This is a genomic window from Methanobacterium sp. (genome assembly GCA_012838205.1).
In the GTDB taxonomy this organism is placed as follows: Archaea; Methanobacteriota; Methanobacteria; order Methanobacteriales; family Methanobacteriaceae; genus Methanobacterium.
In genome coordinates this window covers 57,672-115,342 of sequence record DUPR01000024.1, presented here as the reverse complement: position 1 = coordinate 115,342, position 57,671 = coordinate 57,672, and the positions used below count along the sequence as shown (strand labels likewise).

The 57,671-nt window shown below is 36.7% G+C and carries 63 protein-coding genes, 2 tRNA genes and 2 pseudogenes (2 of these 67 cut by a window edge); 40 read left to right on the top strand and 27 right to left on the bottom strand.

All coding sequences use genetic code 11. The features are described from left to right. From GXZ72_03920 to GXZ72_03910, 3 genes are all read left to right on the top strand, one after another. Window positions 1–68: the final stretch of an ATP-grasp domain-containing protein gene (locus GXZ72_03920; GenBank protein HHT18685.1), read on the top strand. It extends 937 nt beyond the left edge of the window; only the last 68 of its 1,005 coding nucleotides appear in the window; the start codon falls outside the window, past its left edge; it ends in the stop codon at window positions 66–68. Continuing rightward, window positions 65–1,090 (top strand): H4MPT-linked C1 transfer pathway protein, encoded by a 1,026-nt coding sequence (locus tag GXZ72_03915; protein HHT18684.1) that lies wholly within the window; start codon window positions 65–67, stop codon window positions 1,088–1,090. Before GXZ72_03920 ends, GXZ72_03915 begins: the two co-directional genes overlap by 4 nt. A 105-nt stretch (window positions 1,091–1,195) precedes the next feature. After that, window positions 1,196–1,879 carry a hypothetical protein gene (locus GXZ72_03910; GenBank protein HHT18683.1) on the top strand — a complete coding sequence of 228 codons (684 nt, stop codon included), beginning with the start codon at window positions 1,196–1,198 and terminating at the stop codon, window positions 1,877–1,879. Between the two features lie 140 nt (window positions 1,880–2,019). Here GXZ72_03910 and GXZ72_03905 read toward each other — a convergent pair whose 3' ends face one another. Beyond that, on the bottom strand, window positions 2,020–2,610 hold the full coding sequence (locus tag GXZ72_03905) for a CDP-2,3-bis-(O-geranylgeranyl)-sn-glycerol synthase (GenBank protein ID HHT18682.1): 591 nt from the start codon (window positions 2,608–2,610) through the stop codon (window positions 2,020–2,022). 138 nt (window positions 2,611–2,748) lie between these two features. Here GXZ72_03905 and GXZ72_03900 point away from each other — a divergent pair, with 138 nt between their 5' ends. The 7 genes from GXZ72_03900 (at window position 2,749) to GXZ72_03870 (ending at window position 9,588) form a co-directional block, all read left to right on the top strand. Continuing rightward, window positions 2,749–4,227, top strand: a complete 1,479-nt coding sequence (locus GXZ72_03900; protein ID HHT18681.1) for a radical SAM protein — start codon at window positions 2,749–2,751, stop codon at window positions 4,225–4,227. A 15-nt stretch (window positions 4,228–4,242) separates the two neighbouring features. After that, on the top strand, window positions 4,243–5,229 hold the full coding sequence (locus GXZ72_03895; protein HHT18680.1) for a hypothetical protein: 987 nt from the start codon (window positions 4,243–4,245) through the stop codon (window positions 5,227–5,229). A gap of 23 nt (window positions 5,230–5,252) precedes the next feature. Continuing rightward, window positions 5,253–5,765 carry a 3-isopropylmalate dehydratase small subunit gene (locus GXZ72_03890; protein ID HHT18679.1) on the top strand — a complete coding sequence of 171 codons (513 nt, stop codon included), beginning with the start codon at window positions 5,253–5,255 and terminating at the stop codon, window positions 5,763–5,765. A 215-nt stretch (window positions 5,766–5,980) separates the two neighbouring features. After that, window positions 5,981–6,598 (top strand): hypothetical protein, encoded by a 618-nt coding sequence (locus GXZ72_03885; protein ID HHT18678.1) that lies wholly within the window; start codon window positions 5,981–5,983, stop codon window positions 6,596–6,598. A 58-nt stretch (window positions 6,599–6,656) separates the two neighbouring features. Beyond that, window positions 6,657–7,313: a protein-L-isoaspartate O-methyltransferase gene (locus GXZ72_03880; GenBank protein ID HHT18677.1), complete on the top strand. Its 657-nt coding sequence runs from the start codon at window positions 6,657–6,659 to the stop codon at window positions 7,311–7,313. Between the two features lie 129 nt (window positions 7,314–7,442). After that, window positions 7,443–8,717 (top strand): tRNA (N(6)-L-threonylcarbamoyladenosine(37)-C(2))-methylthiotransferase, encoded by a 1,275-nt coding sequence (locus GXZ72_03875; GenBank protein HHT18676.1) that lies wholly within the window; start codon window positions 7,443–7,445, stop codon window positions 8,715–8,717. 541 nt (window positions 8,718–9,258) lie between these two features. After that, window positions 9,259–9,588 carry a hypothetical protein gene (locus tag GXZ72_03870; protein ID HHT18675.1) on the top strand — a complete coding sequence of 110 codons (330 nt, stop codon included), beginning with the start codon at window positions 9,259–9,261 and terminating at the stop codon, window positions 9,586–9,588. Between the two features lie 124 nt (window positions 9,589–9,712). Here GXZ72_03870 and GXZ72_03865 read toward each other — a convergent pair. Continuing rightward, window positions 9,713–9,785: transfer RNA gene (locus GXZ72_03865), tRNA-Phe, on the bottom strand. Between the two features lie 4 nt (window positions 9,786–9,789). Next, window positions 9,790–9,861 (bottom strand) — tRNA-Val (locus GXZ72_03860). 155 nt (window positions 9,862–10,016) lie between these two features. On the opposite strand from GXZ72_03860, the gene GXZ72_03855 reads away from it, so the two are divergent. The 4 genes from GXZ72_03855 to GXZ72_03840 all read left to right on the top strand — a co-directional run bounded on the left by GXZ72_03855 (window position 10,017) and on the right by GXZ72_03840 (window position 13,912). Further along, the gene (locus tag GXZ72_03855; GenBank protein ID HHT18674.1) at window positions 10,017–10,439 is read left to right on the top strand and encodes a sporulation protein; all 423 of its coding nucleotides are present in this window, start codon (window positions 10,017–10,019) and stop codon (window positions 10,437–10,439) included. 39 nt (window positions 10,440–10,478) lie between these two features. Beyond that, on the top strand, window positions 10,479–11,066 hold the full coding sequence (locus GXZ72_03850) for a DUF2953 domain-containing protein (protein ID HHT18673.1): 588 nt from the start codon (window positions 10,479–10,481) through the stop codon (window positions 11,064–11,066). 20 nt (window positions 11,067–11,086) lie between these two features. Beyond that, entirely contained in the window at window positions 11,087–11,302 is a 216-nt protein-coding gene (locus GXZ72_03845; protein HHT18672.1) for a hypothetical protein, read from the top strand. Between the two features lie 138 nt (window positions 11,303–11,440). Continuing rightward, a complete protein-coding gene (locus GXZ72_03840; GenBank protein ID HHT18671.1) occupies window positions 11,441–13,912 on the top strand; it encodes a PAS domain S-box protein in 2,472 nt (823 codons plus the stop codon). 64 nt (window positions 13,913–13,976) lie between these two features. On the opposite strand, the gene GXZ72_03835 is transcribed toward GXZ72_03840, so the two are convergent. Both GXZ72_03835 and GXZ72_03830 read right to left on the bottom strand, forming a co-directional pair. Further along, window positions 13,977–14,468, bottom strand: a complete 492-nt coding sequence (locus GXZ72_03835) for a rubrerythrin family protein (GenBank protein HHT18670.1) — start codon at window positions 14,466–14,468, stop codon at window positions 13,977–13,979. A gap of 284 nt (window positions 14,469–14,752) precedes the next feature. Beyond that, window positions 14,753–14,959, bottom strand: coding sequence for a histone family protein (locus tag GXZ72_03830; protein ID HHT18669.1), 207 nt, complete (start codon window positions 14,957–14,959; stop codon window positions 14,753–14,755). A 153-nt stretch (window positions 14,960–15,112) separates the two neighbouring features. Between GXZ72_03830 and cofH the strand changes: the two genes are divergently transcribed. Both cofH and GXZ72_03820 read left to right on the top strand, forming a co-directional pair. Then, window positions 15,113–16,228, top strand: a complete 1,116-nt coding sequence (gene cofH, locus GXZ72_03825; protein ID HHT18668.1) for a 5-amino-6-(D-ribitylamino)uracil--L-tyrosine 4-hydroxyphenyl transferase CofH — start codon at window positions 15,113–15,115, stop codon at window positions 16,226–16,228. A gap of 69 nt (window positions 16,229–16,297) precedes the next feature. Further along, on the top strand, window positions 16,298–16,438 hold the full coding sequence (locus tag GXZ72_03820; protein ID HHT18667.1) for a hypothetical protein: 141 nt from the start codon (window positions 16,298–16,300) through the stop codon (window positions 16,436–16,438). Between the two features lie 431 nt (window positions 16,439–16,869). On the opposite strand, the gene GXZ72_03815 is transcribed toward GXZ72_03820, so the two are convergent. The 5 genes and pseudogenes from GXZ72_03815 to GXZ72_03795 all read right to left on the bottom strand — a co-directional run bounded on the left by GXZ72_03815 (window position 16,870) and on the right by GXZ72_03795 (window position 20,469). Beyond that, on the bottom strand, window positions 16,870–17,175 hold the full coding sequence (locus GXZ72_03815; GenBank protein HHT18666.1) for a PIN domain-containing protein: 306 nt from the start codon (window positions 17,173–17,175) through the stop codon (window positions 16,870–16,872). 87 nt (window positions 17,176–17,262) lie between these two features. Further along, a pseudogene (locus GXZ72_03810) lies at window positions 17,263–17,489 on the bottom strand (AbrB/MazE/SpoVT family DNA-binding domain-containing protein). Window positions 17,490–17,610: 121 nt separating this feature from the next. Next, window positions 17,611–17,963 (bottom strand): annotated as a pseudogene (locus tag GXZ72_03805) (hypothetical protein). Window positions 17,964–18,072: 109 nt separating this feature from the next. After that, entirely contained in the window at window positions 18,073–18,756 is a 684-nt protein-coding gene (deoC, locus tag GXZ72_03800) for a deoxyribose-phosphate aldolase (protein HHT18665.1), read from the bottom strand. A gap of 84 nt (window positions 18,757–18,840) precedes the next feature. Next, on the bottom strand, window positions 18,841–20,469 hold the full coding sequence (locus tag GXZ72_03795; protein ID HHT18664.1) for a tRNA uridine(34) 5-carboxymethylaminomethyl modification radical SAM/GNAT enzyme Elp3: 1,629 nt from the start codon (window positions 20,467–20,469) through the stop codon (window positions 18,841–18,843). 270 nt (window positions 20,470–20,739) lie between these two features. Here GXZ72_03795 and GXZ72_03790 point away from each other — a divergent pair, with 270 nt between their 5' ends. Then, the gene (locus GXZ72_03790) at window positions 20,740–21,021 is read left to right on the top strand and encodes a PRC-barrel domain containing protein (protein ID HHT18663.1); all 282 of its coding nucleotides are present in this window, start codon (window positions 20,740–20,742) and stop codon (window positions 21,019–21,021) included. A gap of 70 nt (window positions 21,022–21,091) precedes the next feature. Continuing rightward, the gene (locus GXZ72_03785) at window positions 21,092–21,442 is read left to right on the top strand and encodes a DUF2098 domain-containing protein (GenBank protein HHT18662.1); all 351 of its coding nucleotides are present in this window, start codon (window positions 21,092–21,094) and stop codon (window positions 21,440–21,442) included. A 59-nt stretch (window positions 21,443–21,501) separates the two neighbouring features. Here GXZ72_03785 and GXZ72_03780 read toward each other — a convergent pair whose 3' ends face one another. Beyond that, the gene (locus GXZ72_03780; protein ID HHT18661.1) at window positions 21,502–21,969 is read right to left on the bottom strand and encodes a hypothetical protein; all 468 of its coding nucleotides are present in this window, start codon (window positions 21,967–21,969) and stop codon (window positions 21,502–21,504) included. Between the two features lie 61 nt (window positions 21,970–22,030). After that, entirely contained in the window at window positions 22,031–23,671 is a 1,641-nt protein-coding gene (locus GXZ72_03775; GenBank protein HHT18660.1) for a B12-binding domain-containing radical SAM protein, read from the bottom strand. A 382-nt stretch (window positions 23,672–24,053) separates the two neighbouring features. Here GXZ72_03775 and GXZ72_03770 point away from each other — a divergent pair, with 382 nt between their 5' ends. The 5 genes from GXZ72_03770 to GXZ72_03750 all read left to right on the top strand — a co-directional run bounded on the left by GXZ72_03770 (window position 24,054) and on the right by GXZ72_03750 (window position 27,364). Then, window positions 24,054–24,641 carry a TetR/AcrR family transcriptional regulator gene (locus GXZ72_03770; GenBank protein HHT18659.1) on the top strand — a complete coding sequence of 196 codons (588 nt, stop codon included), beginning with the start codon at window positions 24,054–24,056 and terminating at the stop codon, window positions 24,639–24,641. Window positions 24,642–24,875: 234 nt separating this feature from the next. Next, complete coding sequence (locus GXZ72_03765) at window positions 24,876–25,700, top strand: 4Fe-4S binding protein (protein ID HHT18658.1); 825 nt, start codon at window positions 24,876–24,878, stop codon at window positions 25,698–25,700. Between the two features lie 241 nt (window positions 25,701–25,941). Beyond that, window positions 25,942–26,325, top strand: a complete 384-nt coding sequence (locus tag GXZ72_03760) for a cupin domain-containing protein (protein ID HHT18657.1) — start codon at window positions 25,942–25,944, stop codon at window positions 26,323–26,325. A gap of 72 nt (window positions 26,326–26,397) precedes the next feature. Next, window positions 26,398–27,015 (top strand): hypothetical protein, encoded by a 618-nt coding sequence (locus GXZ72_03755; protein ID HHT18656.1) that lies wholly within the window; start codon window positions 26,398–26,400, stop codon window positions 27,013–27,015. 46 nt (window positions 27,016–27,061) lie between these two features. Beyond that, entirely contained in the window at window positions 27,062–27,364 is a 303-nt protein-coding gene (locus GXZ72_03750; protein ID HHT18655.1) for a hypothetical protein, read from the top strand. Window positions 27,365–27,524: 160 nt separating this feature from the next. Here the strand turns inward: GXZ72_03750 and GXZ72_03745 are convergent, their stop codons facing one another. From GXZ72_03745 to sppA, 9 genes are all read right to left on the bottom strand, one after another. Next, the gene (locus tag GXZ72_03745) at window positions 27,525–27,662 is read right to left on the bottom strand and encodes a ribbon-helix-helix protein, CopG family (protein ID HHT18654.1); all 138 of its coding nucleotides are present in this window, start codon (window positions 27,660–27,662) and stop codon (window positions 27,525–27,527) included. Window positions 27,663–28,442: 780 nt separating this feature from the next. Continuing rightward, entirely contained in the window at window positions 28,443–28,979 is a 537-nt protein-coding gene (locus tag GXZ72_03740) for a DUF2115 domain-containing protein (GenBank protein ID HHT18653.1), read from the bottom strand. Between the two features lie 99 nt (window positions 28,980–29,078). Further along, window positions 29,079–29,609 (bottom strand): DUF2115 domain-containing protein, encoded by a 531-nt coding sequence (locus tag GXZ72_03735; protein ID HHT18652.1) that lies wholly within the window; start codon window positions 29,607–29,609, stop codon window positions 29,079–29,081. 90 nt (window positions 29,610–29,699) lie between these two features. Further along, entirely contained in the window at window positions 29,700–31,781 is a 2,082-nt protein-coding gene (locus GXZ72_03730; protein ID HHT18651.1) for a DEAD/DEAH box helicase, read from the bottom strand. A gap of 7 nt (window positions 31,782–31,788) precedes the next feature. Beyond that, complete coding sequence (gene moaC / locus GXZ72_03725; GenBank protein HHT18650.1) at window positions 31,789–32,262, bottom strand: cyclic pyranopterin monophosphate synthase MoaC; 474 nt, start codon at window positions 32,260–32,262, stop codon at window positions 31,789–31,791. A 180-nt stretch (window positions 32,263–32,442) separates the two neighbouring features. Next, window positions 32,443–33,504 carry a glycosyltransferase family 4 protein gene (locus tag GXZ72_03720; protein HHT18649.1) on the bottom strand — a complete coding sequence of 354 codons (1,062 nt, stop codon included), beginning with the start codon at window positions 33,502–33,504 and terminating at the stop codon, window positions 32,443–32,445. 87 nt (window positions 33,505–33,591) lie between these two features. Then, on the bottom strand, window positions 33,592–34,797 hold the full coding sequence (gene cbiD, locus GXZ72_03715; GenBank protein HHT18648.1) for a cobalamin biosynthesis protein CbiD: 1,206 nt from the start codon (window positions 34,795–34,797) through the stop codon (window positions 33,592–33,594). A gap of 20 nt (window positions 34,798–34,817) precedes the next feature. Further along, entirely contained in the window at window positions 34,818–35,090 is a 273-nt protein-coding gene (locus GXZ72_03710; GenBank protein ID HHT18647.1) for a thioredoxin, read from the bottom strand. A 168-nt stretch (window positions 35,091–35,258) separates the two neighbouring features. Beyond that, window positions 35,259–36,188 (bottom strand): signal peptide peptidase SppA, encoded by a 930-nt coding sequence (gene sppA, locus GXZ72_03705; GenBank protein ID HHT18646.1) that lies wholly within the window; start codon window positions 36,186–36,188, stop codon window positions 35,259–35,261. 147 nt (window positions 36,189–36,335) lie between these two features. On the opposite strand from sppA, the gene GXZ72_03700 reads away from it, so the two are divergent. From GXZ72_03700 to GXZ72_03655, 10 genes are all read left to right on the top strand, one after another. Next, window positions 36,336–37,208 (top strand): shikimate kinase, encoded by an 873-nt coding sequence (locus tag GXZ72_03700; protein ID HHT18645.1) that lies wholly within the window; start codon window positions 36,336–36,338, stop codon window positions 37,206–37,208. After that, window positions 37,201–37,494 (top strand): chorismate mutase, encoded by a 294-nt coding sequence (locus GXZ72_03695; protein HHT18644.1) that lies wholly within the window; start codon window positions 37,201–37,203, stop codon window positions 37,492–37,494. The genes GXZ72_03700 and GXZ72_03695 overlap by 8 nt, the downstream gene beginning before the upstream one ends. A gap of 4 nt (window positions 37,495–37,498) precedes the next feature. Next, window positions 37,499–37,690 (top strand): 30S ribosomal protein S17e, encoded by a 192-nt coding sequence (locus tag GXZ72_03690; GenBank protein HHT18643.1) that lies wholly within the window; start codon window positions 37,499–37,501, stop codon window positions 37,688–37,690. Between the two features lie 11 nt (window positions 37,691–37,701). Continuing rightward, window positions 37,702–38,922 (top strand): aspartate kinase, encoded by a 1,221-nt coding sequence (locus GXZ72_03685; protein ID HHT18642.1) that lies wholly within the window; start codon window positions 37,702–37,704, stop codon window positions 38,920–38,922. Then, a complete protein-coding gene (locus GXZ72_03680) occupies window positions 38,919–39,812 on the top strand; it encodes a 4-hydroxy-tetrahydrodipicolinate synthase (GenBank protein ID HHT18641.1) in 894 nt (297 codons plus the stop codon). The genes GXZ72_03685 and GXZ72_03680 overlap by 4 nt, the downstream gene beginning before the upstream one ends. Before the next feature lie 148 nt (window positions 39,813–39,960). After that, a complete protein-coding gene (gene dapB, locus GXZ72_03675; GenBank protein HHT18640.1) occupies window positions 39,961–40,779 on the top strand; it encodes a 4-hydroxy-tetrahydrodipicolinate reductase in 819 nt (272 codons plus the stop codon). A 77-nt stretch (window positions 40,780–40,856) separates the two neighbouring features. Beyond that, window positions 40,857–41,903, top strand: a complete 1,047-nt coding sequence (gene asd, locus GXZ72_03670) for an aspartate-semialdehyde dehydrogenase (protein ID HHT18639.1) — start codon at window positions 40,857–40,859, stop codon at window positions 41,901–41,903. Window positions 41,904–42,129: 226 nt separating this feature from the next. After that, complete coding sequence (locus GXZ72_03665; GenBank protein HHT18638.1) at window positions 42,130–42,639, top strand: hypothetical protein; 510 nt, start codon at window positions 42,130–42,132, stop codon at window positions 42,637–42,639. Window positions 42,640–42,811: 172 nt separating this feature from the next. Beyond that, window positions 42,812–44,449 carry a thermosome subunit gene (locus GXZ72_03660; protein ID HHT18637.1) on the top strand — a complete coding sequence of 546 codons (1,638 nt, stop codon included), beginning with the start codon at window positions 42,812–42,814 and terminating at the stop codon, window positions 44,447–44,449. Between the two features lie 236 nt (window positions 44,450–44,685). Next, on the top strand, window positions 44,686–45,039 hold the full coding sequence (locus tag GXZ72_03655; protein HHT18636.1) for a rhodanese-like domain-containing protein: 354 nt from the start codon (window positions 44,686–44,688) through the stop codon (window positions 45,037–45,039). A gap of 152 nt (window positions 45,040–45,191) precedes the next feature. Here the strand turns inward: GXZ72_03655 and GXZ72_03650 are convergent, their stop codons facing one another. The 4 genes from GXZ72_03650 to GXZ72_03635 form a co-directional block, all read right to left on the bottom strand. Further along, window positions 45,192–46,343, bottom strand: coding sequence for a thiolase domain-containing protein (locus GXZ72_03650; GenBank protein ID HHT18635.1), 1,152 nt, complete (start codon window positions 46,341–46,343; stop codon window positions 45,192–45,194). Between the two features lie 33 nt (window positions 46,344–46,376). Further along, on the bottom strand, window positions 46,377–47,417 hold the full coding sequence (locus GXZ72_03645) for a hydroxymethylglutaryl-CoA synthase (protein ID HHT18634.1): 1,041 nt from the start codon (window positions 47,415–47,417) through the stop codon (window positions 46,377–46,379). 470 nt (window positions 47,418–47,887) lie between these two features. Then, entirely contained in the window at window positions 47,888–48,250 is a 363-nt protein-coding gene (locus GXZ72_03640) for a hypothetical protein (protein ID HHT18633.1), read from the bottom strand. A gap of 239 nt (window positions 48,251–48,489) precedes the next feature. Further along, window positions 48,490–48,915 (bottom strand): PaaI family thioesterase, encoded by a 426-nt coding sequence (locus GXZ72_03635; protein ID HHT18632.1) that lies wholly within the window; start codon window positions 48,913–48,915, stop codon window positions 48,490–48,492. Between the two features lie 283 nt (window positions 48,916–49,198). Here GXZ72_03635 and GXZ72_03630 point away from each other — a divergent pair, with 283 nt between their 5' ends. Then, entirely contained in the window at window positions 49,199–49,894 is a 696-nt protein-coding gene (locus tag GXZ72_03630) for a hypothetical protein (protein HHT18631.1), read from the top strand. Between the two features lie 47 nt (window positions 49,895–49,941). Here the strand turns inward: GXZ72_03630 and msrA are convergent, their stop codons facing one another. Then, window positions 49,942–50,421 (bottom strand): peptide-methionine (S)-S-oxide reductase MsrA, encoded by a 480-nt coding sequence (gene msrA / locus GXZ72_03625; GenBank protein HHT18630.1) that lies wholly within the window; start codon window positions 50,419–50,421, stop codon window positions 49,942–49,944. A 246-nt stretch (window positions 50,422–50,667) separates the two neighbouring features. Here msrA and GXZ72_03620 point away from each other — a divergent pair, with 246 nt between their 5' ends. Next, window positions 50,668–52,029: an MFS transporter gene (locus GXZ72_03620; protein HHT18629.1), complete on the top strand. Its 1,362-nt coding sequence runs from the start codon at window positions 50,668–50,670 to the stop codon at window positions 52,027–52,029. Between the two features lie 725 nt (window positions 52,030–52,754). Here GXZ72_03620 and GXZ72_03615 read toward each other — a convergent pair. Continuing rightward, window positions 52,755–53,711, bottom strand: coding sequence for an exonuclease (locus tag GXZ72_03615; GenBank protein HHT18628.1), 957 nt, complete (start codon window positions 53,709–53,711; stop codon window positions 52,755–52,757). 154 nt (window positions 53,712–53,865) lie between these two features. Between GXZ72_03615 and GXZ72_03610 the strand changes: the two genes are divergently transcribed. From GXZ72_03610 to GXZ72_03590, 5 genes are all read left to right on the top strand, one after another. After that, window positions 53,866–54,399 (top strand): hypothetical protein, encoded by a 534-nt coding sequence (locus tag GXZ72_03610; protein ID HHT18627.1) that lies wholly within the window; start codon window positions 53,866–53,868, stop codon window positions 54,397–54,399. 72 nt (window positions 54,400–54,471) lie between these two features. Then, on the top strand, window positions 54,472–55,413 hold the full coding sequence (locus tag GXZ72_03605) for a pyridoxamine 5'-phosphate oxidase (protein ID HHT18626.1): 942 nt from the start codon (window positions 54,472–54,474) through the stop codon (window positions 55,411–55,413). Window positions 55,414–55,574: 161 nt separating this feature from the next. Next, window positions 55,575–55,961, top strand: a complete 387-nt coding sequence (locus GXZ72_03600) for a hypothetical protein (GenBank protein ID HHT18625.1) — start codon at window positions 55,575–55,577, stop codon at window positions 55,959–55,961. Between the two features lie 66 nt (window positions 55,962–56,027). Further along, window positions 56,028–57,017 (top strand): ATP phosphoribosyltransferase, encoded by a 990-nt coding sequence (locus tag GXZ72_03595; GenBank protein HHT18624.1) that lies wholly within the window; start codon window positions 56,028–56,030, stop codon window positions 57,015–57,017. A gap of 29 nt (window positions 57,018–57,046) precedes the next feature. After that, window positions 57,047–57,671, top strand: partial view of a hypothetical protein gene (locus GXZ72_03590; GenBank protein ID HHT18623.1) — the 5' portion only. Its footprint extends 179 nt past the window's final position; only the first 625 of its 804 coding nucleotides appear in the window; the start codon lies at window positions 57,047–57,049; its stop codon lies beyond the right edge, outside the window.

Genomic DNA, 57,671 nt, shown 5'->3' with positions numbered 1-57,671 from the left:
AAGTAAAATTAGAGGGAGAAATCCAATTTCATAAGAAGGATAGTCTGCAGTTAAAGGTGATAAATTGAAAATCGCTGGTTTTGATATTGGAGGTGCCAACACAGATATCGCAGTGGTAGAATTTGATAGTAAAGGAAAAATTATTGATATCAGAAGTGACTACTGCTACCTCCCTATGTGGACCAAAAAAGATGAGCTTAGCTCTACTCTAATTGAATTGTTAGGTTCAGACATGGATGAAATCGATGGTGTTGGCGTTGCAATGACTGCAGAACTGGCAGATGGCTATTTAAATAAAACTGAAGGTGTTATAGACATCATTGACAGAGTCAAAAAAACATTTGACCTTCCATTGGGATTTGTTGGGTTAAATGGCATGCTTGATTATGAAGGTGTGAAAAATAATCCATTGGCATTGGCTGCTGCTAACTGGATAGCCACAGCACCACTTGCTGCTCATATTTATCCGGATTGTGTTTTAATAGATATTGGGAGCACTACTACTGACATAATTCCCATAAAAAATGGTAAAGAATGTGCCAGGGGAAGAACAGATCTAGAAAGACTGGGCACAGGTGAATTAGTATACACTGGAGCCTTACGTACAAATGTAGCAACTATACTAGATAAAGTCCCTTTAAAAAATAGATGGGTGAGGGTGGCATCGGAACTATTTGCAGTATCAGCAGATGTTCATCTGGTTTTGGGAAATATTGACCCTGCTGATTACACTACAGAAACACCTGACAGTGGAGGCATATCCAAAGAAGATTGTCTTTTAAGATTATCAAGGGTGGTATGTGGAGATCTTGATTCATTAAGCCAAAAAGAAGTATTGGAAATTGCTCAGCATATCTACAGAATTCAAGTGGAAAAAGTTGCTGAAGCACTTAAAGAGGTTACCGGTAGAGAGAATTTGGATCTGGTCGTTGCCACAGGATTAGGAATGAATATCATAGGATCTAAAGCAGCAGAAATACTGAATTTAGAGGTTATAACTATGGACGAAATTCTGTCCCGAAAAGATTGTGTTGTGGCACCTGCAGTGGGAACTGCTCTTCTCATGGAAGAATTCATGAAAAAAAAGTAATAGTATATTATTATACTAAAATATAAGACTTAAATGATTTAAAAACATCTTAATAAATTATAAATAAAATTATCTCATGTTTACTCTCACTATAAGGTTGTTCATATGAAAAATAGTTCAATAATTATGATAGTTTTACTGGTTATTGGCGCTGTTTACATGTTTGCCAATTTCAGTCAACACACTAATTTAGGCTCAAATCAACAGGGGTACGTTACCAAAGATGTCTATTCTCATTATGGCACCCCAAACGCAAAGATTGCGGTGATTACTGGCATGCATCCCAGGGAAGAATTGGCTACCAACCTGGTTCCTCATGTAGTGAAACTCTTTGCATTACTCAATAAAGTGGAAATAATTGACTACCATGTGACAGTAACAAGCCAACCACAAGACTTTTATGTTGGTCGACAGAATGGACAAAATCTGGTTGAAGAATACGTAATTCCTGATATAAAAAAAAATGATTATCAGTTAGTGATCATTGCCCATGACCATGAACCAGGTTATGGTGAAGGATATTACATAGCCACCCCAACTCATGACTACCAATCAGTATCCCTGGCAGAAGCAGTTCACCAGTTACTTCCTCAATTTAATTTCTACCCTGGTTCATCAACTAAACGTGCTCAAAGTAGTTCAGTAAATCAAATTGATAGGCCGTTAACCAATGCAGGCTACCCGGTTTTCGTATACGAGATACCCGAGTGGAACAACCAATTGGAAGCCGCTATAAACACTTATCAACTGTTCAGTACCAGTTTCAATGTGCTTCAAGCAGCTAATTAGATGATCATAAATGATAAGTCCATTATTTCTATAAAGAAAAAAAATAAGACGTATATGTTGGACAAATCAATAAATCTAACGTTATATCCAAATATCAATGTTTTTCTATCATAAATATTGATTACTTATCAAATAACTGCTCAGTACCAAACATTTTTTATTCCCAATAAATACGCGATGGTATTTGTGCCCAGATGCAAGAACAAAGTTATGATTAGTATAAATACAACCAAATAGAATGGGATGGCTGTAACTAAAGATGACAATATCAGTGCACCCACCACAAAGTCTAACTGATCTATAATGGGTATAGGTTTCCCTCTTTCAACTTTGAACCTTCTCTTGATGAAACTACCACAAGCATCTCCAATAATAGCTCCGATTCCAAGGGTTAAACCTAGTACTATGCCTTCCATAGCATTATTAGCTATAGTTCCTTGAACCATCATGCTGATTGCTGGATCTCCAACCATTAACATGTCATGTATCAAGTTACCAGTAAAAATACCTTGAATCAAGCCAATCACAGCCCCAATTAATATTCCAATAACGGTTCCTTTTAAGGTTACGCCATCTCCAAGTAATCTGTAACCGTTTTTCAAAGATAGGCCCATATCCAGGGGTGTTCCTCCCCCAAAGGTAAGGGCACTGGCATTTGCTAGGTAAGCGGGTAACATAAAGTATATAGCATAAGCTGATAAAATTAAAACACTGAAAACACTAGGGTCCATAGTTAACCTCCGATTAAAACAGGATAATAGTTATGCACTCAACCATAAATACTATAAAGCTGATTGATCGCTCAAGTATATATAATCATTATATTGAGTTTCAACAAATTTTCAACACACATAAACTAAGGTGAGATAATGGTCATAAAGAAAACAAAAAGCCTGTGTCCAGAATGCCTCAGAGTAGTGGATGCAGAAGTCTTCGAAGACCAAGAAAAAATAATGATAAAAAAAACGTGTCCAGAACATGGTGAATTTGAAAACACTTACTGGCAAAGTTCAGAAGCTTACTTCTATGCATCTGATTTTAATTACACAGGTGAAGGTATTGAAAACCCCCGAACTGATATTGTAGATGAATGTCCTCTAAATTGTGGTATTTGCACTGAACATGAGAGTCAAACTGTATTGGGCCTAATCGATGTAACCAATCGTTGTAATCTTCGTTGTCCTATTTGTTTTGCTAATGCAGCAGTTTCTAATTATTTATATGAGCCCAGTTATGAGGAAATACGTGAAATGTTACGTAATCTTCGTGCAAACCAGCCAGTACCCACCCCTGCAATTCAATATGCAGGCGGTGAACCCACTGTAAGAAAGGATATTGTGGAACTGGTAAAACTAGCACGTGAAGAAGGATTTAGCCATGTTCAAATAGCCACGAATGGAATTAAACTGGCAAAAGATCCTGAATTAGCTCAAAAATTGAAGGATGCTTCTTTAAATACAGTTTACCTTCAGTTTGATGGGATTACTGAAGAACCATACATAAAATCAAGGGGTCGCAACCTTTTACCCACTAAATTGGAAGCAATTGAAAACTGTCGCAAAGCTGACTTGGGGATTGTACTGGTACCCACTCTAGTTAAAGGAATTAATGATGATCAAATTGGTGACATCATAAGATTTGCCATCGAAAATCTGGATATAATCCGCGGAGTAAACTTCCAGCCGGTGTCCTTTGCAGGGCGAACACCAGCAGATGAAGTTGAAAAACAGAGAATAACCATACCCTTATTTCAAGGATTAGTGGATAAACAGACTGGAGGAAAGATCAGTACTAATGATTTTTATCCTGCTTCGTCAATTATACCAATCACTGATTTTGTGGAGGCTATTGAAGGTGAAAACCAAGTTGCATTCACTTGTCACTCTCACTGTGGAACTGCCACGTATATCTTTATTGACGATGGTGAAATTATTCCTATAACTCAATTTGTTGATGTTGACCGGTTTTTCAGTCTTCTTTCCCGAAGTAGTGATGATATAAAAGAAGGAGGTCTGGTTGGTAAAGCTAAGGTTCTAAGCCGTGCTACCATTGAGCTTCCTAAAACTATTGACCGGGAAAATAAGCCCGATTCACTGGATATCACTGGGATATTAACGAAAGTATTCAAAGAGAGGTCTTACAGTGCTTTAGGAAATTTCCACCATAAAACATTACTTATCTCCTGCATGCACTTCATGGATCCCTGGAACTTTGACCGGGACCGGGTTAAAAAATGTTTAATTCATTATGCTGTGCCTGACGGTCGCATAATACCTTTCTGTTCCATGAATACCATCTACAGGCAACAAGTGGAGAAAAAATTCGCCAAACCCTTAAAGAAAAAATAATAACTGGTTGTGGAATTGCTAATTCAAACTCCTTCACGTCTTCATCTATCTTTACTTGACCTTAATGGTTCATTAGGCCGCATTGATGGCGGAGTTGGACTCACCCTCAAAAAACCATCTTTAGTTCTAGAACTGAAAGAAAAGGGCACTGGAGTTCAAGTAGAATTCATTAAGCCAAAAAATCTTTCTAAAAGTAATATTGAAGATTATGTAGATAGAATAGGATCTTCCGCCATAAAAATGATGAAGTATTTAGGGATTGATAAAGGATTAACCTTTATTGTCCATGAAAATTTCCCATCTCATTCTGGTTTAGGTTCTGGAACCCAATTATCTCTGGCTGTAGGTAAACTGATTTCTGATTCTGTTAAACATGAAATTGAGGTACCAAAAATTGCCAGCATAGTGGGTCGGGGAGGTACTTCAGGCATAGGTGTGGCCTCATTTGAAAATGGTGGTTTCATTATTGATGGAGGCCATCATTGTGATGATAAGCGCGAATTTTTACCATCATCTGCTTCAAAAGCATTACCAACACCCATACTCGCCAGATATGATTTTCCAGAAGAATGGAAGGTGATTTTGGTCATTCCTGATGTTAAAAAGAATGTTTCAGGAACTGAAGAAGTTAATATTTTCCAGGAATACTGTCCAATACCATTAGAAGAGGTGCAGCAAATGTCTCACCTCCTCTTGATGAAAATGATGCCTGCAGTTTTGGAAAAAGATCTGGATGCATTTGGGGATAGTGTTAATCGCATCCAAGATATCGGTTTTAAAAAGATAGAAAATCAGTTGCAAAAGCCGGTGATAGGGGAAATAATGAATCTACTCCGGGATGCCGGTGCTCCAGGTGTGGGTATGAGTTCATTTGGACCCACCATTTATGCAATCACTGACAGTGCTAAGGATATAGTGAGTGCTGCACATGATGCCCTTGAAGGGGTGGGTGGCTATGTAATGGAAAGTGAGGCTCAAAATTATGGTTGCATCTATAGATAGATTGCATTAAATTAACCAATTATATGATTAACATGACTGATAAAATAAAGGGTAAAGTTTGGAAATTCCGGGACAGCATAGATACTGATGTCATCATACCCGGACGTTATTTGAGAACCTTCAGTTTAGATGAACTTGCCAGCCATGTAATGGAAGGAGAAGATCCTGAGTTTGCGAAAAATGTGAACAAGGGTGATATAATAGTTGCCGGCTGGAACTTTGGCTGCGGTTCTTCACGAGAACAAGCACCAGTGGCTTTAAAACATGCTGGTGTGGATGCAATTGTTGCCAAGTCATTCGCACGCATCTTCTATCGTAATGCTATAAATATAGGGTTACCAGTTATTGTAGCTGATATCCAAGCTGATAATGGGGAAGAACTTATGATAAACCTTAAAGACGGTGTGATAAAAAACTTAAACACCGGTGTGACTGTTACCATACAACCTTTCCACGATTTCATGCGAGAAATACTTCATGACGGAGGTCTGGTTAAACATTACCTCAAAGAAAAGAAAGAAAAAGGCCGGTTTTAACAATTATAATCAAATAACACTAATCTTTAGAAATTGACTATTAATTAAATTTTTACAATAAAGTTTTTACAATTACAAAAACATAGTTTAAATTTGTATTTGTATATTATCTAAATCTTAATTTAATCGTTATAGAAAAATAATCCATGCGGAAATTGTAATAATCCAAAAGATTTTTGGATACTTATTTTTTTATTTTATGTGAGGAAAAAACAATGAAATGTCCAGTATGTAACTTTCAATCTCATGAAATTCTCAAAACTAAGGGTAAAAACACTAAAGAAGTTCTCATAAAGTGTCATGAATGTGGAAACACCTTCAGAGAAACTATAAAAATCCCTAAGATGGTAGATTGCAGAATCATTATAAGTAAATTTTCTCAATCTGAAAAAAAACAGATTAAACTATATCCTGATGAAATTCTCCAAGTTGGGGAGGTATTAGTAGTTGATGGTGAAGAAGCAGAAATAACCTCACTTGAAAATAAAAGGGGAGGTCGAGTCCTTAAAAGCCACGTTTCAGAGTTAGAAACTATCTGGGCAGCATCGCTGGCAGGGCCGGCTAGAATAGGAATATCAATAGATTATGGTGGTAGAGTGTTATCAAAAAAAGTTGAAGTGGAAAGAGATTTCCAATTCACGGTTGGTGATGTGGTGAAAATGGGAAATGTAGTATTTCGCATTAAATCCATGAAGACTATAACTTCCAAGATCAGAAGAGGGGGCGCCCTTGCAGAACAGATTAAAAGGATCTATTCTAGACCAGCAAGTCATAAAGATAAATTCCAATATGATTTAACCTCTAAAATTGTTGAAAACGAAAATATTTACTAATTTCAGATCATGTTTTCATTTTTTCCCATTTAATCCCATTACAATTTAAGGTGATTAGATGATGGACCAAAGAGAAGAATTGGTGGAAAAACTATGTAACCAAGGTTACATAAGGACTGAAAAAGTTAAAAAAGCAATGCTAAATGTACCTCGTGAAGAGTTCATGCCTCCTGAAATCAGAGCCTATGCCTACTTAGATCGTCCCCTACCAATTGGGAAGGGACAAACCATATCTGCACCACATATGGTGGCCATTATAGCAGAAAAATTAAAACTCAATGAAGGAATGAATATACTTGAGATTGGAACTGGATTCGGTTACAATGCTGCAGTAGTATCCGAGATAATTGGTATTTCAGGTCATGTTTACACTATAGAGAGAATACCATCTCTGGCAAGAAAGGCCAAGGAGAACCTTAAAAAAACTGGGCACAACCACCAAGTTACTGTTATCATTGGGGATGGAACTTTAGGATATCCTGAAAAAGCACCATTTGACAGGATTTATGGAACAGCCAGCGCACCTAAAATTCCCCAACCACTTAAAAAGCAATTGAAAATCGGTGGGAACTTAATTATACCAATGGGGTCTGAAAATTATTTCCAGGAACTGGTATCTGTTCAGCGGATCTCAGAGGATGAATTCAAGTCTAAAGATTTGGGCGGAGTTGCATTTGTTCCCATGATAGGAGAATATGGCTGGCCTGAAGATTAAACCCAATTCAACTATTAAATTCATCTCATGTATCTGAAAAACTGTTTGCAAATGAATTACATCATTAAATTTTGCTTGTATAATCACTGAAATATATTTAAAATGAAATTTGTCTGAATCATGATTAACATGAAATTTTATATTGAAACTTTTGGTTGTACTTTCAATCAAGCTGATTCACAGATAATGGTTGGCTTACTGGAAGAACAAGGAATAAAATCTGTTAAATCTATTGAACAAGCAGATATTATCATTTTGAATACTTGTTATGTTAAACTGCCCACAGAACAGAAGATCATAAACCACATCCAGAAAGTTCAGGATATTTATCCTCATAAAAAACTGGTTGTTGCTGGGTGTATGGTGGATATTGATCCTGTGAAACTGGAAAGATTGGCTCCTAAAGCTGGATGGATTGGTTCGCGTAGAATTAAGTCTATTCCCGAAGTTGTTAAGGCAATTATGAGGGATGATATTAAGAGAAAAACAGGTCAAGATAATGAAATAAAGACTTGCCTTCCTAAGAGGCGTTCTAATCCCCTTGTACATATTATGCAGATTTGTGAAGGATGCCTTGGGAAATGCAGTTATTGTTGTACCAGATTTGCACGAGGAAAACTACAAAGCTATCCCCTAAATTTTTTAAAAAGTGAAGCAGAGCAAGCAGTGGCAGATTCTTGTATGGAAATCCAACTCACCGCCCAAGACACCGCTGCCTATGGAAAAGATTCTGGAGATAATCTATCAGATATTATAAACCAAACAACTAGCATTCCTGGCAATTTCAAAGTTAGGGTAGGAATGATGCACCCCCGAAATGTTGCTGATGATATTGAATCTATAATTAACTCCTTCAAAAATGAAAAAGTCTATAAATTTCTTCATCTGCCTTTGCAGAGTGGAAACAACCAAGTCTTATCGGATATGAATAGAGGACACTCAGTTGAGGAATACCTTGAAATTATAAATTATTTTAAATCAGAACTGCCACATCTTTCCATTTCTACAGATATTATTGTAGGATATCCCACAGAGGATGAAGCCGCATTTCAGGATAGTCTTGATGCAATTAATGCAATACGGCCTGATTTTTTGCATATTTCGAAATATTACCATCGTCCCGGCACTCTAGCATCAAAAATGGATGAAAATGATCACCAAGTGATTAAAAACCGTTCCAAACGTTTGAATGATCTTAAAAACAAGATAGCTTCTTCAAATAACAAAAAATTAATAGGAACCTCTCAAAGGATCCTAATCACTGATAAAGGGAGTAAAGGAGGTTATATTGGTCGTACAGATTCTTATAAAACAGTAATTGTTGATGAAGCTTCATTGGGTAATTTTTTTGATGTAGAAATAACCCATTCCAAGAGTACTTATCTTAAGGGAACAATTTTGTGACCTTCAGTTATATATGGTTTCATATTCCTCGCCTTATCGATCTAAACCCGTCATAATGCAGAAAGTGCGGCAGCTAGACTTGAACTTTTTATTTCTTGGATTGTTCCTTAATGAACAAGTATCATCTTACCAAACCCCTCATTTAGGACATATGTTGTTTTTGCATCTATTTTTCACCTTAATTTCAACAATACTTGGTTTCATTCATTTTTACACATTTGTTAAATGATTGTTTTCGCTTTCCATTTTGCTTGATTTATTAGAATTTTATGGTATACAATTTTCATGGCTAATCTTACAGTTTATTTCAAAAAGATGTCGGATTGTATGATTATTCTCAACTTTGATCATTATTTTTAAGAATCATGATTTTTTTAATTGATAATAATTATCTTTATCAAACATGATTAATGTTCATTTCAAGCTGGTTTTTTGCTTGGATTAAATTTTTGTCAGATCAAACTCTTTATTTATAATAAATACTGTTTTTTATCCAATAGTAAAGCATAAATAGATTAATGGAAAGAGAAATATTGATCGTATGAATTATTTGATTTGTGAAGACTGTGGTGGTTACTACCATCTCCAGGAAGGAGAATCTATAGGTGACTTTGAATCCTGTGAATGTGGTGGTAGATTTTATTTTTTAGAATACGGAGAAGATGGCCAACTTCAATCTCCTAAAATCATCTGTGAATCTTGCCGGAATCTAAATGAAATCTACACACCATTTTGCAGTGCATGTGGTCAAATATTAAGACCTTCCCAAGAAATTATCACCACTGAAAAAAACAAAACCTTCAAACCAAGGTTATATGCAAGTTTAACATTCATTGCAGTGTCTATAATGATATTAGGTCTTTTTTTATAATTTAAATGTAAAAAAATTCATCACAACTTTTCGGTTAGTGAACACTAGGCATTATTAGAACATTTTTTAAAAAAACTTTTCCTAAGATTTCTTTTTTAAATTAAAAGTAATAATCCAAGTAAAATGCCGTGGGCCGGACTTGAACCAGCGACATCCAGATCTTCAGTCTGGCGTTCTCCCAACTGAACTACCACGGCAATATGGGCCCGACGAGATTCGAACTCGTGATCACCTCCGTGTCAGGGAGGTATCATACCCCTAGACCACGGGCCCGCATTCACAGATTATAATTCTGTTACTATATAAATCTTTTCTATTAGGGTGTAGATGATATATTCTTTAAACAAAATCATTTTTAATAGTAGGAAAAATGTATATGCCTTACTTGTCATATATAAAGCCGCTAAAAAATGTAGGGGTGATGTGAAATGGATATTAATGATCCCATAAAAACAACTGTGGAAGAAATCCGGAAAGTTCTCAACATAGAAAACGTAATAGGTGAGGTAATAGAAAGTGAAGATAAAGTATTGATACCAGTTACAAGAATGGGAATGGCATTCGGAGCAGGTTTAGGTGAAGGAAAAGGGCCTAATATTCCCGGAGGTTCTGGTGCAGCAGCCGGTGGAGGCGCAGGTATCGAACCAGTGGCAGTTGTAGTGGTATTCAAGGGTAAGACCGGACCGGAAGGAGTTAAAGTAATGTCTTTAAAATCAGCCGACCCACTCTCCAGAGCCATAGGCGAAACTGGTTCAGCAATAGTTAATGTAATGTCAGAAGCAGGTAAAATAGCAAAAGGCAAAAAAGAAAAAGACGATACCAAAAAATCTGAATCTGAACCAAAAAAGTAACTGATCTAATAAATTAATTAACCTTAGAGCGGGTTAAACTTGATATATGTTATAATAGGCATCATCATAATTATTTTGGTGCTTATTCTATTATCTTTTCTTGCAATTCCCTTAAACTTATCATTAGCCCTTAAAAAAAGTGGTTCGGATATAAATGGAAAATTCAGCTTAAGATGGTTGGGTATAAAGATTTTTTATAGGGAAATTCCCGGGGAAGAAAAGGAAGAAACTGAAAAAAAGAAGAAAAAGGATGAAGAAGATAAATTCGATCTGGATCGCATATTAAAGATTCTCAAGTTATTTTTAGAAGCTTGGCCTCATATTTATCAGTTGATGCTTACAATTTATCGTTCGTTCATAATTGAAAAGATTTTTCTGGATCTAACTATGGGATTGGAAAGTCCTGCAGACACTGCACTTTTCACAGGTTACATTTGGGCTTTTACCTATCCATTAAATGCACTTACACGTATAAATACAATAATAACACCTGATTTTGACCGAAGAATTTTGGATGGAAATCTTGAATTAGATGTCAAATTGAAATTGGGCGGGGTTGTGATTGAAGCTATAAGAGCTTATACCAAGAAACCAGTAAGAGAACTAATTCATGAACTTCGAGGTTGACTATTCCCTGAGGTAAAAAAATGATAGAGGATGATATAAGGGTCGGAAAGCCTTTCAATATTGAAGGTAGATCTTTTTACCCATTGGTAAAGGTTTTTCACTGGAAGGGACATCATGCAGAATCATATTCATTATTTCCAGTGGCTTTAGTTGTATTGGAGGGCCAAAATAAGTACTTGCTACCTTTGGATGAACTTGACTCATCTCAAGAGTTATTGGACCTAGTTTCAATTTAATATAATTTAATATCCAATATTTTTCTTACAACTCATTAGTTGTGCTTCAAGCCTTTAAAAATAGATTTTTAAAATAAAATACTTAAGACTCTCTTCATAAAAAATAAATTAACAACATTAATGTAGGTGGATGCTAACTTGGAATTGGATTGGGGCAAATCAAAAGATAAATATCAGACTTTTCTTGTCTTTAGCCTAATTTTCCTAGCTTGCATTTTGGTATATTACTTCCATTTCGTTTTAAGAACTGGGATAATAATAACCCATTTTTTTTATATTCCCATAATTCTTTCTGGAGTTTGGTGGAAACGGAAGGCATTATGGGTTCCCTTTTTCTTGGCAGGAATCTTATTTTTAGCTGACTGGATAAATCCTATAAATAAGCAACCTTGGGTTGACGACTTGTTCAGGTCAATAGTATTCATTTCTGTCAGCATAATCACCATTATTTTAAGTGAACAGATTGAAAAGTCAAGGATACTTCTGGAAAGCAGTGAAAAACAGTTCCGTTCAGTTGTTGAATCCGCTATTGAAGCCATAATAACCACAGATGAGTCTGGAAAGGTGATTTTTGTAAATAAAAGTTTCGAGAAAATTTTTGGATATGCAGAGGATGAAATTATTGGAAAAACTTTTGAAATAATAATGCCGCCCCAGTACCGTGAAAAACATGGAAAAATTTTTAATAAGTTGAAAGAAAAAAATGAGGATGAATATTTCAATAAAACATTAGAATTAACTGCTTCAAGGAAAGACGGGACTGAATTTCCCTTTGAAATGTCCATAACTTCATGGAAGGTCAATAACCAAAAATTCATTACTGCTATTTTAAGAGATATTTCCGAGCGTAAAAAAGCTGAAAAAACTCAAAATATTCTTTCTGCAATAGTTGACGGGTCAGATGATGCTATAATTGGAAAAGACATTGAAGGTAATATATTAAGTTGGAATCATGGGGCAGAAATTATTTACGGATACAAAGCAGAAGAAGTTATTGGAAAATCGGTTTCCATCATATTCCCCCCAAATTCTGATGAATTACGCCAGATATTACAAGAAATATCCAATGGAAAATCAATTAAACACTATGAAACAAAACGTATTACAAAACAAGGGGACATCATCGATATATCCCTTTCAGTTTCTTTAATAAAAGATTTCAACGGCAAAATCATTGGTGCTTCATCAATAGGTAGGGATATTACTGATCAAAAGAAGGCTGAAGTGGCACTAGCAAAAAGTGAGGCACAACTCAACATGGTAACCTCCAACATGGCTGATTTTATATCTCAATCCACTTTAGATGGTAGTTATGTCTACGTAAGCCCTTCCATTAAACAAGTTATGGGATATGAACCACAAGAAGTAATTGGAAAGTCTATTTTAGATTTTATACACCCTGATGATGTTGAATACGTATCTTCATGTATGATGAGGGCTGCTGATGAAGGTACAACTCAATCTTCACAACACAGATACAAAACGGCTGATGGGAGTTATATTTGGATTGAAACACTTGGAACTCCACTTTATAATAGAAAAAAGAGCATAGTTGGATTTGTTTGCAACAGTCGTGATATTACTCAACAAAAAAATATGGAAGATGCGCTACGGGAAAGTGAAGAGAAGTACAGGTCCCTTATTGAATCAGCAAAAGATGTTATTGCGATAATGGATTATAATGGGGTCTTTTTACTCATAAATAAAGCCGGTGCAAACCAGTTCAATATAGAACCTCCTGAAATACTAGGCAGATCAATAAGGGATTTCTTTCCAGATAGTTATAATAAACAATTGGAACTTATCCGAAAAGTTATCACAACAAGAGAAGGTTTGGAAACAGAGCTGGCAGTACAAATCGAAGGAGTTGAATTATGGTTTAGTATCATAATACAACCATTATTCGGTCCGGAAAATAAAATTAAAAATGTTCAAATGATAGCTAGGGACATAACTGAAATAAAAAACACGCAGAAAGAATTGGAACTAGCTTTGGAAGATAAAGACTTGTTGATGAAAGAAATATTCCATAGGGTTAAGAACAATTTAATGGTAATTTCCAGTTTATTAAATCTCCAGTCACGTTATATTAAAGATGAAGAAGCCAAGGGCATTTTTAAAGAAAGCCAGAATAGAGCTCATTCTATGGCAATCATCCACGAACGTCTCTACCGATCGTCTGATTTCAAGAAAATTGATTTTGGAGATTATATACGTACATTGGCCAATGACTTGTATCGCATTTACGTACTTCGCCCTGAAAAAGTGGAACTGGAAGTTAATGTGGATGAGACCATGATAGACATCAACACTTCAATACCCCTTGGACTAATCATAAACGAACTTTTATCAAACAGTATGAAACACGGCTTCCCTGGAGATACTAGAGGTAAAATTACTATTGATTTTCATAAGATTGATGGCGATTTTCTATTGGAGGTCAGGGATAGTGGAATAGGGATTCCTGAAGATGTGGATATATTCAATACTGGAAGCCTTGGCATGCAACTGGTTACCAGCCTCACCCAACAGATTAACGGAGAACTTGAATTTAAAAGAAGTCCTGAAACTAGCTTCCGCATAACTTTCCCAGAAACTGCATATAACTAATCTAATTAAAACTTCAACGGTTTGATCAAAAAAAAAATATTAAAAGAAAAAAATTATAAATTCTTCATTCAATTTTCTTGAATTCGGATTTGAGAGCTCCGCAGATTGGGCATACATCAGGTGCTTCATTTTCTACTGTGTTTCCACAGTGGCCACAGACATAATAATCCACTTCCTCATTGTTTCCTAAAACTTCCAGAGCTTTGGCGTATAGTTCGGCATGGATTTTTTCCACTTGATTGGCCACATCAAAAGTCCAAACTGCTTTGTTATTGCCTTCACTTTTTGCTTCTTTAATAAATTCAGGGTACATAGCCTCGAACTCTTCTTCCTCCCCTAAAATAGCGGATTTTAGATTCTCAGCAGTGCTGCCTATTCCATCCATCACCATTAAATGGTTCTGGGCGTGGACTGCTTCTGATTCGGCTGCGGCTCGAAAGAGTTTAGCAACTTGTCCGTATCCTTCTTCATCTGCTTTCTTAGCAAAAGCCAGATATTTCCGGTTAGCTTGAGATTCACCGGCAAATGCTTCCTTTAAATTATTTATAGTGCTCATAATAATCCAACCTCCATATATTTATTTGATTTATACTCAATGAATATATTTCCATCTAATAATGTTCGTTATACATTAAGGGTATTTCGTTATATTAAAACTGTCCTGCTTTTGTATTAGTCTTTCCTCCTCAAAATATCATTCATCTTAATAAAATAGTGAGACGTATAAGTGATAGTTCGAACCATTATATGCAACGCGTTTATAGGACATCACACCTAATGTTCCTTGGATAAAAAGATAACATCATCCTAAAAAATAAGAAAAAGAAGAAATAAAATAATTTATGCTGATTTGACGGCCATTTCGATGTCATCGGCTTTGACGGTCTTTCTTCCAGCGTGTTTTGCAAGTTCTACGGCTTTTTTGGCTAGCTCTTCGCCATTTTCTTCCAGAGCTTTAGCTAAAGCTTCCTTTGCATCATCGCTTATCCTTTGAGCACCAGCATTTTTTATGATCCTTCCAACTGGAGCAATTGGTAATTCAGCCATAATTTCACCTCCTAATTTAGCTAGAACTCTATAATATTTAAATATATCGGTTTTCATGACATCATGAGCCATGGTAATTACCATGCAAACATGCCAAGTGTGATAGTCAACCTACCAAAACTTTAAAGGTTACATAGTCCCATAGGAATTCTTATGTATAAGACTCCGGACATCGAACCCACCATAGAAGAGATACTAAACAAGTCACTAAAAGAAGTAATTTCCTATAAAGAAGCAACTGAACTTATTAAAACAAAGGGAACAGAATATCAGGCTTTGATTCAGGCAGCAGATTTGCGAAGGCAGGAATTAGTTGGTGATGAAGTAACCTATATCCAAAATTGGAACATAAACTACACCAACATATGTACAGGGATGTGTGGTTTCTGTGCCTTCCGAAAAAACCCAGGACAGGAAGGTGCATACTTCTTGGATGTGGATGAGATAGTCCGGAGGGCAAAAACTGCATGGGATGATGGTGCAATGGAAGTCTGCATACAGGGAGGTCTACATCCTGATGTAGATGCTCATTTTTATGAGAAGATACTAAGGGCAGTTAAAGAGGAAATTCCTGACATTCATATTCATGCTTTTTCTCCCATGGAAATCTACTATGGTGCGACGCAATCTGGCCTGACTTTGAAAGAAACTTTGAAAATGTTAAAAGACGCAGGGTTAGGTTCCATGCCCGGAACTGCTGCTGAAATCTTAAATGATGAAGTTCGTAAGATTATCTGTCCGGGTAAACTCACCACAGCCGAGTGGATTGAAGTGATTGAAACCGCCCACCAGACAGGATTGCCCACCACCTGTACCATGATGTACGGTCATGTGGAAAGTCCTGAGCACCGAGTGGAACACCTGGAAATCCTGCGCAAGATACAGAAAAAGACGGGCGGATTCACCGAGTTCGTTCCCTTAACCTTCATGCACCCCAATGCACCTATCTATCAGGAGGGCATTGCCAGGCCAGGAACCACTGGAACCGAGGATCTGAAGCTCTATGCTGTGGCCCGGTTAATGTTTGGAGACTTATTAAAGAATATCCAGGTTTCATGGGTGAAGCTGGGATTCAAATTCGCCCAAGTATGCCTCACTGCTGGTTGTAATGATATGGGTGGAACACTGGGAGAAGAGAACATCTCCAGATCTGCTGGGGCTCAGCACGGTGTTTACACACCCCCAGAACATTTACAGCACATTATTCAAGATTTAGGGAGAATTCCTGCTGAAAGAGATACTCTTTATAAGAGTATCCGACTGTTGTAATCATTCCGGTTTTACTAAATCCTATATAATTGCTTTGATATAATTAAAGAGTAGAAATAGGGGATTAATATGGGATCAACAGTGGAATTCATTTCAGAAGAAGGTATTTTAAGATTTGATGTGGCTGTGTTAGAGATTTTTGGATTTGGTCATTCTTTTTCAAAACGTATGTATATTCAACATCTAACAAAAACTGGAAAAAATTGTTAAAAGAGATAGAATATTTCTAGAAATGGTAATATGGTTGTTTTCCTACCTTCATCAGACGAAGACAGTCTTAATGAGTTTATTGCTGCTGTTCAAGCAGCAAGTCCAAATCTGGAGTAAAGGGATGATAAAAAACATCATCGAAGTTAAATGAATGAACAAGGATGAACATGGTTTTTTTTTAGCTTTAGATAGTCGTGTGATTGAAATTTTTGGATTCGGACATAAACATTCATCACGAAGAATACACATAGATCACCTGAGGATTTTTAAAATAACCAAAAGAGCTAAGCATAATATATGAAGATAGTATGATTGCCATAGGATATACTGAAGGTTGTGAGAATATGGATGAATTTATAGATTCCCTTATATAGGCTTCGATCGATTGATTCCTTGTTATAGAACTCCTTGTTGAATTTATTCAAATAATTTCAGTATACTCTCTCGATATTATTGATTTTATCAAAATTGGAGTCAAAAGAAACAATTTTTTTGATTTTATTCTGATTCATCAGTTCTACTGAGACAGAATCAGCAAATGAAAGGACATCATCATATTTCAAGTATATTTGTATGGAATTATCACATATTTCCTGATCAGTGTGGATTATTTGAGAGTTATCCATCAAGTAATCGTAGATTAGCTTTCCCTGTTTTCCTCCCCCTAAACTGCCCACCATAGTAACTGATTCTGAAAGAACCAGATCTGAAACTGTTTTATCATTTTCTTCCACCATTGAAGCTAATTTTTAGCTTGAAGATGCCAATGATCATTTTTAAGTGCCAGTGCAATGAAAAAAGAGGAGTCTAAAATAATCTGATAATCATCCCCGTTGTGCTTTCTTTTTAAGTTCCACAGCATCGGTTTTTTTTTAGTATCCACAAAATCCGTGATTTCATCTAAAGACACTTTCTTCCTGAATTTAAGCTCCACTCCCTCTTCTGATGGAAACCATTCAATGAGGTCACCGGGCCCTACCAAGAATTTTTTTCAGATACTGGATTGCACAACAGTTTGAAAACCTTTTGAAATTTTAGTTTTATTAGTCAATGAATCACCCTTGAATTTGTGTTTTTCAAAGAATTAATATTTTTTTAGTATTAATGGAATTTCAATGTTATTGGAGTTGATCTTTTTTCCCTATTTGCAGCTTGAAAATTAACATCCATCATTAATTAACCACCAGTTTATTCTCCTGGTACTTTGGGGCAACATTTTCCATAATCTCCAAACCTTTAACAACCACGCCTATATGGTTAACATCTGATGCGGGTTGTGAGTCTCCGAAGAATATGCAGAAGGCCTTGTCTGGTGGCCAGTAGGATATATCTCCCTTATCTGAGTATGGCGAGGGATTTTCATAATCATGGTCCAGGGGTATGGGGAAGTATATCTCATCATGCCATAACTGTGCTGGACCTTCCAGGGGAGGGTTTCATGGAATGCTTTGGCTGTTTTTTGGTTCCGGTCCTCTAGAAGGGCTGTTAGTTTTCCCTTTTTCACAATTTAAATCTCTATTTTCATCCTTCATCATTCCCCATATCTGATTATCCATAATATCTATTATTATTCCCTCATTTCTTCATTAAATCTCTCATCATAATAATTGAATTAATTAATAATTATTAATCAATTATTCAGTCGAATCACCCTGATCCAAAAGATCTTCCATTATCTGCACACCGGTTGAGGTTCCAATTTTACTGGCACCGGCATCAATCATGGCCAGCGCTGTTTCCAAGTTTCTAATGCCTCCTGCTGCTTTAACACCCATCTCCAGCCCAACAGTATCCCTCATGAGCCGAACATCTTCCACAGTGGCCCCATCCACTCCAAATCCTGTGGATGTTTTCACGTAATGGGCTCCTGCTTCCCGGGCTAGTTGACAAGCTGTTATCTTCTCATCATGGGTTAAGAGGGCTGTTTCCAAGATGACTTTCACCACTCGTCCCTTGGCTGCTCCCACTACTCCAGCTATATCGGCTTGCACCAGTGAGTGGTGGCTGGATTTAAGGGCTCCAATGTTCATAACCATGTCCAGTTCTGATGCACCATTCTCCACAGCCTCTTCAGCCTCGAAGGCTTTGGCCTGGGGTGTTTGCACACCGAAAGGGAAGCCTATAACCACGCAAACTTGTGTATCTGAGTTTTCAAGTAGTTCCCTGGACAGGGCTGCTTGGGTTGGTGTTACACAGACACAACTGAAGTTATAGTCATCTGCTTCTTGGCAGAGAACTTTTATATCTTCATCTGTGGCATCCCGTTGCACGTTGGTGTGATCAATCATTCCTGCCAGTTCCTCAATGGATATTCTCATCAAATCCCTCCGTTTATGTGATTTTCATATTTTTTTTTATAAATCGACTTATTTCAATTTGTGTCTCATAAATCAATGAAATTATTAAACTAATTTTTTAGCCATATATGGTCCCTTACGTTCGTATCCAAACTTCCGATAATAGTTACGGACTCCAATTCCACTAGTGATGAGTATTTCCTTTTTATCATACTCCTGGGTACTGATAGTTTCAGCAGTTTTAATCAATTCTTCTCCGTAACCCTTATGCTGCCACAGTTCATCAGTCCGTTCCCCCAGGGGCATCATAGGGCCATAAACATGCAATTCCCTAATCAGAGCAGTGTTTTGATTTATTTCTGGCCGATGAGCCTTTTCTGAAGGCATTCGCAGCCTTAAAAAGCCAAGAAGAACATCTGATTTAGCATCTTCCATGGAAAGAAATATTTCCTCACCCTCACTGGCACGGTAGTTTTCTCTTTGAAGTGTCACATTCTCCTTATGGGTGTATGTTCCCTGAGCAGCCTGATGTCCCACTTCACGGCAACGTATGCACTGACACTGCACACCTTCCTCTTCAAGTCTTTTGTAAACTAGTTCACCCAAGTTTGACTTTTGCACCCCTGCTTCAATTAATTGGGAAGGAATATCCCGTTGTATGCGCATGGTACGCACCCATTTAGGCAGAATCTTCTTTACATCCGTAATGAGTTTCACTGCCTCTTCTGTAGAGTACGGCTGATATTCTCCTTTTTCCCATAATTCATGGAGTTTTGAACCCTTGGTCACTAAACATGGATAGATCTTCAACATGTCTGGTTGGTAATGTTCATCTGAAAATATTCTCTTAAACATTCGCAAGTCCCTTTCATGGTCAGAAAAAAGACCGGGCATGAGATGCATAGCCACTTTAATCCCGGAATCCTTTAAAAAACGTGTGGCGTTTATTGTATCCTCAACTCGATGTCCCCGTTGCACACGGTGATAGATGAAGTTGTAGATGGTCTGCACACCCAGTTCAACCCGAGTAACCCCCATCTGGAGCATTCGATCCACATCCTCTTTTTTAGAGTAATCTGGACGTGTTTCAAAGGTCATGCCAACACAACGAACACTGGAAGTTTCATTGGCCCTTTGAACATCCGCAAGGTACTGGAATTTATTTGAGATATTTGGGGTAACTCTTTCATCAGCAGAAACTATTTGATGTTCTTTAACTCCAAAATCCACCATGGCTTGGAGACAATGGGTGATAAACCATTCCTGGAAGCATAAAAATCGTGAAGGGAATGTACCGCCCATTATTATGAGTTCCACCTTATCCAGGGGATGACCTATACTTTTCAACTGGTTGAGACGATTGTATACTTGTCGGTATGGATCAAAATCATACATTCTTGCTCTTAATGCAGCTGGTTCTTCTCCAGTATAGCTAGGAGGGGCTAACGTACTTTCAGGACAGTATAAGCATCTTCCATGGGGACATTTGTGTGGAGGGCACATCACAGCCACCACAGCCACTCCGGAGATGGTTCTTGTGGGTTTTTTCTTTAAAATTGGAGTAACTAATTCTTTTTCATCACTAGTTGCAGTCTGCAGTATCTCAGAGTTGCGTGGAAATCTATCTAACCCATATTCACGGCAAACAGTTAATTTGGCTTTTTCCAGATCTTTCCGGTTTTTGATTTTCCCCTTTAATATATCACTTATTATGGATCTTCCTGCTTCTTCCATGGTTTTTCTCCAGGATGCCAGTTTTAGTATACAATAGTTTACTAAATTATTAATTTGTTCCTGACACTATAAATCCAACACTATAAACAAAATAACAGAAAACCCCCCTAAAAAAGATAAAACTTATGTTGTTAAAAAAAATATTCAACTTTCCTAATTTAGATATTGGAGTATCTAAACATAATTTTGGAAGAATAAATGGATATTAATACCCTTAAATTGGACAAAAAAATATATACATCAAAAAATAGATTATATGTAGGTGTTTAAATGAAAGTGAGCGACTTTTTCGGGCGACGAGTTTTGGATAAAAAGGCTAACGAAATAGGTAAAGTAGTGGACTTGGTCATAAAACCAAAAAAAGGAATTATAACCACCATAATCATATCAACCAGTGATTTTGGGCTCACTAGGAAAAATCTGGAGATTAAAATTTCAGACCTACAAGAAGTGGGCGATTATTTGCTATTGAACATTGCCAAGGAAGAATTGGAAGCCAGAAAGGAATCAACTCCAAAAACTGAAAAAGTAAGGCTGGATATTGAAGAATGAAATTATAAGACTACATACCATTAAAAAACCAATAAATATTTTTTAATCTATTTTCAACAATCGTGAAAAGATGGGGGTGAAAAATGTGGAAGCAGCTAAACGGAATGAAGAACTCTCGATTGGTGTTCATGTAAGATACAATGGAACTGGCAGTGCTGGTGAAGTTTTAGCCCTTCGCAGTGATGATGATGGTATCTGGGCTAAGGTGGATACTACTCAGCTTTGGTACAACAGCCGTTACTTGGAACTACTGGATGAAGGTGAATACCGAAAGATCAAAGACAGGGAATCAAAGAAAAAAACCAAAAAACTCGATGAAGACGCTGATGAAAGAGAACTCACCAAGAAAAAGATTGATTCTCTTAAAGAAGATCTTGAAGGTGTGGATATGAGCACGGAAATGTGTGATGGTGGAGGTTAAAACTCTCCATCTAAGAATCTTTTTTATTCTTTATTAGTGAATCTAACTACAGATATGATTTATTTTTTCAAATTATTCAGGCACTGTTCATATAAATTTTCTGCTGCTGATTTATCAATTTTTAGCTCACTTAAAACATTGACACTGTAACTATCATTCGATGGAGAATGCACTGGGTCGCAGATCACTGGTTCTGTTAGCACTTTATAAAATAGATAGATGATTGCTAAAGAAATAATGCCGGAGATAATGGCTATTGTGATTTTTATGTTTTCGTTCTGGATTGAAGTGTCAATAACACATCCAAGAAGATAAATAAAAACCAGTCCTATTACCAGGAAAAAGGAAATGTTAGTTAAAAAGGGCAAAAGATCAATAAGGTCGAAAACAGAATAATAATTGTAATCGTAGTAAATGTAGTCATGGACAAATAAGAGAATGATTGAACTGATTAAGGGGATGACTAATATAATGAAAAAGATTAGTTTGAATTTGTTGGGATATAGAACTTCTTTTAGATCAACCATAACTACAATATTGTCTGTTCTATTATTAAATTATTTTTCTTTAAAACCGACATGGAATGAGCTAAATCCTGAAAATTTTCTCAAGGATGGGGGAATTTTGTAAGTAGTCGCCCATTCCCTGTTGGTGGAACTTTTTCCCCACCAATTGTAATCTCCACATTTTTTCAGTTAATTTATCTACCTTTTTAGAACTTTCACTGTAAAATTTGTTCATTTCTTGAGATAAATGATCTATTTCATCATTTAATTCATTTTCAAGCACCATACTATAAATACCAAGTAAATAATTCAGCGTATGTTCATTGCAATTCTGGATAATGCGTGTTGATTCTTTTTTCAATTTGCGTGTTTTTTGTCCTGGATAAAAGCGTTGGATTAGCTCTGAACGATAGGATAGGGCAATCAGTTTATGGGATAGTTCAGGGTATATTGAATTTTTCTGATAAAATGTGAGGGCATTAATACGGAACATCTTTTCTGTGGCTTCATCTTGGATCTGATAGTCCCAGTGAGGCCAATTGCCCTTTAAAAGTCCTTTATGCTTAACCAACTTTTCTAAGGGTGAACCAGCCACAATTTCGGCCCTGCCAAAATCAAAAGCCAAGTCTTTGTGTTTGTTCATGAAGTAGATGTTTTTATTTATCTCTTTGAGGGTGGCTTTGGGATGGAACATTAATAAATTGAAGGTCACGCTCATGTTTAACTTTTCAAGGAGTTTAAGGGAGTAATTGATATCATCTACATTGGAAGCACGTGTCAGGGATTTTAATCCACTGTTACTTGCATTTTCCACTCCTAGAAACACTCCCACTGTGCCTAATTCTTCTAAAACTGCAAGGATTTCTTCATTGATACTATCTGGTCTGGTTTTGATGAGGAGAGCTATATCTTCTAAGTCTATATTTTCATTTATTAAAGACTTTTTTAATGAGTTCAAACGGTGATAAGAATTTTTGGTGGAGGGTAGCAGAAAATTGTCATCATGAAACTGGAATAATCGCACATTCTTTTTGTAAAGTTCTGCCATTTCTCGGGCAACGTTTTCTGGTGATCTCAAGGCATAGGGAGGGCCTGTTTTTGATTTATGAAATGCGCCTATGCAGCAGTAAATGCAACGTGAATGGAAACATCCTCTACTACTAACTAATGTGCTGAACTTTTCTCCTAATCTAATTAGGGGATTTGCATCCCTTAATGGGAATGGAAGTTTATTTAGATCCGGAAATTGACTATTTACGGGATTTTCCTTGAGAGTACCATTAAAGGATTTATAAACCAGATTAGGAACATATTTCAAGTCTTTTTGATTTATTATCGCATCAATTAGCTTTGAAATAGCTGTTTCTCCTTCAAAACGAATCACTGAGTTTATAGTATCGTATTGGAGTATTTTTTCATATTCAAAGCTGGGAAAATGCCCGCCTACTGTCACATGAACGTCTGGGTTGATTTGTTTTATTTTCTGTATGAGATTGAGGAACATGAAGAACAGGGACTGGAAAGCTATGGAAACAGCTACCATATCTGGTTTGAATGATTCCACTTCATCCAATACATTTTTATACATTTGATAATTTGAACACCCGACAATTTTCACTTGATTTTTGTTTCTTCTTAATTGTGCACCTAAGTAGCGGATGGCCAAGTTTTCCTCATCTTCGGCCCCAACCAGAAGGATTTTTCCATTTTTTTCATTCTTCATATGATCAAATTCATTTTTATTTGGTAAAATTCTACAAGTGTAATTATCCAGTTAAAAGAGAATTTTTTTCACATTATTTCTATTTTTTTAATCTACGATATTATTTATTTAACCATTTGAGTTTATTGAAAATCACATGGTTTTTAATATTATGCATTTTTTATATACACATATCATACTAACGCTATAACACTATTAGCTTGAGGATATCTATTTTTATACATATATTAATGACAATAGGGTGTACTATGATAATTTTGGTTTTTTGTTTAAGGACATTAACCAGACATTATTTACTATTTTTATTTTTCTTGGAAATTTTTATATAACATTATGATACACTAATAATAATTAACCGACGGTCGGTTTGTTGGAGGGTTTTATGGTACCAAGAAAATCACGAGAAAAGCGGATAAATGAGATAACCGAAGCAGCAATTGATGTTTTCCTTAAAAATGGGTACGAAAATACGACAATGGAGGCTATTGCCCGTAAAGCAGGAATAAGTAAGGGTGGATTATACCATTACTTTCCAAGCAAAGACACAATCTTGATCCAAGCCAACGAAAAAATCAGTTCAAAAGTCGAAAAAATAATTGACACTGCTTTAGAGTCCTCGTCTGTTAAGAAAGGAATTTTGTGTTATATTGAAAATTACCTACGTTACTGGATGGGTCATCCCAGAGAAACTTCATTCTTATTTCTTTCCATGTCTAAACTACTAGAAAATCCTGATCTTTTAAAATATTATAAGCAGTACACCGCTGATTATATCATCTTTTTTGAGGATGCATTCAATATGGGAATAAAAATGGGCGAATTCAAACCCCACAATTCCAAAATCAGCGCTGTGACCCTTATGGCAGCTCTGGATGGGGTTTTAGGGTACATGTTTTTTGATGAAGATTTAGTGCTGGAAGAAGTAATGCAATATTTTGAGGAAAAATTCATCAAATCAATAGAAATCTAATTCAGCAATTTTTAAGGAGTTTAATTATAAAGTTCTAAAAAAGCTTGTGGATGGTGGATATGGTAAATCAAAACAGAAAAATAGGAAAACAAAAATATTAACGTAATTTTTAGTTTCATCCTACCCATACTACCTTTCACAATTTCCGATTATTAGGGGGTAGAAAGTGTGCCGATGCCTGCCTATAATGGAATTGTCAAATATTATTAAACAATCATAAAGCAAGTGGTAAAGATGCAAATTGAAAAAGTGGAATTCTACTATTTTTCTGGAACTGGGAATACTATTATTTTAGTGGAGAAGATGGTAGAAACCTTTAAAAAATATGGAGTTCAGGTTCAACTTCGCCCCATAGAGAAATCCGACCCTGAAACTATTAACCTTCAACACACTTTGGGGTTAGCATTCCCAGTGGCAGGATTATCCACTTACCCATTGGTATGGGAATTTATTGAATCCCTTCCGATAACTGATGGAACTCCAGTATTTATGTTGGATACTCTTGCAGGATATTCCGGTGGAATTGTGGGACCTCTTCATAATAAACTGAAAAAAAAGGGATATGAACCAATAGGTGCTTGTGAAATCATAATGCCATTGAATATTTTTTTCATTCAAAGTGATGAGACCAGAAGCAAATTAATAGAAGAAGGACTTAAAAAAGCCGATAAATATGCCAAGGCAATAATTAATGATGAGGCAAATTGGGGATCTTTCCCAGTACTACCTACTTTTCTATGTAATATGAGTCGTTTTTTAATGCGTTCATGGGAGTGGAAATCCCAGCAAAAATTGTTGGGATTTCAAGTGAAAAAATCTAAATGCAACCAGTGTGGGATATGCTCCCAAATATGTCCATTAAACAATATTGAAATGAAAGAATACCCAATATACAAGTGTAAATGTCAATTCTGTATGCGTTGTGTTTCTTTATGCCCACAAAAAGCCATAAATTGCAAGGTAACTTATAAAGGTAAAACCCACCAAGCAGTTACAGCCAAAAAATTCATAACACCTGATAAGTCCTCAATCAAGGATGAAATCAAGGCAAAACCGTAAACAATATTCAAATAATGTGATATCAGTTGATACATGAGATCGTGCTTGTAATTTAGGAGTAAAAACGATAAGCATCATTATCCATTAAATTTTGATTATTTGAGTTTTTTTTAGTATAGACAGAGAATTCTAACCAAACTAAATGGTTAAGGGAAAATGTATGGAGTAGTCAACGATAAAGAAATAATACGTAAATTTAATTTGGGTTAAATTTATATTCTTAGGTTAAGGAGTGATTGAAATGAGTCTGAACTTCGAAACCTTGAATAGCGGCAAGATTGTATTTATGGCTGATGATATCAATATTAATGATTTAAAATGGAATGAAACTGCTTTTGAAGGAGTTTATCTGAAACATCTTGTGAAAGCCAATTCAACCGATAACACCTTAAGTTGTCATTTAGTAAAAATTAAGGCAGGATGTCAAATTGGTGAACATTTCCATGAAGGAAAATTAGAGTTACATGAAGTTTTAGAAGGTCAGGGGAAAGCTTTTCTCAATGGAAAAGAGATTGAATATGAATCCGGAGTTTCTGTGGTTATACCTGCAGACATTAAGCACAGTGTAATTGCGGGCAATGAAGATCTCTATTTACTAGCAAAATTCGCGCCTGCTCTTTTATAAAAAGTCATTACTATTAATAATCCATATTTACAAAATAAAAAAAGAGGGAGAATAATAAAAAGAGGGAGAATATTGTCAAAATATGATTTAAATAAGAAAAATGTTGATGTTGGAGTTCTGGCTAACAAAGCTGTAAATGATAAAAAATTATTCCAAGAACTGTTGAGAGGAGTTCAGTCAAAGGATAATAATACCAGGTTTAACAGCTTCCAATCTCTGCAAATCATTGCTGAAGACAATCCCCACTTTTTATATTCTGAGTGGGATTACTTCCAGGAGATGCTTTTCAGTAAAAATAACTTCCATAAGTATATTGCAATCTATATTCTGGCCAGTTTAACAAGTGTCGATGTGAATAATAGGTTCGAAGAGATTTTTGATGAGTATTATGGAATATTGGGTGGAGATAAAGCTATGACTGCATCTCATGTGGCCTTAAATTCAGGTGTGATCATCCGGAACAAACCGGAGCTAGAATCCAAAATTATTGACATACTCATGAGTATTGATGATATTCACCAGGGTAAGCAGAAGGAACTCATCAAAGCATATGCTATTGAGGCACTTATGAAGATCTATCATGAAGTTGATGATCCGCGAAAGATCGAAGAGTTTGTTCGAACCCAGTTGGAAAGTGAAAGTTCCAAGACCCGGAGCATGGCGCAATGTTTTTTGGACAGGTGTGATTAGATAAATTAATATACTAGAAACCCCTCAAATAGAATTAGGGGGTAATATGGTTAAAAAAATTGTTTCACATAAATATCCGAAGAGAATCAGCAAATTCAAGAAAGTGGTGAATGAAGTCTGGTCAAATACTGACAAGCAAAAACACTCACAGCGGATTTTTTTATCGAAATACTCATCCAATAATAATGAATCAAATTTATGGTTAACTAAAGACCCAGAAAGATGGGAAAAATTTCAGAAAGATTTTCAGATGGAATTTGAAGGCAAAATCCAACTTATGGATAAAATCCGAGACAAGAAAAAGGAAAATGAAACATTTTATTTGTTACAAGCTGGTTATTTTTTTTAAATAATGTTTTTGAGGTTTATTTATATATTTATGGTGCTTAGGTAAGTGTTCACTCAAAAAGAGTGATTTTTCACGAAAAAATGTTTGTTTTTTATTAATTGTGTAGCAAATATTTATCCATTTTATATAACTAGTCTTAATAAAATATATAAAAAAAGTATTACTTTTTACCTAGTCCATTCATGATCATTCTGCGTATGATATATGATCGTGATCTGTCCTCTTTTTTGGCAATACGATCTATTTTTTCAATATATTCCGGTTCCAGTCTAATGTAAACGCTCTTCTTTTTTGTCATGTATATTATTACGATTCATTACAAGTATATACTTTACTGATTTATTTAGTATTTCTATTAAGAGATTCCATTCACGCTAAAAATTATTAACAAAGTTAGATAGTTCTATTATTCAATGTCTAAGATTAGTTTTTCAGATATTAGGTTGCTACTTAGAAAATTCAGATTTAACAGTTGGCTTGTCTTAGATAAGATCTATAGGAAATTATCTCCCATGGTTAGATTGGTTGATAAATTGTTCATTCAAGGTGATGATATGTAGGTACTACCCTTGGATGCTGCCATCAAAACCCAACATTAAGCAAATGTCCAAGAACTTGAAGTAAATTAAAGTATCCTAATTAAAAATGAAAATACAGTACTCTTCAGTCAAGTATTAGGAGGGATTATCTAATAGTCAAAATATCATTTCATAATGGATTCTTGATATATACCTCACTTCCAATAACTGCCAAGATTACCCCCACGATACAGGATCTTTGTTTTTAGGTATAGGATCAAAAAAAATTTCCAATACAAAGTGGAGACCAGTCACAGCCAGAGAGGCCATGCCCCATATCCAAAAGTGCCGTGATGAGATTTGGTGTCTATTATGGCAGAAACAAGATCGACAGTGTATGTTAAATAACGGACCAAAAAAGGATATTTTGTCAATATGTTACGGTTATCAGTGGAGTGGGTGTGGAAAATGACGCTCAACCTACTTCATATACCTGGGGGATTGTTCCTAATCAAAGCTTTATAAAAGGAAAACAATTCCTCACAAATTGGGTGATGTTTTTACATATCCACACTTTCATCTTGCACTGCAACACAAAATCGACACAGTGCACTGGGTGTGTCCTTCTGTTTATCTTTTACAGGGCACAAATAGACACCGTTAACCAGTTGCAGTGTGAAACCACCGGGAAATCTGGTTCCCACAGGATGGATTGATTCTTCCCTGACAAATGTAGTGTAAGTGGCAACTACACAAGCTATGCGATGGAAACATTCTTCATCACTGCTATTGGATTTTTGAGCCAGTTGATTCTGAATTTCCAGAAATTCAGAAAGAGTATCCGGATCTACTTCTCCAGTATATATAGTTCCATCATCTTTTATATCCTTAATACGGGCAAAAAAAGCTTTGGTGAATCTGGCTATATAATCTTCGCGTTCTGTTCGTGGCATGAATTTGGCATCATCTCTAATGAAATTGGAGGCCTTCATAATATCCTGGATATGAATGGATCTTGCCTCATTTTTCAAAACTTTCAGAAGATCATTTCTGGATATTTTCTGGTCAAAATCCATTTCAGTCAGCTTTATGGCCATTAACTATTCTCCACATTATTAATCTGGATAGATTTTTTTTTAATCTACTTCCTAATTTAATTTTATTTTATTACAAATGATAAGACACCTAAAAAATAATTACATATCTGGTTCTTGTTCGGCAATGCAGAAGCCACAAACTGCCAGTGGATTATTCTCATTATTTGCTTTAACTGGGCAATAATAAATTTTTCCATTTTTACGAACAGTTAAACCCCCTGGAAAAGGGGTACCTTCTGGATGGACTGGTTCATCCATAACAAATGTAGTATAGAGAGATAATATCATGTAGGGTTTAAATGATGGATTACCCTTACCAAATTCTTCTTCCATTAACTTTTCCTGTTGTTCTAGAAGAATTATTGCTTCTTCCAGTTTTTCATTATTAACAAAACCTTCATAAGTGGTTTTATCATTTTTAACATCCCTATAACCCTTTAAAAAACCTTCAACATACATTTTAATATATTCTTCCTTAAATTTGGGATGAACATGTTCCATACTTTTTCTAAGGAAGCTGCACGTTTTAATAAAATCATTCATATGTATCTGTTGTGCTTCTTCTTTAAGGAGGGCAATAAGATCCATTTTACTTATTTTTCCTTCAAAGTCCAAATCTTTAACAAGCATGTTTTCAACTTTTTTTAAACTTTCTGACTTTTCACCTAATATTTGCAGTTTAAGTTGACTAAAAAATATCAAAACCTATTTATAATATATTCAATCAACAGTATGGTATTTTTTTAGTATATTTTCGGCTGTTTTAGGCCCGATACCCTCAATACGCAGTAATTCAGCACGTGATGCATAACGCAAATCAGTTCCAAAGGCATCGACTAGTGCTCTGGCCCTTTTACGGCCTAACCGTTTAACACTAACTACCAGGGGTAGAAGTTCCTCTTTCACACCATAGTATAGGCGTGCGGCCAATGTTTCCATGGAATCTAGTCCGCTATAAACTCCCAGAATCTGGCAGATCTCACGGTGGAACTTCACAAGAAGGGAAGCATCATAAGCAGCCCTCCGGGTGGATGCTGCATAGACATTGAAGGCATTTTCAATCTCATATTCGCTTCTTTCATCCATCCACTCCAGCATTGTGGCGGCAGTGGCCTCCTGATTACCAATGTCAACAACAAACAAACCAGCATTGTTGAGACGTTCTCGGATAGGGTCTCTGGTTTTCCGGCCTTTTAAGGAGAGTGGTATAATGTCAGGAGTGCGACAGATTTCATACACTAAACGGGACATATCAGTATTGGCATCGGAACGTGCAAATTCTTTCAGACGAACAGCAGTCTCTACTGCATAGTTACTCTTGGCTACTAACATGCCAAAAGTTGTTGCCTTCAATCCTCCAGGAACAGCTTGGATCATGCCATTTTCAATTAAAAAATCCAAAGCTTCTTTAATTTGAAATTGGAGGGTGTCTGAGGCAAATAAGGATGAGTATTCAGAGTGAGTTATCTGGAAGCCAGAGAAGGTGTCATTGAAAAAATCCATTAATTCTTCAGGATTTTTAGCCATACCAGATGCTACTTGCGAGATGATCTGCCGGAAAACAGCGTCCCTATTTTCCAAAAGACGGGAGTTTGTTGCTTCAATTTCCCCATAAACATACTGGTGTTGTAATTGTTCTGCTTCAGGCAGAGTTTTGGCAATAAGATATGAAAAACCCTCTTCATCATATCCAGGACGTCCAGCACGCCCAGACATCTGCAGATAATCAAATACTGGTATGGGTTGAGGGCCTTGACTGGTCCAACGGGTGTAATCCCTGATAACAACGTTTTTTGATGGTAAGTTAACTCCGTACATTAAGCTGGGGGTGGCAGTTATCATCAGCAGATTCCCAGCACGGAACTCTTCTTCTATTATCTCTTTTTGCCGGTCAAACAATCCTGCATGGTGGAAGGCCATACCATTCTGAGCACATTCTGCTAGTTTGTGACATACTTCTGTGGGTAGTGAGCCTCTTCTCCTAGGAACATCCAGTATCTTCTCAGCCACAGTTTCAAATGCCTTTTTTTTATCACTAGGTAAGTTTCTTTTAATTTTTCCTGCTAAATAGTTGGCCAGAGATTCAGTGAAGCGACGGGTGGAGACAAAAACCAGGGCTTGACTGGATTCATCCACAGACTCTTTGAGGATATTTAGAATAACATCGTTTTTGTTTTTGGTTCCGTATTCCTCTGCATTAAGAATATCTTTAAAAAGTGGAACTGGACGGTAATCATGCTCCACCACTTGGGCAGTTAGCCAGGTAGATAATTCTTCCATGTTCTGGAGGGTGGCAGATAATGCAATAATCCGCATACCTTCATTTAACATGCGGGAACGTGTTATGGCACATTCGATGGTAGGGCCACGACTGTACTCTCCGATCATGTGAAATTCATCCACAATTAGTAAATCCACTTCTGATAACGTGTTCCAAGAGAAACGGGTCAAGGCATCGTATGATTCGAAGACCATCACTGCCAGATCAGATGAAGAAGGATGTTTACCCACTTTTATGCCATGTTCCTCGAATTTTTTGAATTCCTTCACTTTTTCATTCTGTATAGATAGGAGTGGAACTGCATAAACCACTTTACCTCCATCAAGTATGGTGCGCAGTGCAGCCATCACTCCCAGAAGGGTTTTTCCACTGGCGGTAGGAATGGCAATGATATAATTTTCTGGATTATCCAGTAAACCAGCATCAAGCACAGCTTTCTGGGCGGGGTTCACATCCTGGATCTGAGGATAAGAATCCCTTATTATTTCCCTGATTGGGGAATCCAAGGATTCAAGACTCATCTATTCATTATTCCCCCTTTTCCTTTTTTATTACTTCAATATCTGAGATTCTGGTTGAGGGGTACTGGCCATTTTCATCTTTTTCTACACTTTTGACCATATCCCAAATGGTTAATAAGGCAGCACTAACTCCGGTAATAGCTTCCATTTCTACTCCAGTCTTACCATTACTTTTTACCTCTACTGCAACTTGGACATGTTCTTTTGTCATTTCAAATTCAATCTCCACTCCAGTAATTGGGATGGAATGGCATAATGGTATGATTTGGGGAGTTGATTTCACAGCTTGAATGGCTGCAATCTGTGCAGTGACCAAGACGTTGCCTTTTTTTAATTCTCCCTGTTCAATAAGCTTAATAGTATCTTTTTGGAGTTTTATACGGCCCCTGGCAATTGCAGTTCGCCTAAGGTCAGGTTTATCTCCCACCTCTACCATGTGTACCCCATTTTCTGTGAGGTGGGTTAATTTCTTCTCATCCATTTTCATCTCTCCATCTAAATAAAAAACTTTCAATCTGTAAATGAATAATTGTATTGTAAGAGTATGGGAAGTAATATTATATTGATTAGTTAATAGTGATTTTGGATTAGAAAAATTGTATGAAAAAATTTATGATAGTTTAAGAAGAGTACACCAATCAATAAATTTGAATTACGATATTTAATAAGGTATATCTAGTTTATTATAATTCATTGAATGTTTTCGTGCAGCTATTGACATAACATCCCTTAATTCTCTATTTTCTAATATTGTATCCATAGCCATGGCCATTTCAGCTGGTTTTGAGGGTTCAACCATTAAACCTACACTTTCATCCATCACCTCTTTGATCCCACCAGCATTGGTGGCAACCACAGGCAAACCCGATGCCAAGGCTTCCAGTAAAGTTATTGGAAATCCTTCTGACACACTTGGCAGGACAAATAAGTCTGCAAATGGCATAATTTTATCTACATCCCTTCTTGCACCAACAAAAAGAACATCTCCAATTGCCTCATCCTCCACTTTTTTCTCCAGTTCATGGCGCAGTGGACCATCACCAACAATCAACAACTCAGAATCACATTTCATAAGCTTTTTTGCTTCTAAGAGGTATTTAACTCCCTTCTGGAAGACCAGATTACCCACAAATAATATAACTGGTTTATCATGGTTCAGTTGGATGTCAGATGGAAGATCTTTATTTTGAGGGTTGAATTTCACTGTATTAACGGCATTGGCTGTTACATGCACTTTTTTTGAATCAACACCCATTTCAAGGGCCTTGTATTTCAGTGTATTATTTACCACTATAACGTAATCCGTATTTTTAAGAACAAATTTAATTAAAGGCCGCAGGATTGGTTTATCAGCTTGTATAAGCAGATCTGAGCCATGAGCTGTCACTGCAGTTTTTTTTCCTGTAACTTTTCCCACAACTACTCCAATGAGTCCAGGTGGCAATAGGAAATGTGCATGTATAATATCGATGTTGTAATGGTGAACCATTCTAATTAACTTAAATGTTGATGATATCAGGAAAAAAAGACCCCTTAACCCTTTAATATTGGGTGCGAAGGAAGTTTTAACTTTTATGCCATCTAAATCTTTAACATCAGGATGGGGATATGTTAACACATAAACTTCATCTCCCCTTTTTTGGAGTTCCTGTGAGAGAAGATAGGTATGGGATGAAACACCTCCAATATGTGGTGGATATTGTCCTAATAGGCCCACGTGCATGATTTCACCATATTTGTCATATGTAACAGACTATTTTACTCTAAAAATATTTATTTCTAGCTTAAATATTATTCGAATTTTTATTCCCTATTTTTCGGGGTTGGTATTTTTTTGGACCAGTTCAACAGTGTAGTTGCTGTTGAGGATTGTTCCATCCATTTTAAGAATAATTACTTCTGGTTTTAGATTAAACCTTTCCTGGCAATGTTTCACAATCGATTGGGCTATGGAGTTAAAGACAGCTTCAGTCAAGTTTTTTGCCTCTAAAACTTCTATCATATCTTCAGTGGTGTTAGAATTAAATATATTCTTCATAATTTTGTTATCCCCACCAACCAATCCTGTGTGTGCAGTTATTACTTCTCTTCGACCGTCTGCCAAGCGATGTTCAGTTTGGAAGATTCCTCCAGCAATTTTCACAAGTTTACCTGCGTGTCCTAGAATTATTAAATTGGATAATCCACTTTTTTGAGCTTCACCCAGCATATAACCCACAAAATTTCCCATCTGGATAATCTGGTCGTCATCAACATCTAGTAATTGGTGGGCCATCTTTTCTCCAATATTACCTGGCACAAAAACCAGTTCATGGTAACCTTCTGCCAATGCCACATCTAACTGGCATTTTTTGGCTTTCTGGAAACTCTTTGAGTTCATGGAACGAGCAATACCAGTTGTTCCCAGTATGGAAATCCCATCTACAATGCCTAAACGGGGATTCATAGTTTTTTTAGCTATTTTTTGGCCTTCGGGAACTTCAATCAGCACATCTGCTCCTTTACTTGCAGGTAAAACCTTTTCAAGATTGGATTGGATCATTTCACGGGGCACAGGGTTTATAGCTGCCTCCCCTGGGGGAACTTGTAATCCTGGTTTAGTTACCCTACCTACTCCTTCACCACCTTTAATAACAATGCCGGGTTCATCTTTTAAACTGACCTTGGCTTGCACTTCAAGGTTTATGGTGACATCAGGGTCATGGTAAGGCATTTTAACCACAGAAGCCCTTCCAGAATAATCGTTAAGTTTACAAGAACTTTTCACTGCAATATTGAGAATTCCCAGTGGTGTTTTAATATCCACCGTGGAAACTTGTTCTCCTTTTATGGCTAGCATTGCTGCTAAGGCTGCTGCAGTTGCTGCACTTCCAGTGGTGATTCCGTTATCATCACTTTCAGGGGAAAAAGAGATATTAGGGGTGGAAGAAGTATTTCTTTCAACAATTTTGGCCTGAACAGTTTTAGAATTAGTATGAATGGTATTTTTTTCTTGAAGGAAATTATCTTCTTCCATGGTTCCTATAAATTTTTATATTAGTTTGTGTTGTCTTTTTTTTCTTCTTCTTCAATTGCTTTAACCAGTTCTTCTTTAGCAGGAGCACCTACAAAATGTACAACTCCATTTAAAGCAATGGCTGGAACTGCCATTAGATTATATTCTATAGCTTTTTCTCGGTCTACCATTATGTTGATCTTTTCAACTTCCAGGGTGCCAGGCATGTCTTTTTCAACTTCGTTTACAACTTCAATAGCCATGGGGCAGTAAGGACAGGATGGAGATGTGAATACTTCTACTTTAACAACCATATTTTCACCTCATTTTTTGAATTTCTCTGTTTGTGATTTGCTTTTTTGATTTTATTGAAATCTGGTAATATTAATTTACCTAATTTATAAACTATAAATACATCATTATTAATTTTTTGGGGGAATATATCTTTTTTTTGAAAAATTTATGGTACAGATATACCAGTTTCAGTGCATACTGTAGTCTACAGAACTATCTACCGAGCCCTGATTTAGTAAACTTCCAATACCTTTCCCCAGAGAATAGGCAAAATTACTAGAAAAGCTGGTAAAAAGGTCTGACATGCTTTTACTGGGTGTGATAGTTACTACTTTGTAATCTCCTTTAATACCACCAAGTTTAGCAGCTGATTCTATGGCATCATTTCGGTCTCCAGTTTCATCAATTAGTTTCAACTTTTTTGCTTGGGTTCCTGTGTATATCTTTCCTTCGGCGATTTTCCGTACATAATTAATATCCAGTTTACGATTTTCAGCCACCATTTTTATGAAGTATTCATAGTTTTCATCTACCATTCCCTGTAACATTTTAGTTTCTTCTGGTTTTAAATCACGGTACGAGGCGCCCATGTCTTTGTATTTTCCTGCTTTAATTGAATATTGGTTTACTCCAATCTTCTGATAAAGATCCGATAGGTCAGTGAGGCTTAGGATTACTCCAATACTCCCTACAATAGACGATGGGCTCGCATATATTTTATCTGCGGGTGAAGCGGCTAAATAAGCTCCTGAAGTACCACTGTCACTTATCCATACTACAACTGGTTTTTTTGAGTTATTCACAGCATTCATAATCTCTTCACTAGCTACTGGTGATCCACCTGGGCTGTTAATATCCAAAACAATAGCACTCACAGAGCTATCTTTTTCAGCTTGCGTAATTCCGTCAGTGACAGATTGGGGAGATACTACTGATCCTCCTAGCATATTGGGTTGCGAATAAGTAATTTCGCCTTGCACTGGTATGATTGCCACGGTATTTCCGAATCCCCCACTAACACCACTTCCTATTATTAACAAAACAGCAAAAAAAGACAAAATGACAATGAAGGCCCCTCCGCCTATAATTGCTAATAACAACTTGTTATTTTTCTTCATGATATTAACCCTAATTTTGCTTAAAGATTATATAGAAACTCTTATCCCAAATAAATTATTTCTATCGATGTATTTATTAGTGTTTTTCTTTCTATGTATAATAAAATAAAACATAAACCTCAAGGAGTTAAACTCTAAGGTGATTATTTGAATGTAACTGTTCGATCCCCAGGATCAGCCACAGTAATTAATGCCATATCAACTGGTTGCGGATCAGCATTTGGTATAGGGTTATATGTGGATGTTCAAGCCCGTTTAAAGCCATCAAAAACAATTTTAAAGGCTGCTGATGGTGTAGATACAACATTAATGGATATATGTGTCCGGAAGGTTCTGGAAAAATTCAAGATCACCACTGGAATCATGGTCAAAACTAGTTCAACACTGCCAGTTGCTTCTGGACTTTCCAGTAGTAGCGCCACATCAAATGCTGTGGTAATGGCCACCTACCGTGCACTGGTTGAAAATGGGTTAGTGTCTGAAGATTCTTTATCTGATTATGATTTAATTAACTTGGCAATCGATGCTTCTTTGGAAGCAGGGGTTACGATTACCGGAGCTTTTGATGATGCTAGTGCTTCATTTTTTGGTGGTCTGACTATAACCCACAATCCTCGCAGGGAGATCCTCTACAATCGCCCCATGGAGGAGCAAAGTATATTAATATACATGCCTAATAAAAAGTCACCTACTGCCCAATCTGATGTGCCAAGGATGAAACTCCTGGCTCCCTGGGTAAAACTCGCATTCCAAGAAGCGCTAAAAGGTAATATATATTACGCTTTGACACTTAATGGGATATTATATTGCGCGACTCTCAATTTCGATGCAAATATTGCTCTGGATGCTTTGGATTCTGGCGCATTAGCAGCTGGACTTTCAGGCACAGGCCCTTCATTTGTAGCTATTGTTCCAGACGATGCCCTTGACCGTGTTCAGGAAACATGGAGTTCGTACCCTGGAAGAGTTATATTAACCAGTGTTGAAAATATGGGAACACGGGTGGTTGACCATGGATAGGGCAGAAGCGTTTTCTATGCTTGAAAGCTCTCGGAAAAGGATAGATGAACTGGACGAGGATATAATACGGCTCATCAAAGAACGGACTTCCCTGGCAAGCAATATTGCTCAGGCTAAACTGGTTCTGGGAATGGATATTCATGATCCAGAAAGGGAAGAAGATATCCGCCAAAAAATCCGAGAAATAGCTAACCAAGAAGAAATAAATAAAGACAGTCTCTCCCAGATCATTATGATATTAGTGGAATTGAGCAAAGAAGAACAAGAGAAAATCTTAAGGAGGTAGAGTCATGGGAAATATTAGAACATCATTTGTTAAAAGAACAGCCAAAGAGCTGATTGAAACTTATCCAGGTAAATTCACAACAGATTTTGAAGAAAACAAGAAATTAGTGCAGGAATTCTCCACTGTAAGTACTAAACATTTAAGAAACAAAATTGCCGGTTATGTAACCCGATTGGTTAAAAATAACTACTTCTAAGGTTGGTTGCTATGGGTATTTTAGTGGCCAAGTTTGGAGGAACTTCCCTTGCTGATGGGAAACGGATCAAAAAAGCAGCCCGAGCAGTAGTTAAAGAGTACATGCAGGGCAAGAAGGTGGTAGTGGTGGTATCAGCTATCAATAAAACCACTGATGACATCCTAGAAATTGTGGGTAAATCCATTGGAGAATCCATAACTGAAAAGCAAATGGCAGATATTCTATCCATGGGGGAAATTACCAGCGTAAGGGTGTTTTCATCTACTATTGAATCATTAGGTGTTAAATCAGAATATATAGATCCTCACATGGAAAGTTGGCCAATTATAACTGACAGCAACTATTTAAATGCCAAAGTTGACTTTGCAGAAACCGAAATCAAATCCCGAGAAATTTTAAAACTTCTGGATCAGGGAGTGATTCCTGTTCTTTGTGGTTTCCTGGGAAAAGACATGGAAGGTAACATCACCACCCTGGGAAGGGGTGGGAGCGACATCACAGCCTTTTTAATGGGTCACTGCCTCCAAGCTGAAGAGGTGATAATTGTTACCGATGTCGGCGGGGTGATGTCTACTGATCCCAATAAATTAGAGGCTGCCCGGAAACTGGAAAAAATCAGTGTTGAAGAAATGCGGGATTTAGCAACCCATGGAGCTCAAGTACTACACCCTTATGCCTTGCGTTATAAAGATCCCAAAATAAATGCTAAAATAATAGGATTTGAACAGGGGGATTTATCAGCACCTGGAACCGAGATAATGGGACCATCAAAGGATAAAATGTTGCGTTCAACCACCCTAAACAATGAACCCATCTCTGTAATCGCGGTGGTAGGTGAGGAGCTTCTCACTAAAGTGGGGGTACTGGCCGAACTCACACAAACCCTAAAAAACAACAATTTTAATATATATGGCATATCCACAGGTCAAAATTCAATAACCCTTTTTATTGATAAATCAGTGGCTGAAGAAGCCCATAAAATACTCCACGATGTGGTGGTGAAGAACCAGGATATGAGTTCCCTGTCCCTGGGTCGGGAGATTGCAATGATCAGTGTTAACAGCCAGGACTTCATAGACACCCCTGGAATTATCACTAAAATCACCGAACCTTTACGTCAAAATAAGATTAATATAGTAGAAATCTCATCAAGTCAGACCTCAGTTGTTATATTTGTGGAATGGAATGATGGGAAGAGAGCTTATGAATTGGTAAGGAGAGTCTTGGAATGAAATTGGAAGGTACCACAGTTGCAATGGTAACCCCCTTCACCACTGAAGATAAGGTGGATGAAGAGGGGATGCGGGAGAATATGAATTATCTCCTTGAACGAGGTGTTAATGGCCTTTTGGCTGCCGGAACCACCGGCGAGTCTGCCACCATAACTCACCAGGAACAGAAGAAGATGATGGAGATATTGGTGGATGAAGTAAAGGGTAAAGTGGCTGCTGTAGCCGGAGCAGGTAGTAACTCTTCCAAAGAAGCATTAGACTTGGTTAAATATGCTGAAGATGTTGGTGCAGATTATGCGCTGGTAATAACTCCTTACTATAACAAGCCCCAACCCCACGGGCTTTATGAGCACTATAAAATGTTATCAGAATCTACTGAGATTCCTATCATAGCTTACAACGTCCCTTCACGTACTGGGACGGATATTGATGTGGAAACTATTGGAAAAATAGCTCAGTTAGACACTGTAGTTGCCCTTAAAGAAGCAAACCCTGACATGGACAAGGTTTCCCAGATAATTCAGAAAATTGATCAACTAGGTGTTCGTGACAAATTTATGGTAATTTCTGGAAATGACAACCTAACACTTCCCATGATATCCCAGGGATGTCAGGGAGTTATCAGTGTTGTGGGGAATGTTGATCCAACACGGATGAGCGAAATGGTCAAAAAAGCCCTTCATGGAGATTTCCAACGGGCTCAAGATATCCATTATGAATTATATGATTTGATGAAGGTTCTCTTTGTTGAATCTAATCCAGTACCAGCTAAAACAGCTCTTAACATGATGGGCAGGCCAGCAGGTCATGTTCGAATGCCTTTGGCTCCACTTAAAACCGAAAACCAGGATAAACTCAAGAAGGTGCTCCTGGACTTGCAGTTGATTTAATCATAATCTAGTTTAATCTTATAGGAAGATTGAACTTTTTTAGTATTCTTTCTAAAAATCAGCTTGTTCGGATTTAATGGGAACAAAACATTTTTTTTCTTTTTATTTATTTTTTTAGGATCAAAATATTGTTAAGGAGATGATATTTATGATAAATGTGGCAGTAACTGGCGCCAGTGGAAGAATGGGAGCCCTGATCATTAACACTATTCTTGAACAGGATGACATTCAACTGGTAGCAGCAATAGAGGCGCCTCACACTCCTCTGCAAGGTAAAGATGTAGGGGAATTATTGGGAATCGGACCCATCAACATCCCTATTGTTGGAGCTGAAAAACTCAGAGAGACTCTTGAATCCAAAAAACCTGATGTTCTTATCGATTTCACCATTGCCAATGCAGCAGTTGAAACAATAAAAACAACAGCTGAATCTGGTGTTAATCTGGTTGTTGGAACTACAGGATTTAGTGATCAACAAATGGCTGAAAATAAAAAATCAATCAGTGATAATAATGTAGGGGCGGTTATTTCTCCTAATATGGCTGTTGGAGTTAACGTATTCTTCAAGGTAGTTGAGCAACTAGCTGGAATCCTCACAGATTTTGATGTGGAGATCATCGAAGCCCACCACAAACACAAAAAGGATGCTCCATCAGGAACAGCTGTGAAAGCAGCCGACCTCATAGCCGAAGTTTTGAACCGTAAAATAGAAGAAGTCGGAGTCCATGGTAGGGTAGGGATGGTAGGTGAACGCACACCAGAAGAAATAGGAATACATGCTGTACGGGGAGGAGACATAGTAGGTGATCACACTGTTTTGTTTGCTGGTGATGGTGAACGCTTAGAAATTGTGCACAGAGCTAACAGTAGACAAGCTTTTGTTAACGGTGTTATAAAGGCTGTTCGATACGTGGTTAATGCCGAAAAGGGTAAAATTAGCAGTATGAATGAGGTACTGGGATTGTAATTAGCATAAATAATCGTACTAAATCATTGAGTAATGAATAAATAAAAATAAGGACTAAACTGAATTAAGGTGGTTATATGGTAAACGTAGGTATATTAGGAGCAACAGGAATGGTGGGGCAGCGGTTCATACAACTCTTAGAAGACCATCCCAAGTTTGAGATAACAGCCCTCACAGCATCTCAACGTTCAGCAGGGAAAAAATATCAAGATGCAGTAACTTGGCATATGGACACTCCCATACCTGAGGCAGTAGAAGATACAGTGGTGGTTGACACTGATCCTAGTCTAGTTAAAGATGTGGATATAGTGTTTTCAGCATTACCCTCAGAAAATGCAGCAGTTGTTGAGCCTAAATTCGCTGAAGCCGGCATGAAGGTTGCTTCGAATGCCAGTGCTATGCGCATGGAACCTGACGTTCCTTTAGTTATACCTGAAGTGAACCCGGAACACTTGGATCTCATAGAAACCCAGCAGAAAAATAGGGGATGGGAAGGATTCATTGTTACTAATCCCAACTGTTCAACCATTGCCTTGGTACTCACTCTGAAACCATTATACGATCAGTATAACATTAATCGCGTATATGTGTCTACGATGCAAGCTGTTTCAGGCGCTGGTTATAATGGAGTTCCTTCTATGGCTATCTTAGACAACTTGGTGCCTTTTATAGGTGAAGAAGAAGAAAAAATGGAGGAAGAAACCCGATATTTATTGGGAAATTTCGATGGAGATATTGTCGAGCCTGCATCTTTTGGATTAAGTACTTCTTGCCATCGTGTTCCAGTAGTTGACGGTCATACTGAAGCTGTTTTCATGGAAATGGACGAAAATTTTGAACTGGATGATGTTAAAAAATCATTAAAAGATTACAAAGCACTTCCTCAAAAATTAAATCTATACTCTGCACCTAAAAATCCAATTATTGTCCGAGAAGAAGATAACAGACCACAACCACGCATGGATCGGATGATGGAAAGGGGAATGGCAGTCACTGTCGGTAGATTGCGTATAGATGCTAACATCCCAAAAAGTCTCAAATACGTTCTATTAGGCCATAATACGATTCGTGGGGCTGCAGGAGCATCAATTCTCAATGCAGAACTTATTTCGGAGATAATGTAATTTTATTCTCTGTTTTTTTTTCATTTTTTTCCAAGATATGGTTTTTTTTAAACTTATCTTAATATTTAAATATTGTTTTCTAACTTTTTTTCTAGTTTTTTATGTTAAAAATCTTTTTGGGGAAGTTCAGTTTTATTATAGATTATATCCTAACTTTTAAAAGGGAGGGGGGCATAATTAAAAGTAGTAATTAGTTTAAGATTATAATAACATTTATAGTGATAAAATGGCCATTCTTAAGGACACCGAGAGGGAGCAGTTAAGACAACTGGTAAAGGCATGTCTATTGGAAATCAGTAAACTGAAGATTGAACTTAAAAAATGCCAGAAAGAATCTTCAAAAATCATGATTAAAGAACACAGTAAACTTCAAGAGATGAATATTAAGCAAGAAAAGAAACTTCAGATGAAGGAAGATGAAAATAGGAAACTAGTCAAACTTTTAGATGAAAAAGATTCCCAGATAGAAGATCTCAAAAAAATTAAAGAAAGGTTCAAACTGTTAACACAGAAACCTAAAAAAGATTTAACCACTTTTCAGTCCAATATTTATTTACTTCTCCCTGAAAAAGAGGGCCGTTTGGAAAATCTCTATGATTCAATTATAGACCTTGGTTTTAAAGAACTAACTCATCAAAACTTTGAACATGCCCTTAGAAATCTGGAAAGGAAAGGATACTTCAAATCAAGAGAAGAAAATGGTATAGTGTTGTGGAAAAAATTGGAAAAAGATTGAAACTGGTTTTTTTCTCATCCAAGTGTTTGATTATTTTGGTTACTCATTTTTTATCACATTAAAAATGACAATGGTATTTCTTAGTTAATTAAATCAAACAACCATTCATCATAAAGTATTTATATAACCTCTAACCCACTGATCATTTACATAAACAAATTGAGGTGATAATGTGGCACAATTAGGCGGACAAGGCCAACAAGTTTTAATATTACCGGAAGGTACTAACAGATTTTTAGGAAGAGACGCTCAAAGAATGAACATATTAGCAGGAAAAGTCCTTGCAGAGACTGTAAGAACAACTTTAGGTCCTAAAGGAATGGACAAAATGCTCGTTGATGGATTAGGTGACATTGTTGTTACTAACGATGGTGCAACCATCCTCAAAGAAATGGACATCGAGCACCCTGCCGCAAAAATGCTGGTGGAAGTAGCCAAAACCCAAGAAGATGAAGTGGGAGATGGAACCACCACCGCAGTGATCATTGCAGGTGAACTCCTTAAAAAGGCAGAAAACCTTTTAGATCAAGATATACACCCAACCATTGTGGCAATGGGATACCGACAAGCAGCTGAGAAAGCACAAGAAATCCTAAACTCCATAGCCATCGATTCTGATGACAAGGAAACCCTCCAGAAAGTGGCAATGACAGCCATGACTGGAAAAGGAACTGAAAAAGCTCGAGAACCACTAGCTGAACTAGTAGTAGCTTCAGTTAAACAAGTGGAAGAAGACGGGGAAATTGACACCGATCACATCAAAATAGAGAAGAAAGATGGAGCAACCATCGACGACTCACAACTAGTCAACGGAGTCATTATTGACAAAGAACCTGTACACCCTGGAATGCCCAAAAAGATAGAAAATGCTAAAATAGCTCTACTCAACAGCGCCATAGAAGTTAAAGAAACTGAAGTGGATGCTGAAATCCGCATCACTGACCCTGCACAAATGCAAGCCTTCATTGAACAAGAAGAACAGATGATACGAGATATGGTAGACAAGATATCCGATGTGGGAGCCAATGTCTTATTCTGTCAGAAAGGAATTGACGACCTGGCTCAACACTACTTAGCCAAAGCAGGTATCATGGCTGTGCGCAGAATCAAGAAATCTGACATGGAAAAACTAGCAAGAGCAACCGATGCCACTGTAGTTACCAACATTGAAGACTTAACTGCTGATGATCTGGGATTAGCTGGGTCAGTAGCTGGAAAACGAATTTCAGGCGAAGAAATGATATTCGTTGAAGAATGCAAAGACCCTAAATCAGTCACACTTTTAATCAGAGGTTCCACTGAACATGTGGTAGATGAAATCCAACGTGCAATGGAAGATGCAATTGGAGTAGTCGCCGCTACAGTTGAAGATGGTAGAGTTGTTGCTGGCGGAGGGGCTGCTGAAATCTCAATTGCCAAAGGATTAAAAGATTACGCAGACAGCATAAGTGGTCGTGAGCAACTAGCCGTCTCTGCATTTGCAGAAGCACTGGAAGTTGTCCCAAAAACCTTGGCAGAAAACGCAGGACTGGACAGTATTGACGCCCTGGTAGACCTTCGAGCGGCTCATGAAAAATCAGCTTACATGGGACTAGATGTTTTCAAAGGAGAAGTCACCGACATGTACAAAGCTGGAGTCATTGAACCTCACAGGGTCAAAAAACAGGCAATCCAATCTGCTGCAGAAGCTGCAGAAATGATTCTACGTATCGACGACGTCATCGCATCCACAGGGTCAGGAAAAGAACCAGACATGGATGAAATGGCCGGAATGGGTGGAATGCCTGGTGGAATGCCACCAATGATGTAAAGTCAGTAGACTTTACTTTTTTCTATTTTTTTTAAAGATTTTAATCGAATTATTATAACTGCAATGTTTGAATAAATTCTGAAACTACTTTTTATTCCTAATTATTATCCCAGTATGGATATATCCCTCAATTTCTAAGTTTAACACTGCTCATTATTATTTTTAAAAAAATATTTTAGGTATAAAAATATTATCCAAAGAATACAAATTGTATGTTACTGGAAGAGGTTTTAAACATGTTCAGGAAAAAAACTGCATCAAACAATGAGATTGATCTAGATCCCAATTCTGCTTGGGAAATGGTTCAAAATAACCAAGATAACTTAAACTTTGTAATATTGGATGTTAGAACTCCAGAAGAATATGAAAAATCCCATATTGAAGGATCAGTACTAATAAACTACCAATCCCCTGATTTTAGGGATGAAATACAAAAACTGGATAAAAACAAAACATATCTGGTTTACTGTCGCTCTGGAATGAGGGGTGCTGCTTGTATTGATATCATGATGGAAACAGGCTTTAAAAAAATTTATCACATAGTCGGTGGAATAATGGGATGGGAAAACTGTGGGTTGCCAGTTAAATAATTTCCTCCCTTTTTTTTAACAACCTATTATTTGACAATAGATTAAATTAACAACTGTCCACTAAAAAAAAAAAATGATTTTTTTAAAAAAAATTTATTGCTGAAAATAAAAAAATAGGAGAATCATTATACTCTGATTCTTTACATCTTGTTTTATCGGCCGAAAATGTGTACTGTAGCTGTACCGCCAGTTCCCCCTATATTTTGGGTCATACCGACTTCAATTCCATCAATTTGTCGTTTACCTGCATCTCCTCGGAGTTGCCATACCATCTCGGCTGTTTGAGCAATACCTGTTGCCCCTAATGGATGTCCGCGTGCTTTAAGTCCTCCAGATGGGTTTACTGGTATTTTTCCTCCTATTTCTGTCATTCCGTCTTCAACTGCAGGTCCGGCTTGCCCTTTTTCCACAAATCCCAAGTCTTCAATGGCTAAAAGACCGTTAATACTGAAACAATCATGTACTTCCACTGCTTGAATATCCTTTGGTTCCAGGCCAGCCATGTCATAGGCAGTTCTCGCGGCATGTACTGTGGAATCAATGGTAGTTATGTCTCTACGGTCATGGAGAGCTATTGTTCCTGACGCCTGAGCAGAAGCCTTTACATATATGGGTGTGTCAGTGTATTTACGAGCTTCCTCTGCAGGACAGAGTATAACTGCAGCAGCACCGTCAGTTACTGGGGAACAATCCAGAAGTCTGAGAGGGTCAGCCACTATACTGGAATTTAAGACTTGATCCACAGTGATCTCCATTGGAAACTGAGCTAATGGGTTTAATGCTCCATTTTTATGATTTATCACACTAAACATGGCTAATTGTTCTCTAGTAGTGCCATACTGGTGCATGTGTCGTTTAGCAATCATTGCATAAAGTGAAGGAAATGTAACTCCTTGCTGGGCTTCCCATTCCTGATCAGACGCTGTGGCAATGGCGGGTGTGGGATCTACCACATCAGTCATTTTTTCCACACCTGCAGAGATCACAATATCATGAAAACCAGAGGCAACAGCCATTATCCCACTTCTAAGGGCTAAACCTCCTGATGCACAAGCAGCTTCTACCCTGGTGCATGGCATAGGTGTCAGACCTGAGTGGTCAGCAATGAGTGAGGCAATATGTTCTTGTTTAACAAACAGTCCCGCAGTCATGTTTCCAACGAACATGGCCTCTAATTCAGCTCCTTCTATACCTGCATCAGCAACAGCTTTCAATCCAGCTTCAGTAATCAGATCACGAAACGATATGTCCCATAGTTCACCAAATTTGGTTTGTGAGACTCCGATAATTGCAACATCTCTCAACTTAGATTCCTCCATAATCCTATAATTAACAATCTATGCCATCTTTAACTTACCTTTGAACTTAGCATACACTGCGTAATCAACGTATCTTTTGTTTTTAATAATTTCCTGAACAGTTGGGGCCAAACCCTGTTTTTCTTTTATACCTTCTTTAACTTCAATACTGAAAGCATCACTACCTGCTCCAGAACCATATGAAACAGCAAAAATCCTATCACCAGGTTTTGCAACATCTAAAATAGCTGCCAAACCTAGTGGGGTTGCTCCAGAATAAGTGTTACCAATAGTAGGGGTTAAAAGTCCAGTTTTGTATTGTTCTTCATTGAATCCCAGTTTTCGGGCAGCTCTTATGTAAAATTTACCGTTAGGCTGGTGAAACACTGCATGATCATAATCTGAAGCTTCAGTACCCATTTTTTTAAACATTCCTTCAGCTGCTGAGAGGACATGTTTGAAGTAAGCAGGTTCACCTGTGAATCGTCCTCCATGGCGAGGATAAGGTTTTCCTTCCCTACGGTAGAAATCAGGAGTGTCAGTGGTGAAACTATAAGTACCTTCAAAGTCAGCTAATGTATTTTCAGAACCAATAAGGTATGCGGCACCCCCTGCAGATGCGGTGTATTCTAATGCATCGCCGGGAGCTCCTTGAGCAGTATCTGCACCAATAGCAAGACCATATTCAATATTTCCCGAGTCAACCAAGCCCATACAGATCTGAATGCCAGCTGTCCCAGCCTTGCATGCAAATTCCAAGTCTGCAGCAGTTAAATCAGGACTGGCATCCACAGCTTCAGCAACTATTGTTGCAGTTGGTTTAACAGCATAAGGATGCGATTCAGAACCAACATAAACAGCACCAATCTTTTTAGGGTCTATATTTGCCCTTTTTATTGAATTACGTGCTGCCTCTACAGAAATAGTTGCTGTGTCTTCATCTGGGGCTGGGACTGATTTTTCATTAACTACTAATCCTCTGGAAACTGCCTGGGCATTATCTCCCCAGACTTTTGCAATTTCTTCAACCTTTATCCGGTATGAAGGTATGTAAACTCCATATCCTACAATTCCTGCCATATCAAATCACTACCATCTAAATATTAATTATTGTCTTTTTTTAGTCTTCGTCTTAGAATTACTAATATTAATAAGTCACATACAATTTGTCTAAGGGGAAATATTTCCTATTGTAATATATCTAATCTTTCATTCTGTATATTAAAAAAAATAATTTAATCGGAATTTAATTTATTACATTATAGGCAAAAACCAGTTTATATATTTATGTATGCGTTAGGAGGGAAAAATAGCATCCAAAATTGAAACATACATCCATTTCTAATTTCCTCGATAAAAGCCATAAAATTAATTTAATAATATCTACAGAAAAGTAAAAGCAATTGATGAACTATGGCAAATTTTTAACATATAAAAACATCATCAAACTTCTAAATCATGTTTAAAAAAGATTTTTCAACATAAATATTATTTAAGGAGATGATGATTAGTATTGAAGTTTTAATCTCTTGTTTGGTATGCTAGTATTTTTACAGTAGTTCCAACAATATTTCCAAGTCCAGTTTTCTTACATCTTCGAGGGTCTTCATACCGTACTTTTTTAAGAGTAGATTCCAATCCTGGTTGAGAACGAACTCCTGAAAGTTTTCAGGGTTCAATGGTTCTTCAGGAGTTTTCATATCTTCTAACTCGATTATGCAGTTTTTTAATAGTTCTTCAGAGTGGTCTAATTCCATAAGTTTACTTACCATGCTCTCATTATGATTTGAACAGTAATTCACATCTAATCCTTGACAATAAAATTTATTGAATGTGTTATTCTGAGAAATGAAGCGATAAACCATTAATAACTTCTCTTGAATTTCTTCAATCTCTTTTTTGTTTAACTCCATATTTTCACCCATAATTTGTAACCCTGATTAAATATTTTTTTGTTTTCATTAGCAATACCTAAATTATTTATAATTTAAATTTGAGAGAATTAAAACCATTAATTTGATTTGATGGTTTAAAAAATTGGGAAATCATTCGCAATGCCTTTCTCATCTATTAAAATTAAAACTGACTAATTACCTTGTCAAGAATTAATATAGTGTTGGTGACTGTAACATTTTTTCTAAAAAAAATTATTTCAGTGTTTTAATTTTTCATCATTCACTAGTTCACTTATTTTGTCCCGCTTTCGGTAGGCCATACCCTGAAACACACAGACCAACTCATGGGACTTGTCATAAACATCAACAGTATAACTGCCAATCCTACCGCCACTGGATAATTCACGGGCTTCAGCAGTTAAAACCCCTTCAGTAACTGCTTTAAGATAAGATATGTTTGCATTTATAGCTACAGTAACGATTCCATGTGAATTAGCGGCCAGTGCAAATGTAAAATCAGCGAGGGTAAAAAGCGCTCCTCCATGGACAGTTCCTATGCTATTAAGGTGAATATCGCTGATTTCCATCTGAGTTGTAGCCTTTCCAGGAGAAACATCCACTACTTTAATGTTACTAAGGGCAGCGAAACGATCATTTTCAAACATTTTCAGGATTTTCTTCATTTTTAAACCCGTATACTTTGTAAGGGGGCCTACGAACTAATATTCAGTCAAATATATAGTTTAAATTATATTTTTCTAAATTATAAAAATTTTATGATTTAGATTAACTCAAATTGTCATAATGTTTGAAATAACTCCCAAAATAATTCATGGAATCAATCGATTTACTACGCAAGTACAAGTATTAAGAATCAATAGTGAAAGAATTATACTTTAAGTTAGAGAAGGAAAATCTAAGAGTTTACTATTGGATGGGATTATCCTGAATCAAAACACAAAAGCCATGTTACTGCGCGTGGGAATTGACAAATCCAGTGATGGAGTTTTAAGCCCAATATTCTCTGATGGTACCTTTGAATATATCCCATTATCTGAAAAAGATGATCAAACTATTGAAAATAGGACATACTATGACATTATTGGAATTAAAGGTAAGAAACTTTCCATTTATCTCCCTAAAAAGATAGCCACACGTAAAGTACATATGGATCCTGAATTTATAAATTTTACGTATGGGGATGAAGGAAAAAAGGCTACATATTTGAGAAAACTTAATCATAACGATATTTTAGTATTTTACGCCGGATTAAAACCCTATGAAGAAAATGAATATCCTGAAGCACTATATATCATTGGATATTTCACTATCAAAGATATAATTGATTTTAAAAACAATAAAGATGAAATTGATAGTATTAACACTATCCGAACAAAATTTTCCCATAATTCCCATCCCAAACGTTTCAATACCAATGACTTAGTATTTGTTGTGGGAGACCCAGAAAAAAGTAAGCTGCTTGATCGACCAATCCAGATAAGTCAAAAGAAGTTAAATAAGATTGGACGAAATTACCATGCCGTTTCACCAGAAATGGAAGTACTTTTGGGTATTGAAGGTTCTATTCAGCGTAGTATTCCTCCTCGATTCATAAATGACGGGAAAAAACTAAAAAATCTTAAGAAATTACTGGATTTGTAATTATTCACCTATACTCTGCTGAAAACTATATTATAACTTGTTAGAATCTACAATTTTCCTGGCCTGTTTTTTTCAACATACTTCTGATGGTACTCTTCTGCACGCCAGAATTTACCAGCAGGTTTGATCTCTGTCACAATCTCCTTCCCGTAACGACTTGAACTATTAAGATGTTTCTTTTTCTCTAAAGCTAATTTTTTCTGTTGGGAGTTATGATATAATATAATGGACCTGTACTGGGTGCCTATGTCCGGGCCCTGCCGGTTAAGGGTGGTGGGGTTATGTATGTCCCAGAAAATATCCAGAAGGTCCCCATAGGAAATTATTTCAGGATCATAAATTATTTCCACTACTTCGGCATGATTTGTGACCCCTGAACATACATCTTGATAGGAAGGATGGTCGAAATCTCCACCAGCATATCCTACTTGGGTTTCAATAACTCCTTTTAGCTTCATGAAGATATCTTCCACTCCCCAGAAACATCCAGCCCCAAAAGTGGCCTTTTCTAATCCAGTTTTTGACATAGATCCACATCCTTTTTTTTTCGTTTGTATTATCTTTTTTATAACGAGATTATCACAAGCTATTTTTCATTTTCCTAACTATTCATCTTCAATATATGAAGAAATTTGAGTATGGAGGCTAAATGCTGTATTGATACAATGTATGATGTCCATTTTTTCCTATAGTTTTATCAAATAAGAATTATAAACAAGATAATTTATTATATTTTGTTAAAAGAATAATTTTTTTGGGGAGTAGGTTCCTGGATGTCAATTTCACCTAAAAAATACACTCTAATGGTTGCAATTTTAACCTCTTTTTTAACACCCTTCGTGGCTACATCCATTAACATAGCCTTACCCTCAATTGGAAAAGAATTTACAGCCAATGCCATAGTATTGGGATGGATACCGACAGTTTATCTATTATCTTTAGCAGTCTGTCTGGTTCCAATTGGGAGGATTGCAGATCTATATGGTAGAAAACGGTTTTTCACATATGGGATTATCTTATTCACCATATCTTCATTACTTGCAACCTTATCTTTTTCAGTTAATGTGTTAATTTTTTTCAGAGCCTTGCAGGGATTAGGTTGTGCAATGATCTTCGGAAACCTCTTTGCTATTATTGTATCCATCTTTCCACCCAGAAACCGAGGCAAAGCATTAGGTATAACTCTCACCGGATCATTCATGGGCATGTTCCTGGGCCCTGTTCTTGGAGGTTTTTTAACTGAATATTTTGGATGGAGAAGCATATTCTTCTTTAACGTGCCACTGGGAGTTTTGGCAACCATTGCGGTAACCCGGATTAAGGGTGAATGGACAGAAGCTAGCGGAGAAAAATTTGATATTTTGGGTGCGGTTATTTATGGATTTTCTCTGATAACATTAATGTATGGTTTGTCAATTCTGCCAGAAATATTAGGTTTATATTTAATTTTCTGTGGAAGTATCTGTCTGGTTATGTTCTACCTCATTGAAAGTCGAATCGAAAGTCCAGTATTGGATGTGAAGATTTTTCATAATTGGAGTTTTACCTTATACAATCTGGCGGCTTTTATCAGTTTTTGTTCTGCAGCACCCATTGTATTCTTACTTAGTTTATACTTGCAATATGTTAAGGGATTGGATCCCCAGTGGGCAGGAATAATAATTGCAGTACAGCCGGTGATTATGACCATATTTTCGCCGCTGGCAGGGAAGTTATCAGACTTAGCCGAACCCCGCAAAGTTGCTGCATTTGGAATGATTCTCAACACCATAGGATGTATATTATTCACTTTTTTAGTAGAAGAAACTAGTTTGATAATCATCATAATTGGGTTATGTCTTCTTGGTCTGGGATTTGCCAATTTTTCTTCTCCCAATACCAATGCCTTGATGGGCACTGTAGAATCACGCCTTTATGGGGTAGCATCCACAACTCTAAGTACCATGAGGGTTTTGGGGCAGATGTCAGGAATGGGAATCGTTCTTATGGTTATGGTCCTGTTTATGGGAAGTTCCATCATAAGTAAGCAGAACTATCCTGAATTTCTCAATAGCACCCGAATATCATTTGTTATTTTTACCATCTTAAGTTTTTTAGGAGCCCTGGCATCGATGGCTGGAGGGAAAAAAGAATAGGTTAAATATCTATTTAATCCACATCCCTCAAAAGAAAATCCCTCAAAAAAAAGAAAATAGGCAAAACTGTTGGGATGATTCTAAATAATCATCTCATAAAAAAATAAGAATTTTCAGCTAAAAAAAATACATAACCTCTACACATGAAAAACAAGAAAGTAGCCTCAATTCCATAGAGTTGCCCACATTATATGGAGATGTATAGTGTTGATTTTTGCACCAAAGCCTATCACATGGCAGCCTATACCATTGAAACCATGAATGTGGACATTGCATGTGTTGCAGAATAAGGCAGACTGGAAGAACTGTCATAGTGTTGGGAAAGACATTCACAAAAAGATTTAGGAAATATTAGATATCGGAAAACTACTGTACCTTGAAGATCTTAAAGTGAAGTTTCCAATGGGTATTGATTAATTGAAGTCATAAGAAGGATTGAGGCCTAGAGATAAAACGATTATACCATGAACTGGGCATTAAAAATTCAGATGTCCTTGAAGATGAGGGAAAAACCATAATATTAGAAAATAAGGGGTATGGAAGTTAAAAAAATTGGAAATAATTCTCTAAAACATTAAATTTGCAAGAAAATTTATTGGAAGGCAGGAATGCCCACTCTTCGCAGAGGTTGGGTGAGAAAAAAAGATATCATAATACATCTGTACTGAAAAAATTATTTAAAATGTTTTATTAACTAATAAAACATGAAAATCAATCTAACAACTTCAAATCAAATCCGTAGTTTTATTTAGCAAAGATAAAATTTTTGCTAATGTAACAACATCTTCTCTGTTATGTTCTAGTATGGGGATTAATGGTCCAATATTTCCTGTTTCATGGTAACTACGATAAAATTCTGGTACCTTACTGCTAGGAACATCATCGCACCGTTCTATACCAAAAAGATGTTTTTCGAGAGTCTGCAATTGGCAGTTGGGGAGTTGGTTTTTCCATTGTTTCCGTGAAAAATGTAATAAATCCAAATGTTTAGTGTTGATTTTAGTTTTTATCCCATGGTAATGCATTCTGTTTCTAATGAAGGGCACATCAAAGCTACGACCGTTAAATGTAACATAAATATTATTATCATTCTGATGTGCAATAAAACTTTCTAAAACTGCTTTTTCTTCTTTAAGATCTCTTAGTAAATATTGGTTTATTATTAAACCATCATTAGATACTTCAGCAACACCAATAAGTATTAATGGAGCATCTTTAAGTCCAAGAGTCTCTATATCCATGAAAAGCATGTTTTCAATTCCAGATAATGAAGATAAGAGAAGATTAAACCTATGTGATGGTGAGTGCCTTGCTGTTATCCACTCCAAGATGTGGGGAATATTTTCATTTTCAATGCTTTCAATAAATTCGCTCGCTTCTTTTGAGTAAACAGGATGATCCTTTAGATCTTCAATGGATAAGTAGCCTTCTTTTTTAAGTTTTCTTTCCTTACAGGCTCCTATTCCTTTAATCAATTTTAAATCGCCAAGTAAACTCTGGTTAATCTTGTCTTTAGCAGGTTTAATGATTTTGAACTTTTGTTCAGTGGTAAAACGGTAACAAGATCCATAGTTAGTCTCTATTTCTTCTCCATTTTCCAAATCTTCCAACGATTGATTTTGGTAATCCTCTAGAAGTTTTTCTTTCAATTTCTGTGGTGATTGATCATTGCTATAGATCATGAATTCATGGTCTCCAAATTTCTATATGTAATGTCTTCATAAAACTGGTTTCATTATAACATCACAGTTTGGACTACTATTATTTATGTTCTGGATGATATATAGCATTAATATAATAATAATTTGAAACTAATGATGAAGGAGACGGAAAAACTTGAAGATTAAGAAATATGGTATTGTTTTAGTGGTCCTTTTGCTGGCTGTAATGGTGTCTGGGTGTACTTCAGACCAGACTATTCCCACCAAAAATTTTTCAAAAAGTGGAATGTCTTTTATGTATCCTGATACTTGGAATGTTACCAGCCAGGAAAGTGCCAATGCCACTTTGATCCTGATAAAAAATGAGGAAATACTATCCTCTAATGGTGCGAAGGGCTGTGTTGTGTTGATCTTGAAGGTTTCTAATGCAAGTAAAAGTAACATGACTCAGACCAGAGATGAGTTTGCTACTCAAGCCTTATCTGGAAAAAATTTCACTAACACCACCATAAAGATTGCCAGTTCAAATGCCAGCGACATGAGCTATATTGGAAAGGACACTCAAAAAAATGAATCTTATGCTAGGCTTATAGATTTCACTAAGAATGACACGCTTTATATATTGATGTTCGCTACAGTTGGTGGTTCAGATATGGACGCTGCCAAGCAGTACTTTGATGTAATTGTGAAAAGCTTCAAAGTAACCTAAACAATTTGGAATATGTTTATATCCCTTTTTTCAGGGAAATAATTTAGATGTGTATGAGATGGGGGTTTATATTTGATAAAAACTCTTGTTTTATATGAAAGCAAGTATAAAACAACTTGGGAGGCATCCAACATTATTTCCCTTATCATGGGCCCTTCCCGTTGTTATCCTATCTCAAAATTTTCTGATGATCTGAGGAACTTTGATTTTATAGTTATAGGCACACCCATATACAACGGCAAGATACATCCAAAAATGGAGGTTTTCCTGGAAAAAGAACATAAATGGCTGTCTGAAAATAAAATTGCCATTTTTTGCACATGTTTCAAAGGATCTGAGGGATTACGTGTTCTCAGAGAAGTTGAAGATAGATTAGGGGAAAATGTTCTGGAATTAGGTGTGTTCGGCGGACGACTAGAAATGGATCGTTTGACTGATAGGGATTATCATGCTTTTGTAGAATATCTTTCCAAAGAAGGCCTACCCCCTCAGGGAATGGATTTATTTAACAGAGAAGAGATAGTTGACTGGGCTTTACGACTAAAAAATATTAAAGACGGTCTATTTGGTAGGCTCCCTCTTTCACAACTCAGAAAAGAGGTTGAAAACTTCCTAAAAAATCATCACACTTGTACCTTGGCTACTGGTTCATTTGGGAGGATAAGGGCCACACCAGTTGAATACATATATAATCAGGGACAGATTTACATCCTAAGTGAGGGCGGAGAAAAGTTCGCCAATTTACTTTTCAGTTCAAAGATTTCAATGGCAGTTTACGAAGATTACACTGACATAAATAATCTGTTAGGTATTCAAATCACAGGACAAGCTGATATTGTTGAAGAAATGACTGAATATAAACATGTGATTAAACTAAAGGGTATGGATATGAAGTTTGTCAGATCTTTGCCTACCGATCTCCATGTGATTCGAGTGGACATGGAAAAAGTGGAATTTCTTAATTCTGACTTTAAAAAGCAGGGATACTCAACACGACAAGTTTTGAAATTTTAATCTCTAATAATATCAAATATTTAAACCTATGAAAATTTATGTAAAACTGATTAAATTTTTGTATTAAGAGAACAGAACATCAATGAAATCTGAATATTTTAAAAAATTTTCGATACTAAATTTAATTTATCATACGATACATTCTAAAAAGGGTGAATAATGTGCGATGTCCAAAATGTGGTGTGGAATATCCTGAAGATTCAGACCGATGTATAAATTGTGGTAACCCAATTAATGAAAACTCTCAAAAGATTCCACAAAAAAATGAAGTGGATTTAAATGAAATAACGAAGTCTTACTTTTTAATTAAACTCCTAGGAGTAACTGGCATAATATTCTTCCTCCCATTAGCCATAGCTTCCGGAGTTTATTTAGTAACCAGAAAAGAAAAAGATGCTAAATATTGGGGATTTGCATTCCTAATAATTGGAGGAATATTATGGGGTGTTGGGGTAATAATGATTTACACCATGGGATATGATAAATTCATGGCAACTTATAATATAACTCACTATTCAAGCAATTTAACAAATTTTGGTCTAAAATAAATTTTGATGATATGTTTCAGTTTTAAGACATATTACTGCTATAAAAACGAGTTGGAGATATTATAAATGGAAAAAATAATACTAGGTCTTCCTAAGGGAAGTTTAAACAATGTTAACAGGGGTAACACTTATCAATTATTGGTAGATGCAGGTTACGAGGTTTTAGGATACGAACCAGGGAAAGAAGATAATGAAATTACTATTTTAAATGACCCGGAGATAAAAGGATTCCTCACACGACCACAAAGCGCTCCAGTAGAATTGAATAGGCGAATACTGGATCTGGCAATAATAGGAGAAGATTGGGTGAGAGAAGAGTCAGTGAATCTTGAAGGAGAAAACATAAAGAAGATTGGTGACTTGAATTACGGAAAAACCAGACTTATCGTGGCAGTGCCAAATGATGACCATTATGAATCGTTGAGCCAATTTTTCAGGGATAACAAAAATAGGGAAAACCCTATATTGTGTTTTACTGAGTATCCCAACCTCACAAGACAATTTTTCATGGAAAATGAGGGGTATCGGGAAGTTTTTGGTGAAAAAAAACCACTAGTTCAGATCAGGGGCTTGTGGGATGGGGACAATGAAAAAGTCCAAGTTATAAATTCTGATGGTGCTACAGAGGTGTATATTGCCAAAGGAGCAGATCTTGTAGTGGACAACACCCAAACTGGCAGCAGCCTTAAAAAAGCTGGTTTAAAAATTCTGGAAACTATTATGGAATCCAGTGCAGGCCTATATGCCGGTCCCAGTTGCACGCCGGAAAAAGCAGAAAAAGCAAAAATAATATTCGAACAACTATTTGGAGTCATTAAAGCCCGCAAATACTTTGATGTGAAATTTAACATAGCCAATCACCGGATGGATGAAGTAAAAGACTTCCTACTTTCAAATGAATACTGCTCTGATGAACCAACAACAGTAGAAGGTAACAGTTTTTCCCAAATTAACGTTTTAATTCCAAAAACTATGTTCCCAGAAATGTTAAAAGGAATAAAAAGCTTCGGAGCATCAGCTATTGTAAGGGAAGATGTTAAACAGTATGTTCAATAAACAAAACCCACCTTTACACTTTTAAAACAATGGTGGGGGGTGAAACATTGCAAACAACTCAATTTATGATCACACCGGCTTCAGGCAAAAGACTAATTGCCAAGGCATTAATCAATTATGCTCCAGTTCAGAGTGCTCTTGAATCTGGAACACTGGTGATCATAGCAGGAACCACCAATGGCTACTTGGCAGAGGAAATATTATCCAGCATAGGCCAACTGGAAGATTTTTCCAGGGAGAAATTTTTCAGGGGCATTGTACTGCCACCATCCCAACCCAGAACTGAAAATGGCCGTCTATTTGATGAGAGTGGATTTCCAGGAGATGTGGTTATAGTAGATGGCAAATGGAAAAAAGGACTCACCATATTCGATGTTGCAGATGATCTTGTAGAAGGAGATATCATTTTCAAAGGAGCCAATGCACTTGATGTTCATAAAAAGAAAGCTGCTATTTATATAGGTCATCCGCAAGGTGGAACCATATTAGCATCTTTAAGGGCTGTAATTGGTCGTCGAGTTCGTTTAATCATTCCAGTTGGTTTGGAAAAAAGAGTTAGCACTGATCTTGATGAGATAGCAATGAAACTCAACTCACCTGGAGCCCATGGACCCCGTCTTATGCCTGTGGTAGGTGAAGTTTTCACAGAGATCG

Bases quoted from the DNA above. Each gene is read 5' to 3' on its own strand.
- GXZ72_03880 (HHT18677.1), top strand. From the start codon at position 6,657: ATGATGGACCAAAGAGAAGAATTGGTGGAAAAACTATGTAACCAAGGT.
- sppA (HHT18646.1), bottom strand. From the start codon at position 36,188: ATGAAGAAAAATAACAAGTTGTTATTAGCAATTATAGGCGGAGGGGCC.
- GXZ72_03620 (HHT18629.1), top strand. From the start codon at position 50,668: ATGTCAATTTCACCTAAAAAATACACTCTAATGGTTGCAATTTTAACC.
- GXZ72_03900 (HHT18681.1), top strand. From the start codon at position 2,749: ATGGTCATAAAGAAAACAAAAAGCCTGTGTCCAGAATGCCTCAGAGTA.
- deoC (HHT18665.1), bottom strand. From the start codon at position 18,756: ATGAGAATATCCATTGAGGAACTGGCAGGAATGATTGATCACACCAAC.
- GXZ72_03630 (HHT18631.1), top strand. From the start codon at position 49,199: ATGTTACTGCGCGTGGGAATTGACAAATCCAGTGATGGAGTTTTAAGC.
- GXZ72_03790 (HHT18663.1), top strand. From the start codon at position 20,740: ATGAAAGTGAGCGACTTTTTCGGGCGACGAGTTTTGGATAAAAAGGCT.
- GXZ72_03870 (HHT18675.1), top strand. From the start codon at position 9,259: ATGAATTATTTGATTTGTGAAGACTGTGGTGGTTACTACCATCTCCAG.
- GXZ72_03775 (HHT18660.1), bottom strand. From the start codon at position 23,671: ATGAAGAATGAAAAAAATGGAAAAATCCTTCTGGTTGGGGCCGAAGAT.
- GXZ72_03830 (HHT18669.1), bottom strand. From the start codon at position 14,959: ATGGCTGAATTACCAATTGCTCCAGTTGGAAGGATCATAAAAAATGCT.
- GXZ72_03735 (HHT18652.1), bottom strand. From the start codon at position 29,609: ATGCTTGTTAAAGATTTGGACTTTGAAGGAAAAATAAGTAAAATGGAT.
- GXZ72_03690 (HHT18643.1), top strand. From the start codon at position 37,499: ATGGGAAATATTAGAACATCATTTGTTAAAAGAACAGCCAAAGAGCTG.
- GXZ72_03760 (HHT18657.1), top strand. From the start codon at position 25,942: ATGAGTCTGAACTTCGAAACCTTGAATAGCGGCAAGATTGTATTTATG.
- GXZ72_03890 (HHT18679.1), top strand. From the start codon at position 5,253: ATGATTAACATGACTGATAAAATAAAGGGTAAAGTTTGGAAATTCCGG.
- GXZ72_03680 (HHT18641.1), top strand. From the start codon at position 38,919: ATGAAATTGGAAGGTACCACAGTTGCAATGGTAACCCCCTTCACCACT.
- GXZ72_03785 (HHT18662.1), top strand. From the start codon at position 21,092: ATGGGGGTGAAAAATGTGGAAGCAGCTAAACGGAATGAAGAACTCTCG.
- GXZ72_03695 (HHT18644.1), top strand. From the start codon at position 37,201: ATGGATAGGGCAGAAGCGTTTTCTATGCTTGAAAGCTCTCGGAAAAGG.
- GXZ72_03845 (HHT18672.1), top strand. From the start codon at position 11,087: ATGATAGAGGATGATATAAGGGTCGGAAAGCCTTTCAATATTGAAGGT.
- GXZ72_03615 (HHT18628.1), bottom strand. From the start codon at position 53,711: ATGATCTATAGCAATGATCAATCACCACAGAAATTGAAAGAAAAACTT.
- cbiD (HHT18648.1), bottom strand. From the start codon at position 34,797: ATGGAAGAAGATAATTTCCTTCAAGAAAAAAATACCATTCATACTAAT.
- GXZ72_03795 (HHT18664.1), bottom strand. From the start codon at position 20,469: ATGGAAGAAGCAGGAAGATCCATAATAAGTGATATATTAAAGGGGAAA.
- asd (HHT18639.1), top strand. From the start codon at position 40,857: ATGGTAAACGTAGGTATATTAGGAGCAACAGGAATGGTGGGGCAGCGG.
- GXZ72_03820 (HHT18667.1), top strand. From the start codon at position 16,298: ATGGGATCAACAGTGGAATTCATTTCAGAAGAAGGTATTTTAAGATTT.
- GXZ72_03905 (HHT18682.1), bottom strand. From the start codon at position 2,610: ATGGACCCTAGTGTTTTCAGTGTTTTAATTTTATCAGCTTATGCTATA.
- GXZ72_03750 (HHT18655.1), top strand. From the start codon at position 27,062: ATGGTTAAAAAAATTGTTTCACATAAATATCCGAAGAGAATCAGCAAA.
- GXZ72_03770 (HHT18659.1), top strand. From the start codon at position 24,054: ATGGTACCAAGAAAATCACGAGAAAAGCGGATAAATGAGATAACCGAA.
- GXZ72_03710 (HHT18647.1), bottom strand. From the start codon at position 35,090: ATGGTTGTTAAAGTAGAAGTATTCACATCTCCATCCTGTCCTTACTGC.
- GXZ72_03665 (HHT18638.1), top strand. From the start codon at position 42,130: ATGGCCATTCTTAAGGACACCGAGAGGGAGCAGTTAAGACAACTGGTA.
- GXZ72_03745 (HHT18654.1), bottom strand. From the start codon at position 27,662: ATGACAAAAAAGAAGAGCGTTTACATTAGACTGGAACCGGAATATATT.
- GXZ72_03720 (HHT18649.1), bottom strand. From the start codon at position 33,504: ATGCACGTGGGCCTATTAGGACAATATCCACCACATATTGGAGGTGTT.
- GXZ72_03595 (HHT18624.1), top strand. From the start codon at position 56,028: ATGGAAAAAATAATACTAGGTCTTCCTAAGGGAAGTTTAAACAATGTT.
- GXZ72_03685 (HHT18642.1), top strand. From the start codon at position 37,702: ATGGGTATTTTAGTGGCCAAGTTTGGAGGAACTTCCCTTGCTGATGGG.
- GXZ72_03815 (HHT18666.1), bottom strand. From the start codon at position 17,175: ATGGTGGAAGAAAATGATAAAACAGTTTCAGATCTGGTTCTTTCAGAA.
- msrA (HHT18630.1), bottom strand. From the start codon at position 50,421: ATGTCAAAAACTGGATTAGAAAAGGCCACTTTTGGGGCTGGATGTTTC.
- dapB (HHT18640.1), top strand. From the start codon at position 39,961: ATGATAAATGTGGCAGTAACTGGCGCCAGTGGAAGAATGGGAGCCCTG.
- GXZ72_03885 (HHT18678.1), top strand. From the start codon at position 5,981: ATGAAATGTCCAGTATGTAACTTTCAATCTCATGAAATTCTCAAAACT.
- GXZ72_03765 (HHT18658.1), top strand. From the start codon at position 24,876: ATGCAAATTGAAAAAGTGGAATTCTACTATTTTTCTGGAACTGGGAAT.
- GXZ72_03910 (HHT18683.1), top strand. From the start codon at position 1,196: ATGAAAAATAGTTCAATAATTATGATAGTTTTACTGGTTATTGGCGCT.
- cofH (HHT18668.1), top strand. From the start codon at position 15,113: ATGTATAAGACTCCGGACATCGAACCCACCATAGAAGAGATACTAAAC.
- GXZ72_03780 (HHT18661.1), bottom strand. From the start codon at position 21,969: ATGGTTGATCTAAAAGAAGTTCTATATCCCAACAAATTCAAACTAATC.
- GXZ72_03635 (HHT18632.1), bottom strand. From the start codon at position 48,915: ATGAAGAAAATCCTGAAAATGTTTGAAAATGATCGTTTCGCTGCCCTT.
- moaC (HHT18650.1), bottom strand. From the start codon at position 32,262: ATGGATGAGAAGAAATTAACCCACCTCACAGAAAATGGGGTACACATG.
- GXZ72_03640 (HHT18633.1), bottom strand. From the start codon at position 48,250: ATGGAGTTAAACAAAAAAGAGATTGAAGAAATTCAAGAGAAGTTATTA.
- GXZ72_03645 (HHT18634.1), bottom strand. From the start codon at position 47,417: ATGGCAGGAATTGTAGGATATGGAGTTTACATACCTTCATACCGGATA.
- GXZ72_03730 (HHT18651.1), bottom strand. From the start codon at position 31,781: ATGAGTCTTGAATCCTTGGATTCCCCAATCAGGGAAATAATAAGGGAT.
- GXZ72_03875 (HHT18676.1), top strand. From the start codon at position 7,443: ATGAAATTTTATATTGAAACTTTTGGTTGTACTTTCAATCAAGCTGAT.
- GXZ72_03855 (HHT18674.1), top strand. From the start codon at position 10,017: ATGGATATTAATGATCCCATAAAAACAACTGTGGAAGAAATCCGGAAA.
- GXZ72_03740 (HHT18653.1), bottom strand. From the start codon at position 28,979: ATGGCCATAAAGCTGACTGAAATGGATTTTGACCAGAAAATATCCAGA.
- GXZ72_03835 (HHT18670.1), bottom strand. From the start codon at position 14,468: ATGAGCACTATAAATAATTTAAAGGAAGCATTTGCCGGTGAATCTCAA.
- GXZ72_03655 (HHT18636.1), top strand. From the start codon at position 44,686: ATGTTCAGGAAAAAAACTGCATCAAACAATGAGATTGATCTAGATCCC.